We start from the raw sequence: 56,310 nt of genomic DNA, 5'->3' as shown, positions 1-56,310 counted from the left end.
CGTGTCGACGTCTGTTCACCAGAAGATCGCCGAAGAGCTCGGCGTGCGCGAACGGCAGGTGCAGGTGGCCGTCGAGTTGCTCGACGGCGGTGCCACCGTGCCGTTCATCGCCCGCTACCGCAAGGAGGCGACGGGCGCGCTCGACGACGCCCAGCTGCGGACGCTCGAAGAACGCCTGCGCTATCTGCGCGAGATGGAGGAGCGTCGCACCGCGATCCTGGAGTCGATCGAGTCCCAGGGCAAGCTGGACGACGCCCTGCGTGCGCGGATCATGGAGGCCGACACGAAGGCCCGGCTCGAGGACATCTACCTGCCGTACAAGCCCAAGCGGCGCACCAAGGCGCAGATCGCCCGTGAGGCCGGCCTCGAGCCGCTCGCCGACGCGCTGCTCGGCGACCCGTCGCTCGACCCGCAGGCGGCGGCCGAGCCGTACGTCACGGAGGAGATGGACGCCGCGGCGGCGCTGGACGGCGCCCGCGCGATCCTCGTCGAGCGGTTCGCCGAGGACGCCGACCTGATCGGCGACCTGCGCGAGCGGCTCTGGTCCAAGGGCCGCATGGTCTCGCGCGTACGTGAGGGCAAGGAGGAGGCCGGCGCGAAGTTCTCCGACTACTTCGACTTCGCCGAGCCCCTGACGAGGCTGCCGTCGCACCGGATCCTCGCGCTGTACCGCGGCGAGAAGGAGGAGGTCCTCGACCTCACCCTGACGCCGGAGGAGGAAGACGGCGAGGTCACCGCGTACGAGCGGGCGATCGCGCGGCGGTTCGAGGTGCCGCTGAGCAGCCGGTGGCTGGCCGAGACGGTGCGGTGGGCCTGGCGCACGCGCATCCTCGTCCGGCTCGATCTCGACCTGCGGCTGCGCCTGCGGCAGGAGGCCGAGGACGAGGCGGTGCGCGTGTTCGCGGCGAACCTGCGCGACCTGCTGCTCGCCGCGCCCGCCGGCACCCGCACCACGATGGGCCTGGACCCGGGCTACCGTACGGGCGTCAAGGTCGCGATCGTCGACCCCACGGGCAAGGTCGTGGCCACCGAAACGATCTACCCGCACAAGCCGCAGGGCCGCTGGGACGAGGCGCTCGCCACGCTCGGCAAGCTCGCCCAGCAGCACGGCGTCGACCTGGTCGCGATCGGCAACGGCACGGCCTCCCGCGAGACCGACCAGCTCGCCGCCGACCTGATCAAGCTGATGCCCGGGCTCACCAAGATCATGGTGTCGGAGGCCGGGGCGTCGGTGTACTCCGCCTCGCAGTACGCCTCGCAGGAGCTGCCCGGCATGGACGTCTCGCTGCGCGGCGCCGTCTCGATCGCCCGGCGGCTGCAGGACCCCCTCGCCGAGCTGGTCAAGATCGACCCCAAGTCGATCGGCGTCGGCCAGTACCAGCACGACGTGTCGGAGACCAAGCTCTCCCGCTCGCTCGACGCGGTCGTGGAGGACTGCGTGAACGCGGTCGGCGTCGACGTCAACACGGCCTCGGTGCCGCTGCTGACGCGGGTGTCCGGCATCGGCTCGGGCCTCGCCGAGAACATCGTCCTCCACCGCGACGCCAACGGCCCGTTCCGGTCGCGGAACGCGCTGAAGGAGGTGCCGCGGCTGGGCCCCAAGGCGTACGAGCAGTGCGCGGGCTTCCTCCGCATCCGGGGCGGCGATGACCCGCTCGACGGCTCCAGCGTGCACCCCGAGGCGTACCCTCTGGTCCACCGGATCTTCGAGTCGACCGGCCTGAAGAAGGACGGCGGCGACGTCTCGGCGCTCATCGGCAACACCAGGGCGCTGCGGACGGTACGCCCGGAGGACTTCGTCGACGGCACGTTCGGCCTGCCGACGATCACCGACATCCTCAAGGAGCTGGACAAACCAGGACGCGACCCGCGCCCGGCGTTCAAGACCGCGACCTTCAAGGAGGGCGTGGACAAGATCGCCGACCTCGAGCCCGGCATGATCCTCGAAGGCGTGGTCACGAACGTCGCGGCATTCGGCGCGTTCGTGGACGTCGGCGTGCACCAGGACGGCCTCGTGCACGTGTCGGCGATGTCCAAGACCTTCGTCAAGGACCCGCGCGACGTCGTCAAGCCCGGCGACATCGTCCGCGTCAAGGTCCTCGACGTCGACATCCCGCGGTCACGGATCTCCCTCACGCTCCGGCTCGACGACGAGGCCGACCGCCGCAAACCGGGTGAGAGCCGACGCGACGGCGGCGCCCGGCGCCAGGGCGGCGGACGCCAGGGCGGTGGCCGGAACGGCGGCCGCCAGGGCCGCGGCGGACCGGGAGGTTCGAGCGGCTCGGGCGGCGGCGCACTCGCCGACGCCCTGCGCCGCGCCGGCCTCGACAAGGGCCTGCCCGGCCAGTAGGACCCGGCCGCAGGTTATCCACAGCCAACCCACGCCCCTTCCGCGACCGCCTCCTAACTGCCACTCGGCCGTCAGGTTGGTGACGGTCGGGTGATGGGCGGGTGGCCGCCGAGTGCGGTGTGGGGGCGTTGGGCGGCGGACGCGTCACGTCGCCGTCCGGACGGACGCCGTCCGGGCGCGGGGCATGTCGAAGACCCTCCGAGCCGTGGGTGGCCTACGACCGGCTCTCAGAATTCGCCCGGCACATGACGAAGGCGGCGATCAAGACGACGGTCAGCGTGCCGTCCCAGCCGACGGTCTTGGTCGCCTCCGCGATGCCGCCGTGGGTGGAGTAGGCGACTGTCGTGACCGTCAGGGCCGCCTTGTTGGCGATCATCAATGCCCACACCGCACCGTGGACGCGCGGCCTCAGCGCGAGCAGCGCGAACATCCCGCCGCACAGGAACAGGCCGTACATCCGCCAGGTCTGGACGACAAGGGTGGCATGGTCCGCCGCGGTCACGTCGGAGACCGCGGTGACGGCCGCGAGGAGTGCGGAGGCCGCGACCAAGCCGGTCAGGACCTGACCGACGGTCCCCCACCGGGACGATGTGCCGGCTGACGTCGAACTGTTCACGATCCGCTCCCCTGACGACTCCTTGTGCGACGAACTGTCGCATTAATGGATACGATGGCATGACCGAACGCTTAATGCAACGATTCGTCGCATCAGATGTTGAGGCGCACATGACCCAGACCCGGCCCGGGGGCCGCACCGCACGCACCCGCGCGGCCGTGCTCCAGGCGACCGTCGACGAGCTCGTCGAGTCCGGCTACGCGGGGCTGAGCATGGAGTCCGTCGCCCACCGCGCCGGCGTGCACAAGGCAACGGTCTACCGGCGCTGGGGCACCCTCGACGGTCTCCTGGTCGACGCCCTCACGTTCTTCGCCGACCAGTCCGTGCCGGCGCCCGACACCGGCGACATCGATGGTGACCTGCGCGAACTCGCCCGCTCCGCGCTGGCCGTACTCACGGACCGCGCCGGCCAGGCGCTGGTACGCGCCATGGTCTCGGCCGGCCACCACGACCAGGTCGCGCAGGTCATCCGCGCGTTCTGGGCCGAGCACACCACGATGGTCGCCAAGATCGTCAACCGCGCCGTCCGCCGCGGCGAGCTTCCCTCTGGCACTCAGCCGACCGACGTATCCCGAGCCATCGGAGCACCCCTGTACATGCGGCTGCTCGTCACCGCCGAACCGCTCGACAGCGCCGCGGCCGACCAGTCGGCCGCGGCCGTCGCCGCGGCCGCACGCGCCGGCGTTTTCGTCTCAACCTGATCGAGGAGGCCCCTCACGTGCGGGAGACCCCGTGAGCATGCGCCCTCTCAGCGGCCGTCGGCGACCGCGGACGCCGCTTGTCGGCGACCCGCGCGCAGGCTCGTCAGGGTGACCGTCAGCAGCGTCACGACGATCACGGCGAGCGAGATCGGCGTGGGGATCTCCGGCAGCCACTTCCACGTGCCGTGCGCCCAGTGCAGGATCAGCTTCACGCCGATGAAGGCGAGGATGACCGCCAGGCCGTACCCCAGGTGAACCAGTTTGCTCAGTGTGCTCTGCAGTACGAAGAACAGCGCGCGCAGGCCGAAGAGCGAGAAGGCGTTGGCGGTGAAGACGAGGTACGGGTCCTGGGTGACGCCGTACACGGCGGGGATCGAGTCGATCGCGAAGACCAGGTCCGTGCCGAACACCGCGACGACGACCACGGCGAGCGGGGTGAGGGCCCGCCGGCCGTCGAGACGGGCGGTGAGGCGTGGGCCCCGGTAGTCGTCGGTCACCGGCATCAGGCGGCGTACGAGACGGACCGACCGCAGGGAGGACACGTTCACCTCGTGCCCCGCTCCCGTGATCGTGTCCTTCACGATCTTGATGGCGGTGAACAGGAGGATGGCGCCGAAGATCACGAAGGTCCAGGAGACCGCCTGGACCGCCGCGGCGCCGATCGCGATGAAGACGCCGCGCAGCACGAGGGCGCCGGCGATGCCGTACAGCAGCACCCGCTGGGTGAGAGTGACGGGCACCGCGAAGGCGGCGATGAGCAGCATGAACACGAAAAGGTTGTCGACCGACAAGGACTTTTCAACCAGCCAGCCGGTGAAGTAGTCGACCGCGGTCTCCGAACCCCACCGCTGCCAGGCGAAGACGCCGAAGATGATCGGCAGGGCGAGGTAGAAGGCCGTCCACGCCAACGCCTCGCGGAAGGCGACCGCGTGCGGACGGCGGGTCAGCACGAAGTCCACCGCGAAGAAGAACAGCACCCCAGCGAGGGTCACGACCCAGACCAGCGGCGAAGCGACGGAAGTGGACATGCGGGCTCCTCGAACGGCTCGTCGTCCGAGGTCTCCTTCACCCGCGCGAGACGGGCCGCGACCCGGGGCCACCACCAAGGGTGTCCGTGCTGACCGGGCCGACGCTGGGAAGTACTCCCCTCATCGAGAACGATAGCCGCTGACCACCGGTTCCCGCTGGCAGAGGGCGTGATCGGACCCCGATCGGAACCGTGAGCCGACGCGGTGCCGTCCAGGCGCGGCGTCCACATCCGTTCACCGGGTGCGCGGCCGCCGGACTCCAGCACACGAACGGAGGGCCTCGCCGGCCCGAACGTCCTGATCCCGCCGGGCGGGTCGCGCACGGCGGGATCGGGGACGGGAGAGGCCGCGGCTCGTGTCCGCGGGCACCACCCGGGCTAGTTCGAGCTCACGGTCCAGCCGTTCGGGACGAAGCGTGCCGCGTCCGACGGGCGCTCGCCGTTGAGGACGACGTGGCCGTGCGCGTCGTAGGCGCGGACACCGTCGACGTACACGCCGCGGCCCTCGTACAGCGGGTCGGTCGTGTAGCGCCAGCGCACCTGCGTGGTGCCCGCCGGCAGTGTGGCCGCCGCCTTGGCCCAGCGGCGGTCCTCGAAGCCGGAGAACGTGCCGTCCGACGTCCAGGAAGAACGGCCCGCCTTGAGCGAGAACGGCACCGGCGTCCAGGTCGCGCCGTCCGGCGAGGCCTCCAGCACGCCGAGGTCGGTCTCCTCCGTGTCGTACCACAGGTCGAAGGAGAGCTTCGTGGCGCCGGTCACCGGGGCGGTGAGCGTCGCGGTGCTCCTGTCCTTGGTCTGGGAGAACCACGCCGTACGGCCCTCGGCCGGGCGTATCGGGATGGCACGGGCCAGGTCCTGGGCGACCGCGACACGCGCCGGGTTGATGCTGCCCCAGTTGCGGCTCGGGTGCACCCGGTTGGTCAGCAGGATGCTGAACGACCGGGACAGCGGGTCGATGACGATGTCGGTCCCGGTGTAGCCGGTGTGGCCGGCGGTCACCGGGGAGGACAGGCCGCCCATGTACCAGCGCTGGTTCAGCTCGAATCCGATGCCGTGCGAGTCGGAGGGGAACGCCTGGTTGAAGTTGGTGAAGATCTTCCGCACCGACGAGTCACCAAGGACCCGCGCGTGGCCGTACCGGCCGCCGTCCAGGATCATCTGGGCGAGGATCGCGAGGTCGTGCGCGGTGGAGAAGACCCCGGCGTGCCCGGCGACGCCGCCGAGGGCGTAGGAGTTCTCGTCGTGCACCTGGCCCCACACGAGCCCGCGGTTGAGCTGGGCGGGCGGCACGTGCTCGTACTCCGTCGCGGCGATGCGGTTCTTCTCGGACGCGGGCGGGTTGTAGCCGGTGTCCTTCAGCCCGAGCGGCCCGGTGATCCCGTCGCGTACGAGGACGTCGAGGGTCTTGCCGGTCACGTGCTCCAGGATGAACTGCATCGTGATCAGGTTGAGGTCGGAGTAGACGTACGCGGTGCCGGGCGGGTGCTGCAGCTTCTCCGCGTACAGCGCCTGCTCCTGCGCGGCGCGGCCCTGGTAGTTGTAGAACGGCAGGTCCGGCTCCAGGCCGCTCGTGTGCGTGAGCAGCTGGCGGAGGGTGATCGTGCCCTTGCCGTTCTGGGCGAAGTCGGGCAGGTAGGTCGCGACCGTCTTGTCCAGATCGATCGTGCCGCGCTCGACCTGTTGCAGGGCGACGATCGTGGTGAACAGCTTCGACATCGACGCCAGGTCGAAGATCGTGTCGTCGCGCATCGGGATCCACTGGTCCCGCGGCAGTTCGGTCGGCTTGTCGTCGGAGTAGCGCAGGGCGTACCCGGACGCACTGTGCTGGACGATCGTGCCATTGTGCGCGGCGAGCACGACCGCGCCCGGGTACAGCGGGTGCGCCGCGCCGGGCAGGGCGGTCTCGTACGCGGCGGCGTCCCTGGCGATCGCCGCGACCTGGTCGGGCAGCAGCCCGGCGGAGGCGGCCGAGCCGTAGTGCAGCGTACGGCCAGGGGTGAATTTCAGATCGGAGGCGGTGACGGTCGGCGGGCCGACCGCAGGCGCGGCGGACGGCGAAGATGGGGCGGCCTGGGCGGCCGCCGGCGCACCGAGGCACGCGGCGGCCACGAGGACCATGAGGGAGCGACGTGGGGGGCGACGCATCGGTTCCTCCTCAGCGGTACAGCAGATAACGGGCCCGCTGGGCGCGGAACCGTGCCAGCTCCCCCTGCCAGGAGGCGACGATCTGGTCCGTCGTGGAACCGCCGTCGACCCCCTTCCGGACGAGGTCGGAGCCGGTGAGCTTGTCGATCCAGTACGGCGGGGCGCTCTCGCGCCAGGCGAAGTCCTTGGGGTAGAGCTTCTTCGCGGTCACGATCATCGCGATCGCGGTACGGATCGAGTCGAACCTGCGGCGGTCGGTCACGGTGACCTCGACGCCCGCGCAGTTCTGGTTCACCCACTTGGAGAACGTGGGCACGAAGTACGTCTCGCGGAACCGCACACCGGGCAGGTTCAGCGCGTTCAGGGCGTCGGCGTAGTGCCAGTCGAGGAACGGCGCGCCGACGATCTCGAACGGACGGGTCGTGCCGCGGCCCTCGGAGATCGTCAGGGCCTCGAACAGGCCGAGGCCGGGGTAGACGATCGCCGTGTCGAGGGTCGGCATGTTCGGCGAGGGCATGACCCAGGGCAGGCCGGTCTCGTCGAAGAACATGCCGCGCCGCCAGCCGCGCATCTTCACGACCTGCGGTTTGACCTTCCCGCCGAGGAACTCCTTGTCGAACAGCAGGGCCAGCTCGCCGACGGTCATGCCGTGCTGCTGCGAGATCGCCTGCTTGCCGACGCCGGAGGTGTACCCCGGTTGCATGACCGGGCCGGTCGCCTGGGTGCCGCCGAGCGGGTTCGGCCGGTCGAGGACGACGAAGCGCTTGCCGGCGAGGGACGCCGCCTGCATGCAGTCGTACATCGTCCAGATGTAGGTGTAGAAGCGCGCGCCGGCGTCCTGGATGTCGAAGACGACCGTGTCGATGCCGGACTTGGTGAAGTCGTCCGCGATCGCCTGCACGCTCTTGGCGTACGCGTCGTAGACGGGGATGCCGGTGCGCGGGTCCTTGTAGGAGCCCTCCGAGCCACCGGCCTGCGCGGAGCCGCGGAAGCCGTGCTCGGGGCCGAACACCGCCACGAGATCGACGGCGCCGGAGCCGTGCATGACGTCGACCTCGTGGCTCAGGTCGCGCACGACCGCGGTGGGGTTGGCCACCATGCCGACCTTCTGGCCCTTGAGCTGCTGGTAGCCGCCCGCGTGCAGCACGTCGAAGCCGGTCTGCACGCCGCCGGCCTTCTTCGCCTCGGCGGGCGTGGCGGCCAAAGAGGCGAACGGCGCCGCGGCTCCGGTGACGGCGATGCCGCGGAGTACTCCTCGTCGTGTCGTCATGTCATCCCCCTTCAGAACGCCGTCAGGTCGGTCACGACGGGCCGGTGGTCGGAGGCGAGCGTGTCCGGCACGTGCGCGCCGACGGTGCGGATGCCGGACCTGGTCGAGTAGGTCACGTAGTCGATCCGCTTGGTCGGCGTGTCGGCGGGCCAGGTCGGCGTGGTGCGCTGCCCCACGACCGTCATGGCGTCGGTCAGCCGCGTCCACAGCGGCGCCAGCTCGGGGTCGTCCGGCTGGGCGTTGAAGTCGCCGAGGAGCAGCTTGCGGCCGTGCCGCCGGTCCATGATCGCGTCCATGTCGGCCACCTGGGCCTCCCGTACGCCCGGATCGGCGCGGTAGTCCAGGTGGGTGACGTACACCCAGAGTGGCATGCCGTGCGCGTTGAGGAGCACCTCGGGGAACCCGGGACCGGGCGCGGGCACCGGGTCGGGAACCTGCGTGGACAGCCGGGTGATGTCGTGGTTCTTCGCGTACATGATCGGGAACCGCGACAGCAGAGCGACGCCGAACCTCCGGTCGGGCGCGCCCTCGCGGTCCGGCGGAAGGTCGTAGATGGGGGCGAAGAAGACGTGCATGCGCAGCCGCCGGGCCAGCCACGCGGCCTCGTCGGTGTAGTCGCTGCGGGTCGCCCAGTCGACGTCGACCTCTTCCAGACCGACGACGTCGGGGTGCTCGGACTCGATGGCCTCGGCCTGTCGTTCCAGGTCGAAGACGTGATCGGAGCCGGCGCCGGCCTGGATGTTGTAATTCATCACCCGCAACCGTACGCCTCGGCCGTGGTCACTCTTCGTAGCGGCGTGGGCGGACGGGCCGGTGGCGAGCGCACCGAGCAGCAGGGCCATGACGGCCGGCCCGGCTGCGGTGCGGCGTACGGCTCGGGAGGAACGCGAAACGGGCCGGAACATGGATCTCCCGGTGGTTCTGGAAAAAATCCAACGTCATCACGTGGTCGTATGGAAGTTAAGTACTAACGATCACGGCGTCAATAGCCTGCGACGTTAAGGTTGGCCGACATCGGCACGCCGCCGGTCTTCCGGCGAGGGCGACCGCGAGCGTCCAGGGCGTATGCGCGCGAGTGTCGGATTTGGGTGAGGCGGCCGCGAGCACAGAGGGTGTACGCCGATAATTGAGGCGTCATGCCGACCCGTCCGACGTACCGCGCCGCGCGTGCGGTGGTGTTCGCCACCGTGTGCGTCGCGCTGGCCGTCACCGGTCACATGGTGGCCTCGCACGCCACCGTCTCCCCGGTCGCGGCGGTCGGCGGGCTCGCGGTCATGACCGTGGTCGGCATGGCCCTCGCCGGCGCCGAACGCTCCCTCGCGACGATCTTCGGTGGGCTGCTGGGGGGCCAGTTCGTCCTGCACGCCCTGTTCTCGGCCGCCGAGCACGGGCAGCACCTGACTCACGGCGACACCATGGCGCCGTCCTCGGCCGGCTGGACCATGACCTTCGCCCACGGTGTGGCGGCGGCCGTGTCCGCCTGGTGGCTGCACCGCGGCGAGCGGGCGGTGTGGAGCCTGGCCCGGCGCGTCGCCGCGGCCCTCGTACGCCCGGCGCGCACCCTGCTGTCGGCGGCGCCGCCGGTCCGCTCGGCGCCGCGCCTCCAGGCCGCGCCCTCACCCGCCGCCGCGCCGCGCGGCGCCCTCCTACGTCACGTCGTCATCCGAAGGGGACCTCCCGCCGCCCGTACGGCGGCGCTCGCCGGTTGAGCGCCGCACGGCTCCCGGATCTCCGCAGGTCCGGTAATTCGGCGTTCCACTGTCAAATGGAGAGAAGTCCCTTTATGCGCATGTCACAGCGCGTGGCGGCCGTGTCCGCCCTGGCCGGTCTGGCGGTCACCCTCGCGGCCGGAGCCGCCTCGGCGCACGTCACCGCCAACCCGAGCACGGCCGAGCCGGGCTCGTACAGCAAGGTGTCGTTCCGCGTTCCGAACGAGGAGAAGAGCGCCGACACCACGAAGCTGGAGGTCGACCTGCCCGCCGACCATCCGATCGCGTCCGTGTCGGTCCGCCCGGTGCCCGGCTGGAAGATCAAGGTCGAGAAGGCCAAGCTGGCCACTCCGCTCAAGGTCGAGGGCGGGGAGCTCACCGAGGCCGTCTCGAAGATCACCTGGAGCGGAGGGAAGATCACGCCGGGCGAGTTCCAGGAGTTCGACGTCTCGATGGGCCCGCTGCCGACCGGCGTCGACCGGCTGATGTTCAAGGCGGCCCAGACCTACTCCAACGGCGACGTGGTGAACTGGAACCAGGACCCCGGCAACGGCGGTCAGGAGCCCGAGCACCCCGCGCCGACCATCCATCTCGTCGCCGCCGCGTCCGGTGCGAACGCCAAGGACGCGTCGACGCGGGTGACCGCGGCGGACTCCCCGGCGTCGCCGGACGACGGCACCGCGCGGCTGCTCGGCGGCCTGGGCCTCGGCTTCGGGGTCGTGGGCCTGGCCGTCGGCGTGTACGGCCTGACCCGGAGGCGCGCGTCATGAGGATCGCGGTGGCCGCCACGGCGGCGGCACTGCTGGGCGTGCTGGCCACGGCCGCGCCGGCCGAGGCCCACACGACCCTGACGTCGTCCGATCCGGCCAAGGACGCGACGGTGGCCGCACCGGCCCAGATCCGCCTGACCTACGCCGACCCGGTGCGCTTCCCCGGCGTCGTCCTGCTGGACGCCAAGGGCGGCCACCACGAGGCGGGCAAGGCCAGCGCGGTCGACAACCACGTGACGCAGCAGGTCGGCGGCGCGCTGGCGCCGGGCGTCTACACGGTCGGCTGGCGCGTGGTCGCCGAGGACGGCCACCCGGTGACCGGCGAGTACAAGTTCACGGTGCAGGGCGGCTCTCCGTCGGCGGCCCAGACGGCCCCGGCGGGCGCCGCGTCGTCGGCGCCGGCCTCCCCCGCCGCCGAGCCCGTACGGCACACCTCCAGCGCCGGCTGGTGGTGGATCGGGCTCGTCGTCATCGTCCTCGCCGTCATCGGCGGCGCGCTGGCGCTGCTCCGCCGCCGCTCCGCGGGCGGCCGGGCCTGACGCCTCCGTGGTCCTCGTTCCCCGGCACTGCGGGGAACGAGGACCACGCCCCCCGGATGCCGGTCAGTGCGTCGCGACCCGCGCCGAAGTGCCCGGACGCTCGCACGGCGTACGCGTGTCGTGTCCGTACGCCGTAATGGCGACGGAAGGAAACCCGCCTTTTCGGCGAACCGAAAATCGCCTCCGCATCAGCCCTTCAGCGCGACGAAGGCGACGCGCTTGCCCGGCTTTCCGGGCGGGCGCAGGTGGCCGTTCACATAGACGCGTGCCGCGCTCGCGTCGCTCAGGACGACGCTCAGCCGCTGTTCGTCGAAGCGCAGCGACTGGCCGCGTGTGAAGTTGCGGTTGACGAGGATGTCGCCGCCCGGCACCCGCACGAACACCTGGCATTTCGGACCCGTCACGGTGACCGAAAGGGTCACCGCGACCGGTGCCGCCGACGGCGACGGCCGGCCATGCCGGAAGAGCGGCCGGCCGCGCGTCTCGTCCCAGATCCGGTAACCGGCGAACGCCGCCAGGCAGACGAGGGCCCCGATCGCGAGAAGCGCGAGGAAGAACCGGCCGCGAAGCGCACGTCTTCGCTCGGCAGAGACATGACGTCCCACAACGGGGAGCTTATCCAGTGACCTATGCGACGTCAGGTGTTCGAAATAGCCAAGAGTCGACCAGGGCGAGTTCTCCCGGTATCGAGTGTTAATAAAGCGGCTCAAAGAAAGCTCTGTGACTGATGTTACGGAAGTCATCTCACTTCCACGCCACACCTCAGCCGAAATGTCAGGAAAGGGACATTGATGTGCGCTTAACCGGCTAATCTCCGGGGCAAATGACGGGATGCCGTTAATGATCGGGGACGGGTGTTGGATGCCATACCGTCGCGGTAGCGCTGTCCGGGTCAGGACGCCGGCCCTGCTGTCGGCCCTCCTGCTGACCATCGTTCCGGCCGCCGCCGCCTGCTCCCTCGGCTCCCATGCCGACGGTTGCCGCGCCGAGGCGATCACCGTGGCCGCCGCGCCCACGATCGCCCCGGCCGTCGAGCAGACCGCCCGCCGCTACAACGCCCGGACGACCTGCGTCCGCGTCACCGTGCTCCGCGAGGAGCCGGCGGACGTGGCCGGCGTCCTGTCCGGGCAGGGCTCCTCCCCCGGCGCCGTGCGGCCCGACGCGTGGATCCCGGACTCCTCGCTCTGGCTGCCGGTCGCCCGGCGCACCCGCCTCGGCGCCGCCGCCGTACGGCCGTCGGGCACCTCGATCGCCTCCTCGCCCCTGGTCCTGGCCGCCGCGCAGGGACGCTCACCGAACCAGGTGAGCTGGCGGCTGCTCCTGTCCTCCCGGCTGCCCGGCACCGGCGCGGCGCGGCCGGCGGTCCGCGTACGGTTTCTCGATCCCACGACGCAGGCGAGCGGCCTCGGCGCGCTGATGCTCGCCCACCAGGCGTCCGGGGCGGGAAAGTCCGGGCTCAGCACGTTCGCGATCACGCTCTACTCCGACCTCGGCTCCGCCCTGCCCGACGACAAGGCCGCGTACGAGGCGATGTTCCGTGGCGGCGACCCGCCGACCGCCGTGGTGCTGTCGGAACAGTCGGTCTGGCAGCACAACCACGTGGACCCGAAACGACCGGTCAGCGCACGTTACCCGGCCGACGGCACGCTCGCGCTGGACTTCCCGTACGTCTCGGCGACCACCGACCGCGAGCGGTCGCGGACCGTGGAGGACTTCCGCGACGCGCTGTCGCAGTCGCCGGCGCGCGAGGCTCTGCAGTCGCTCGGGCTGCGCACCCCGGACGGCGTCGCCGGTGCCGGGTTCGGTCCCCGGTACGGTGTCGCGGCCGAGGCGCCGGCGCCGACGCGCCCGCAGGACCCGGCGACGGTCGGCCGGATCCTGCAGATGTGGCAGCGGACCGTACTCGGCGCGCGCATGCTGATCCTGCTCGACGTCTCCCCCTCGATGGGCGATCCCGTGCCGCGCGGCAAGGAGACGCGCATGCGCGCGACGACCCAGGCGGCCATCGGCGGCACCCGCATCCTCAGCGACAACTCCCAGGTCGCCCTCTGGGAGTTCTCCACCCGGCTGGACGGTGACCGCGACTACCGGCAGCTCGTGCCGTACCGGCAGCTGACCCAGCGCGTGGGCACCGGAACACAGCGCGACGCCGTGATCGCCGCGTTCAACGCGGCGCGGCCCGCGCCCGGCACCCGTACGGCGCTGTACGACTCGGTGCTGGCCGCGTACCGGGAGGCGGTGCGGACCTACCAGCCGGACCGCAACAACGTGCTGGTCGTGCTCACCGACGGCATGAACTACGACCCCGGGCACACGATCCTCCTGCAGGAGCTGCTGAAGGAGCTGGGGCGCATCGCGGACCCGCTCAAGCCGGTGGCGATCGTGCCCATCGCCTTCGGGCCGGACATCGATCCGGCCCCGCTCCAGCAGATCGCGGCGCGGACCGGCGGCCAGGCGTTCGTCACGCTCGACCCCGGCCAGATCCAGCAGGTGTTCCTCGAGATGCTGATCCGCCTCACGTGCGGCGAGGAATGCCCCATGTCGTGAGCGCCCGGTAAGGTCGGGATTCTGTGAGCGAGCGCAGCGAGCGAACCATCGAACACGCACGTCTGGTCACTCTTCCGACGAAGGAGGACTGTGAGCGAGCGTAGCGAGCGAACCATGGAACACGCACGTCTGGTCACTCTTCCGACGAAGGAGGACTCCTGAACTCACCTGAGTGGCTGGCGATGGCCCGGCATGGGGAGAGCATCGGCAACGTCGCCTGGCGCGTGGCCGAGACGGACCAGCGCGAAGAGATCGACATCGGCCTGCGCGACCCCGACGTCCCGCTGTCGGAGACCGGCCGGCGGCAGGCGAAGGCGCTGGGCCGGTGGCTGGCCTCCACGCCGCCGGACGAGCGTCCCACGGTGGTCTACTCCTCGCCGTACGTCCGTGCCGCGGAGACCGCGCGCATCGCGCTGGCGCAGGTCGGCGACGTGCCGATCCGCTACGACGAGCGGCTGCGCGACCGGGAGAACGGAGTGCTGTACGCGCTGACGTGGCGGGGCATCGCCGCGCGGTTCCCCGACGAGGTGGCGCGCAAGCGGCTCACCGGCAAGTTCTACTACCGGCCGCCCGGCGGCGAGTCCTGGGCGGACGTCGCCCTCCGGCTCCGCAGCGTGCTCTCCGAAATCCAGCGCGACCATCCCGACGGCCGGGTGCTGGTCGTCGCCCACGACGCGGTCGTGGTCCTCACGCGCTACATCGTGGAGCGGCTCACCGAGAAGGAGGTGCTCGAGATCGAGCGCACCCTCGTGCCGAACGCCTCCCTCACGCTGTGGGCCCGCAAGGACGGCGAGCTGCGGCTGGTCACCTCCAACAGCACCGAGCACCTCGACGCGGCGGACCTGCCCGCCTGAGAGACCGCCCGGAGCCGCTGCCCGCGGCTCGCGGGCGGCCTTCGCGACCTCAGTCCTTGTCGTCGTGGACGAACAGGTTGAGCAGCCAGCTCACGACGCCGACGACGATCGCGCCCCAGAACGCCGGCCAGAATCCGCTCACGTGGAAGGGCAGGCTCATCTTGCCGGCCGCCCAGCTGGCCAGCCACAGCAGCAGCCCGTTCACCACGAGCGCGAAGAGCCCCAGCGTGAGGATGTAGAAAACGCAGCCGAGCGTCTTGACGATCGGCTTCAGGAAGGCGTTGATCACACCGAAGACGATGGCCACGGCGATCAGAGTGCCGACCTTCTTCGGTGTGGAGGCCGTCGTCAGGTCGATGCCGCTCACGATGAGCGTCGCCACCCAGAGTGCGATTGCGGTCGTAACCACTCGAATCAGGATCTTCACATGCCGATCGTTGCACGAAACACTCAGCAGATGAACGCGGTCCGTGACGTCCTGGCCTCAGACGCCGATGCGCTCGCGGCGGTGCTGGGACGCGCCTTCGCCGACGATCCGGTCTGGACGTGGATGTTTCCCCGCCATCCGGAACGGATGGCCGCCATGTTCGCCATGCTGCTCCGCCACGCACGCCTGCCGAACGGCCTGAACGAGCTGGCCGAGGAGAACGGCCGGGTCCGGGCGGGCGCGCTGTGGGACCCGCCGGGCCGCGGTCGGATCTCTCTCGCGGCCCAGCTCCGGCAGCTTCCGGGCATGCTGCGCGTCCTGGGCACCCGGACGTACGCGGTGCTGCGCGGGCTCGGCGAGATCGAGCGGGCGCACCCGATCGAACCGCACTGGTACCTCTCGACACTCGGCACCGACCCGTCGGCCCAGGGCCGCGGGTTCGGCTCGGCCCTGCTGATGTCGCGGCTGTCCCGCTGCGACGACCAGCGGTTCCCCGCGTACCTGGAGTCCTCCAAGGAGGCGAACATCGCCTACTACGAGCGCTTCGGGTTCCGGCTCACCGGGGAGATCCGCGTGCCCGGAGGCGGGCCGCGCGTCTGGCCCATGTGGCGGAATCCGCAGTAGCGAGCCGCAACGAGCGAGGCTCAGCGAGTGAAACTTCGTTCAGGCCTCGGGTTCCCCCGCGAGCGGGAGCGTGAGGACGAATCGGGTGCCGAGGTCGTCGTCGGCCAGCTCAAGAGAGCCGCTGTACGCGTTGGCGATGTCACGGGAGATGGCCAGCCCGAGCCCCGTACCGCCCGAGTCCCGCTTCCGCGAGGCGGGCAGCCGGATGAACCGCTCGAAGATGCGTTCGCGGTCCTCGGGGGCGATCGCCTCACCGTCGTTGAAGACCTCCACGATCGCCACGTCGCCCTCGCGCCGTACGGTCACGATCACCTCGGAGTCGGCGTGCCGGGCGGCGTTGTCGAGCAGGTTGGTGAGCACCCGGCCGACGTCGACGTCGTTCACCCGGGCGATCACGCCCGGCTCGGCGGCGACCTTCGCCGAGACGCGGCGGGGCCGGCGGGCCACCTCGCGCTCGGCGAGCTCGCCCAGGTCGACGCGCTCGGTACGGCCGGGCAGGCCCGCCTCCCTGCGGGCGAGGACGAGGAGTTCGGTGACGATGTTCTGCAGGCGTTCGGTGTTCTTCAGCGTCCGGCTCAGCGCCGACCGCAGGTCGGTGCCCTCCGGGTCGATCAGGGCCGCCTCCAGCTCGGCGCGCAGGCCGGCGATGGGGCTGCGCAGGTCGTGCGAGACGTCGGAGACCAGCCGCCGCTGCTGCTCGACGGCCGCCTCCAGCCGGTCCAGCGTTGCGTTGACGGCCTCGACCAGCGAGGAGAACTCGTCGCGCCGGAGCGGCACCGACACCCGCCGGTGCAGGTCGGCCGCGTTGATCTCGTCGAGCTCGGCGCGGATCAGCTCGACGGGCCGCAGCCTGCGCGCGGCGAGCCACCATCGCCAGACCCCGGCCACCCCGATGCTGAACGGGATGCCCAGAGCGAGGAAGACGGCGAGCCCCGGCCGGGGGAACAGGCCGAGCTCCGGCGCCAGGACGTACACGGTGAGCGGGCCGTCCGGGCCGGTCACGCGCATCGCCATGGCGCGGAAGCAGCGGTTGCCCGGGCAGACGCGTTCGAAGAGGTGGCCGTCGCCGGTGGGCGCCTTCGCCCGCAGCGCGGACAGGCCGACCAGGGAACGGCTGGCCGCCACGACCTGCCGCCGGTCGTTCTGCACCTGGATCAGGCCGGGGTTGCCGCTGACGATCGGGTTCTCGAGGTGACCGGCCCGCGCCAGGGTGGCGACCTGACGCGCGGTGAACATCAGCTGGTTGTCGATCTGGGCGCCCGCCTGGATGCGGACGAACGCGAGGAGCGCCCCGTAGCCGAGCATGGCGAGGAAGCCCGTCACCACCATCGCGATGACGGTGACGCGCACTCTGATGAGTTGCTCGTTCGATGGCCGCACGTGTGTCCGCCGTGGACGGCGCCCCCCGACGGCCGCGCACGGCAACGGTGATCTACCCTGCGGAACCTCCGATCATGCATTGCCGCAGGCCAGAGGCCATAAGTCGGCCTGACCGCGGGTGAGCGGACGAGCGGTCAGGCCGACCGGTTCAGGGCGTCACGACGCGGGGACGACCGCGACCGCGAACACCCGCAGCTCGCCGTTGGCGGTCACGGGCATGCGCACCGAGGCGACCGTCCTGGCCGGATCGATGTCGATCGTGTTGCCCCACACGACGTAGTGGAATCCCTGGTTGGCGGGGCCGGTGGGCACGTTCCGGTAGCGGCTGTCGACGACCACCTTGGCGCCGAAGGCCGGGTTGTCCGGGATGGAGGCCTGCGCCCAGTTGGGGAAGCCGAGCGTGCCCGTGGCCGTGGTGCCGTCCGTGTAGGTCACGGTGACCGTGCCGGACGCGCTCGGGCTCGCCGTGGCCCCGAGGAACGCCAGTTTCGAGCCCTTTCGCCCCTCCTCGTTGACGTTGAACCACGATCCGTCGGCGGGGACCGCGTCGGGGCTGCCGGCGCGACCGACGTCGAAGGTCGTGTCCAGCGCGGAGACCTTCCCGCCGACCGTGAACCCGGCGGCGGCCAGGGCCTGCGCGCTGTAGCTGTTGCCCTTGAGGTCCATGTCGCCTGCCGACGGGTTCGTGTCGTCGGAGAAGGCGACGGCGGAGAAGGCGTCGGCGATCGAGGCGAACGGCGTGTCGACGCCCGGGGTCTTCACCCACGGCCCCACCCTGACGTGCGCGGACGTGTACGCGGTGGGCGTGCCGACGAACGTCGGGTTGGTCGCGGTGTCCCCGGGGACCCACTGCATGCGGGCCGTGACCGTGGCCGTGCCGATCGGGGTGTGCCGGGCGGGCATGACGGTGTAGGTCGCCGTGGCCGTGGCACCGGGGTCGATGGCCGCCGGGAAGGCGACGCCGGCGTTGACGACCGCCCACCCGTCGGGCAGTTCCAGCTGGGGAGCCAGACTGCTGAGCCGCTCGGTCCCGGTGTTCGTGATGCTCACGGCCACCTTGAACGGGGCGCCCTGGGTGACCTTCGCCGGGATCTTCGAGATCGAGATCCGCTGCCCGTGGGTCAGGTCGACCGGGGTGATGGCCTTGGCGATGCGCCTGCTGACCTCGACCGTGTCACCCGAGGGTGCGGCGGGAATGTGGGCCTTGTCCGTCGAGGTGGTCCACGCCGCCTCCATCCCGTAGAAATCGATGTCCGGAAGGTCGGCGCCGGTGCGGATCGCGTTCTTGACGGCGTCGAAGAACGTCGTCCAGCGCTGCGTGTAGAGCGTGCTGTAGAGGCCGTTCAGGTGGCGCGCGCTGTAGTCGTGCAGGTCGGCCGCGCGCTGTGCGGTGTCGCCCCAGGTGCTGACGATCGAGCGGATGTCGTACTCCAGCACGTCGGCCTCGGCCGGCGAGCCGGCCCATGAGCGGGCCTCGACGATGAGGGTCCCGAGCATGGAGTCGCGCCGCGTGCCGAGCAGTTCGTCGGCCAGCCGGAGGTGGTCGAGGAAGGTCTGCGCGGCGGCGCCGAAGTCGGCCAGCTTCCGATCCGCCGGGTAGGAGTCGCTCACCGGCTTGGCGGCGATGGCCTTGGCCTGCGTGAAGTCGTACCGGGACCGGTCGCTGAGCAGCTGGGCGCCGACGTCGACCAGGTCCTTGCGGTAGGCGTCGTCACTCCGCAGGCGCGGGTCCCGGTCCGAGGCCGAGACCAGGTGCCGCCACGCCGCGTCGAGGATTCCGGGGTCCCAGTAAAGCTTCTTGGGCCGGTACGTGATGGCGCCCGTCGAGCTCCAGCTCGGCCGTGCCTCGAACATCGCGTCGGGCCCGCCGTGGCCGGGGTAGAAGCGCTCTCCGGCGAGGCTGTACGCGGAGTGGGCGAGTCCCTCCCACGCGGCCCGTACGTCGGGAGTGTCGGACTGGTACCGCCGGACGCCGTAGTCGGACAGCCACGACCGCAGGTCGACCGGCTCGGTCCGCCAGGCCAGGTCCGCCAGCAGGTCCGCGTCGGCGTCGTTCGCCTGGGTGTCCTCCATGACGGACGCGATCCCGGTCATCTGGCGGCCCTGGCCGGAGGCCAGCGCGGCGGGCATCGAGGTCGCCATCGAGAACAGCCGGCCGAAGACGTAACCGCGACCGCCCCAGTTGTTGATGGAGCCGAACGCCCACTGGACGCCCTCGTAGCCGGCGCTGTACTTCGCGTCACCGTCGGAGTTCAGGTCCAGTACGAGAACCTTGGAGGTGTCGAGGTCCGCGCTGAAGCCGGCCTTGGGGGTACCCGTCCACCCCTGGAGCATCCAGGTGGCACCCGGGTGCGCCGACTCGAGCGCCTCCTGCACGAGCCGATAGGCGGTCCGTACGGGGACATCGCCGTTCTTGCCGCCCTCGTGGAAGAGGTCCATGGCGTAGTGGGAGGTCGGCCCGAAGAGCTCGGTCTGCACGTCGTACCAGGTTCGCGCCGCGGTGCCCCAGGCTTCGCTGGTGGGATCCAGCCAGGCGGGACGCTCGAACCCCTCCCAGCCGCCCTGCTGGACCAGCCGCGCCTGCGGCACGTGCCGATCGAAGTCGGCGGGCACGGTTCCCGCGAAACCGGGGAAGACGGGCGTGATGCCGCGCTCGCGCATCAGAGCCACGATCTGGCGGCCCAGGGCCAGCCGCTTGTCCAGCAGGTCCTTCGCGATCGGGCCCTTGAAGCCGGACATGTTGCTCATCCACTGCCAGGGCTGGTGCGCGGGCTGACTGATCCAGCTCCGTGCCTGCTCGTCGGTGTAGCCGAAGCGGAGCAGGAACCGGTACCACACGTAGTCCTGGCCGATCAGCTCCAGCGCCTGGTCGTACCCGGCGACGGCGACGTAGTCGAGCTCATCCGCCCACTGGTCGAGGTTCCAGTAGGGCATCGAGTAGCCCGCCGAGGTGAAGTTGTACATGTAGCGGTTGACGATCTGCGTGCTGCGGCTGATCGGTCGGCGGGGCACGGGGAGCCTGGCGGGCAGACGCGACAGGTCGGGGCGCGCGTGCCGGGACACCTGCACCTTGAGCACGTACTTGAGATACCAGTCGGCACCGGCGAGGGCGGCGCTCGTGGTGTCGGCGGAGATCCGGACCTTGGCGTGGCTCCCGGAGATGGTGAAGCCGTCACGGCCGGGCGATGCGCCGGCCTTCGCGAAGACGATCTGCGAGGCCTGCCGGCAGGGCAGCAGGCGCCGGATCACCCGGCCGGCCAGCCCCGGCGACATCGCGCCGACGGTCTCGTCTGGACGGATGGACGGCTTCGGGTCGGTGATGCACGGCCGGGCCTGGGGCCGTGCCGCGGCTGGGGCCTCCGTACCGCCCTGGACGAGCGCGACGGTCACCAGGAGCGCGGCGGCGAGGGAGAGCGGGCGGAAGGGGCGGCGGAGGGGACGTGGCCAGTGGGGCATTGACTACTCCCGCGGGGGGTCGGGACTCAGAGGCGGGGTATTATTAACGAATCGCTATTAAGTATTCTCGCGGCAACCCGTGTCAAGGGTTCGGAGTGGGATAGTTGACCCTTATGGGACCGGACGAGCCCGCACGGGGGCCGGGCGTACTGCGTCATATCAACCGCAGGGTGGTCCTGGAGTCGCTGCGCGCCGCACCGGGGCTCGCGACGGTGGCGATGGTCATGGAGCGGACCGGGTTGTCCCGCCCCGCCGTCACCCGCGCGTTGTCCGACCTGGGCGAGGTCGGCCTGGTGGAGTGGCTGGAAGCCCGCGGGACGGGGGTCGGCCGCCCCGCCCAGCACGTACGGTTCAACGCCGAGATCGGCCATGTCGCCGGGGTCGGCATCGACCCGCGCCACATCGAGGTCGTCCTCACCGACCTCGCGGGAACCCCGGTGGCCACCACGGGCGTCGTCGCGCCCTCTTCGGGGGCGGAGATCGTCCAGGCCGCGGCCGACGCCATCGATCACTGCCTGAGCTCGGCGGGCGTGGACGGCACCCGCCTCTGGGCCGTCACGGCGGGGACTCCCGGGATCATCGACACCGACGGAGCGATCAGAGTGGCCCCCAGCATCCCGAGCTGGGCCGGCCTGCCGGTGAACTCCGTCCTGCGGCGGCGGTTCCGGTGCCCGGTCTTCATCGACAACGACGTCACGCTGGCCGCGCTGGCGGAGCACTCTCTCGGCGCCGCGTCGGGCAACGACACCTTCGCGTACGTGCACTGGGGTGAGCGCGTGGGCACCGGCGTCATGATCGACGGCAGGCCGTATCGCGGTTCTTCCTCGGCAGCGGGCGAGCTGGGTTTCCTGGACGTCGCCGGCGACCCGGACCGGCCATCCGGCGACGATGCGCGCGACCTGACCGCGCGGGACGGGCTGGGCGGCTTCGAGCGCCTGGTGGGGACCCGCGCCATCCGGGAGCTGGCGCTGGCCGAAGCGGCCCCCGGATCGGCCCTGCACGCGCGAGCGCGCGCCGCGGACCTCGGCCACATCGCCCGGGTCCTGTTCGAGCTGGCCGCGGAGGGCGACGCCGTGGCGCAGGCACTGTGCGAACGCGTCACGCGCCGCTTCGCCACGGGGCTCGCCGCGCTCATGCTGCTGCTCGACCCGGAGGTCGTCGTCATCGGTGGCGATGTCGCGGCCTCCGGCCCACCCCTCATCGACCTGCTCAACCGGCACCTGGCCGCCCGCCTCCTGGTCGAGCCGCGCCTCGTCCTGTCGGAGCTGGGAGAGAACGCCGTGGCGCGCGGCGCCGCCGTTCACGCCCGGTCGGCGGTGAAGGACCGGATACACGAGATGGCGACCGACTCCTCCTGAGAAGAGGCTCCTGCCCGGCAGGGCGCGCGCGGCGTTCGCCGGCACGCCCAGGCCACCGAACGCTCGCCGCCGTCACCGCCCGGCCGGACGCACGAGTGTCCGAAGTACGAGACGGGGCTGTCCGAAAGCGGCCGGGGCGCGGTCATCCCCGGCGACCGGACGCTCGGAGATATATGCGCCTATATCCGTTTTTCGTGGTGCGACGATTCGCCGACGGGGAGTGACCGGCGGACACGCTCAGCGACGGAACCGTCGGCATATCTCCCACTTCCGCGCCATCTCGGTGGCACCGCCCCAGCCGCTACGACGGAACGCATGACTTCGCCACGACAGTGCCGTGACCAGTACATTTGATGTCATTAACGAAACCTTGTACGGGGTCTCGACTCTTGGTCGCCCCCTCGCACCAATGTGTGTCAAAGTTGACACGCGACAGAAGCCAGCGAAGCGGTGATACTCGACTATGGGAAACGGACGATCGCGATGACGGTCCGCCCACCGGGCGGCCCGCACCAGAACAACTGAAACCGGAAGGATGCCGTCCACGCCACACGTTGGCGGCAAATCGGCGTTCATAGGGAGGCGGGAGCGCCAATGAAGAAGTACCTTACTTGGGCACTCGGGGCCTTTGTTGTGTTCTACCTGCTGACTTCTCCGTCCGGCGCGGCGCGCGTGGTGCACAGCGCACTCGGCAGCCTCGCCGACGCGGGCAACTCTTTGTCGAGGTTCGTGAACGCACTGTGACAACCGGCGCGGCTCAGGCCGCGCCGCATCCACGTTGCACGGCGGCGGTTCTCCGCCGTCATCTCACCGTGGTCTTCCCGCCACGGAGCGACCGGTTTCTCGCATCTCCCTTCCCTGGAGGCGGTGCGCGACGCTCCAGAACGACGTTCTAGGGTGTACCGCAGCGACCGACCTGAGAGGTGAGGCATGGGACCGCTGAACGGTGTCCGCGTCGTCGAGATCGCGAGTCTCGCACCCGCGCCCTTCGCGTGCATGGTGCTGTCCGACCTCGGTGCCGACGTCATCCGCGTCGACCGCCCGGCCACGGTCGGCGGCGAGGCGCCGGTGGACCCGCTCGGCCGGGGCCGCCGTTCCATCGGCCTCAACCTCAAGGACCCCGCCGGGGTGGACGTCCTCCTGCGCATGGTCGAGAACGCCGACGTCATCGTCGAGGGCTTCCGCCCTGGAGTGACCGAACGCCTCGGCTTCGGCCCGGACGTGTGTCTCGCCCGCAACCCCGGCATCGTCTACGGCCGGATGACGGGCTGGGGCCAGGAGGGCCCGATGTCCGGGATGGCCGGACACGACATCAACTACATCGCCGTCGCGGGGGCGCTGGATCCCATCGGCCGCGCCGGCGAGCGTCCACTTCCGCCCCTCAACCTCGTCGGCGACTTCGGCGGCGGCGGCATGCTGCTGGCGGTGGGCATCCTCGCCGCGCTGTACGAGCGATCGCACTCCGGCCGCGGGCAGGTCGTCGACGCGGCGATGGTCGACGGGGCCGCCCTGCTGACGTCCTTCATCCACGGCATGCGGGGCCAGGGCCTGTGGGCAGGCGCCCGCGGCACCAACCTGCTCGACAGCGGCGCCCCGTTCTACGACACGTACGAGACGGCCGACGGGCTGTACATGAGCGTCGGAGCGCTCGAACCACAGTTCTACGCCGCGCTGCTGCACGGCCTGGGCCTGGAGGGCGAGGACCTGCCGGGCCAGCACGAGCAGGACCGCTGGCCCGAGCTGCGCGCGCGGTTCACCGAGGTGTTCAAGACCCGTACCCGCGCGGAGTGGACGAAGATCTTCGACGGCACCGACGCCTGCGTCGCGCCGGTGATGAGCCTGGGCGAGGCCCCGGAACACCCCCACGTGACGGCACGTCAGGGGTTCGTGGAGGTCGGCGGCCTGACGCAGCCCGCCCCGGCGCCGCGCTTCAGCCGGACCTCCGCCGAGGAGCCGGCACCTCCGGTACGCGCGGGCGAGCACACCGACGCGACGCTGACCGAGCTCGGCCTGTCGCCGCAGGAGATCGCCGACCTGCGTGAGCGAGGCGCCGTCGCCTGACCCGCGGCCACGGGCGCCCGGTCTCCAGCAAATGCGGGATCCGTGATCGGCCCGGGTGCGTCATCCTGGCCCGCATGAGGCCCATTCGCGTCCTCATCGTCGATGATCAGGCACTGTTCGCCGAGGCGCTCGCCGCCCGGCTCGGGGCCGAGCACGACCTTGAGGTGCTGCCCGTCGCCCATGACATCCGGCGTGCCACCGCGCTCATCGCGACGGAGGCGCCCCAGGTCGTCGTGCTCGACCTCGTGCTCGGGGAGGAGAGCGGCCTCGACGCGCTCGACCTGATCCGACGGCGTTACCCCGACGTCCGGGTGGTCGTGCTCAGCGGTATCACCGACATCGATCCCATGGTGACCGCGCTGCGGCACGGGGCGGTGGGCTGGCTGCCCAAGACCGAGAGCGCCGACCTCGTCTCCCAGGTGATCCGGCGAGCGGCCGGGCGCGGGGGCTGGATCCCGCCGACGGTCCTCGGCGAGGTGCTCCGGCGCCTGTTCGCCGACGGCGCCCCGGACACCGACGACCTCGCCGAGCTGACGCCGCGCGAACGCCAGGTGCTCCGGTGCATGGTCGACGGGCTGAGCCGGCCGGAGATCGCCGACCGGCTCGGGCTGTCGGCCAACACGGTCCGCACCCACACGCAGAACCTCCTCGGCAAGCTCGACGCGCACTCCGCGCTCGAGGCGATCACCGTGGCGATGCGCGCGGGGATGCGCCCGTCGAATCCCGGCGATGATCCCCCGCTGTGAAGCGACGTCCACCATATGGCGTAGGTCCTCATCGTCCTGATGCGCGTTCAGGCGCTGGAACGGCGGCCGTACTCTCAGCGCAAACGAGAGGGGCGTTCGTGAGAATCGGACGGGGCTGAGCTTGCGCAGGCGACGGTGCCACGGCGGCGACGGCGTCCGTACCGTGATCGTCGGTGCGGGTGGCGCGGGCCGTACGGTGGCCAGGGCGCTGCTGGACAAGGAGGGCGGCCTGACTCCGGTCGGGTTCCTCGACGACGGGCCGGTGGGCGACGCGGTCGACGGCCTGCCGGTGCTCGGCGGCACCACGGACATCGCCGGCGCCACCTGGCCGGTCCGCGCGCACCTCGTCATCGTGGCGATCCCCTCGCTGCCGCCCGTACGCGTCGCGCGGCTCGTCGACGACGTCTGCACGGCCGGCCTCGACGTGCGCTACCTTCCGCCCGGCGCGGGCCCGCGCGACGAGCCGCTCAGCCTGCTCGGGCGGCGCGAGCTGGTCGTGGCGAGCACGCGGGCGCGGCGGTTCGTCTCGGGGCGTCGCGTGCTGGTCACCGGCGCGTGCGGCACGGTCGGCGCGCGGCTCTGCCGGCGGCTGCGCACGCTCCACCCGGCCGCGCTCGTCCAGCTCGACCACGACGAGGACGGCCTGGCCAGGCTCGCCGCCGAGAGCGAGACGGGCCGCTCCGCCGTCGTGGACATCAGGGACAGGCCACGCGTCGACGCGCTGTTCGAGGACGTACGGCCCGAGCTGGTGCTGCACGCGGCCGGGTTCAACCACGACCCGCGCCCGCTCGAACGCCGGCCCTCCGCGGCGGTGCGCACCAACGTCCTCGGCACGCGCAACCTCGTCCGTGCCGCGCTCCGCCATGACGTCGAACGCTTCGTCCTCGTCTCCACCGACCAGGCCGCCGAGCCGGTGTCGGTCCTCGGCGCGACCCGCCGGCTGTCCGAGCTGGTGCTGCGCGCGGAGGCGGGCGGCTCGACCTGTTTCGCGGCCGTACGCGCCGGTGGGGTGCTGGGCTCGAGCGACTCCCCGCTGAGCGCGGTCGCCGGGCGGCTCGCCGCGGGGCAGCCGGTCACCGTGGCCCATCCCGACGCCACCCGGCACCTCATGTCCGCGCGCGAGGCCGCCGAGCTGGTGCTGGAGGCGACGGTGATGGCCGAGGACGCCGACACGTTCGCCCTCGACACCGGCCCGCCGTCGTCGGTGCTGGCGGTGGTGGGCGCCTTCGTCGACGGGCTGCGCGTGCCGGACGCGACGATCCGGTTCACCGGGCTGGGTCCCGGCGAACGGCTGCGCGCCCGTTCGTTCGCCGACTCGGAGGAGCGCATGCGGACCGCCCATCCGCTGATCTGCGCGACCCGCGCCACCGCGCCCGCCCACGGGCGGAGCGAGCCCCTGACCGCGCTGCTCGACGCGGCCGCACGCGGCGCCGACGACGAGGTACGGGCACTGATGCGGCGGATCCTGCCGGAGTACCGGCCGCAGGAGGAACGCCCATGACCGAGCGAAGCGAGGGAATCGAAGACACGCCCCTGTGGGTCACCCTCCCCGACGGAGGAGGACCTAGTGACCGGGCACAGCCATGGGCGGAGGGCGCAGCCCGCAGGGAGGTTCCGTGACCGAACCCCGCACCCGGCTCCGTGTCGCCCTGGTGCTCGACCGGCTCGAGGGCGGGCCCGCGCGGGCGGCGATCGCCGCGGCCCTGGCGCTGGACCCCGAGGCGTACACGCACACGGTGATCACCGGTGCGCCCGGCGGGCTCGACGCGTGGGCCGAGGGCTCGGGCGTGGAGGTCGTGCGGGCGGCGGGGCACGGCGCGCTGGCCGAGACCATCGGCGCGGGCGGGTACGACGTCGTTCACACGCACGGGGGGACGGCCGGGCGGCTCGCGGCCGCACGCGCCGGCGTCCCGCGCGTCGTGCACACCTGGTACTCCCCGCCCGCGCCGACGATCGCGGAGCGGCGTGCGGCACGGCACACCGGCATGTTCCTGGCGGTGGGGACGCGAACGGCCTCCCGCGCGCTCCGGCTGGGCCTGGCCTCGCCGGAGCGGCTGCGCGCGATCTGGCCGGTCGTCGCCCTGCCGGACCGCGCGGGCACGCGTACGCGGGCGCGGCAACTGCTGGGGCTGCCACTCGGCGCGCAGGTGGTCGGGGGCATCGGCCCGGCGCGCGGAGCGCGGCGCCCGGATGTGTTCGCCCGCGCGATCGCCCGGCTGCCCGACCACGTCTACGGAGTGTGGGCCGACGGCGACGGCGGGCCGGTCGCGCGCCTGCCGGGGCGGGTCGGCCGAAGGTTCACCGAGCGGCTCGGCGGCGAGCGCCTCATGTGGCTGGGCCGCCGGGACGACATCGCCGACCTGCTGCCCGGCTTCGACGTGCTCGCGATGACCGGCCGGCACGAGGGCGTGCCGCAGGTCGCGGTGGAGGCCGCCGCGGCCGGGGTGCCCCTCGTGGGCACGGCGGCGCCGAGCGGCCCGGACATCATCCGGGCCGGCGAGACGGGCCTGCTCACCGCGCCCGGCAACCCGGCGCAGCTCGCCGGCGCGATCGGCTACTTGCTGGACAACCCGGCGGAGGCACGGCGCATGAGCCGCGCGGCCCTGGAACGAGTGGCCGACCGGTGCGATCCGCGGTCACTTTCGGTGACGTTGGACCTGGTTTATCGAGGATCGTCCCCTGCCGTTTGACGGCAACAAGACGCATTGCATTGAAGCGTAGTTTACCCTCAGTGACGACATGACCACCTCCGGCCAGCAACCCTGTCTTTACCGCCGGCTGCCTGGACACCGGCGTCTTACCGAGTGACGGTCGACAAAGGTTGGTTCATGTTTTCCGAAGACGGGGGTCTGCCATGATCGATGGACAATCGCGTTCCTCACCGTCCGCGACCACCCCGCGGCTGGGCTGCCACACGCTCGCGACGGCCGGTGACGCTCTGGTCCTGCCGGCCCCGCCGGCCGACGACCCGGTTCTCCGGCGGCGCCGGATCCGTCATGACATCCGCCATGAGCTGGGCACCATCATCATGCTGGCCTCCGCCGTCTCCGTCGCCGACGACGTCGGGCCGCGGAGCCGCGACCGTGTGGAGGCGCTGCTCGGCGAGACCCGCTGGCTCGACCACCTGCTCCGCCGCCTCGACGAGGACGACGACGGCCCCGCCGCCGACCCGCCGCGTCCGGAGCGCATCCGCGTGGACGAGCTCGTCGGCGAGATCGTCTCGGGCATGCGGCTGGCATCGATCCGCCAGGTGGGATACGACGCGAGCCCGGCGTGGGCGCACATCGACCCGCTCGCGCTGTGGCGCGCCGTGCGCAACATCCTCGACAACGCGTGCCGCATCGCGGCCGAGCGCGTCGACGTGAGCGTGGCGAGCGAGGACGGCCTGACCGTGGTCCAGGTCGACGACGACGGACCGGGCTTCGGTGGCGGCGCCGGGGGGCTCGCCTCGCTGGGGCTGGGCATCGTGCACGACCTGGTCTCCGGCTACGGCGGCGGGCTCGAGGTCCGCCGCTGCGAGCTCGGGGGCGCGCGCGTACGCATCCTGCTGCCGTCGGCGACCGTCCCATGAGGGTCGTGGTCTGCGACGACCACGCGGTGTTCGCCGACTCGCTCGCCCTCGTGTTAGGCGAGGCCGGGCACGACGTGGTCGGCGTGGTCTACTCCCCGGAGGAGGCGCTGCGCCTGCTCTCGTCGGCGGTGGCCGACGTGTGCCTGATCGATCTGCAGTTCCCGGGCGGTTCGGCGCTCGACCGCCTGCCCGAGCTCGTGCGCACCGCGCCCGCGACGCGCTTCGTCGTGCTGTCGGGATCGATGGACGCCGAGCTGCTCGACGCCGCGCTCGCGGGGGGCGTGTGCGGCTTCGCGCACAAGGGCCAGCAGGCCGACGAGATCGTCGCGATGCTCGACCGCGTCCACGCCGGCGAGGTGGTGGTCGACTCCGCCGCCGGCACCCGCATGCCGCTACGCCCGCGCAGCGAGGCGCAGCGGCTCGCGCACTACCTGACCCCTCGCGAGCGCGAGGTGCTGACCCGGCTCGTGCGCGGAGAGAGCACCGCGTCCCTGGCGCGCACCATGAAGATCACCCGGAGTACCGCGCGCAGCCACGTGCAGAGCGTGCTGACCAAGCTGGGCGTGCATTCCCAGCGTGAGGCCGTGATCGCCGCCGCCCGCCATGGCCTCGTCAGCGTGAACACCGGGGAATGGCTGCTGGGCTGACGGCTCTTATGCCCGCCTTTTCGGCATTGAAAGTGATGCCTAGCCGCTCATGCACATTCGTGCGCGGTGCGAGGGATGTACGATCAGTAAAGCTCATCGGCGGCAGCTGGTCTAATCCCTGACCTGCACCCTGCCTCCACGAGCGAGCACGCGGCGTACGGGAGGGCCATGAGCGAACGCAGTGAGCGAATCGGCGACACAGCGCCTCCGGCCTCTCCTCCGGCAAAGGAGAACCCGTGAGTCGTTATGAGCGATGGAATGGGCTTTTGTCCCTGCTCGCGAGCCGCGGGCGGCTCAGCGTCGAGGAGGCGGCCGACGAGCTGAGCGTCTCCGCCGCGACCATCCGCCGCGACTTCGACCAGCTCGCCCAGCAGCAGATGCTGACCCGTACGCGCGGCGGCGCCGTGGCCCACACCGTCACCTACGACCTTCCGCTGCGCTACAAGAGCGCCCGCCTCGCGTCGGAGAAGCAGCGCATCGCGGCGGTCGCCGCCGACCTCGTCGAACCCGGCGCGGTCGTCGGCGTCAACGGCGGCACGACCACCACCGAGGTGGCCCGGGCCCTGGCCACCCGCGCCGACCTGCCCTCCGACGGCGCCTCCCCCGCGGTGACCGTCGTGACGAACGCCCTCAACATCGCCGGCGAGCTCGTCGTACGCCCGCACATCAAGATCGTGCTGACCGGCGGCGTGGCGCTGCCGCAGTCGTACGAGCTCGTCGGTCCGCTCGCGAACGGGGTGTTCGACCAGGTGACGCTGGACATGGCGTTCCTGGGCGTCAGCGGCCTGGACGTCGAGCGCGGGGCGACCTGCGCCAACGAGGACGAGGCGAGCATCAACCGGCAGATGGCGGTCCGCGCCGAGCGCGTGGTCGTCGTCGCGGACGGTTCCAAGCTGGGCGAGCGCGCGTTCGCCAAGATCTGCGGCATCGGCGAGGTCGACATGCTCGTCACCGACGAGCACGCGGACACGCGCCCGTACGAGGAGGCCGGCATCAAGGTCGTCCGCGCCTAGGCTCCGCCCTCGATCCGTCTCTGCGAGACGCCCCCGTGAGCGGTCAGTCCGCCTGAAGAGAGGCCGTGCGCCCGAGGGCGGCCAGGACCGAGGTGAGCAGGCCGGGGAACCGCGTCTCCAGGTCGCCGGTGCGGAGCCGGACCACCCGTGACCGGCCCTCGACCGTGGTGAGCGTGACGCCGGCCTCGCGCAGGACGCGGTAGTGGTGGGACAGGGTCGACTTGTGCACGTCGATGCCGTCGCCGATGCCCCCGCAGTTCTCCCCGTCGGTGTCGGCGAGCCGGGCCACGATCTCCAGCCGCACCGGGTCGGAGAGCGCGTGCATGACCGCGGCGAGTTCGATGTCCTCGGTCTGGGGATGGAACGGCTCTCGCATCATCGCACCCGCGTCTTCATGCCGGACAGCCTAGTTCGATGGTTGGACGTTTCTCAAACCGCCATGTTAGTTTGACGATCGCCCAACCATCCAACGAAAGGCCCTCCATGTCCGAACGACCCACCCCGGTCAGCGTCATCGGCCTCGGCCCGATGGGCCGGGCGGTGGCCGGAGCGTTCCTCGACGCCGGCCATCCGACGACCGTCTGGAACCGCACCGCCGCCCGGACGGAGCCCCTGGTGGCCCGTGGCGCGACCGGAGCCGCCACGGCCGCCGGTGCCGTCGCCGCCGGTCCCCTGGTGGTGACCTGCCTGCTGGACGACGACGCCGTGCACGCGGTCCTCGACCCGGTGGCGTTCGGCGGCGGACGGACGCTGGTGAACCTGACGTCCGCCTCCCCCGAGCAGGCGCGGCGCCGCGCGGCCTGGGCGCGCGAGCGCGGCATCGCGTACCTCGACGGCACGATCATGACGCCGACACCGACCATCGGACGGTCCTCGGCCCTCGTGCTCTACAGCGGGCCGGAGGAGACGTACCGGACGCAGGCCCCCGTGCTGGCGAGTCTCGGCGGCACCGCGACCTACCTCGGGGATGATCCCGGCCGAGCGGCCGCGTACGACATGGCCCTGCTCGACATCTTCTGGCACTCCGTCGGCGGGATCGTCCACGGCCTCGCGCTCGCCCGCGCCGAAGGCATCTCCGGCGGCGCGCTGGCGCCGTACGCCGAGTCGATCTTCGGCCTGCTGCCGGAGATGACGGCCCGGTTCGCCCGGCAGCTCGACGAGGGCGTCCACCCGGGCGAGCGGTCCACGATCGCGTCCGCCGCCGCCGGGATCGACCACATCATCGCCACCGCCGAGGTCCACGGCATCGACACCGGCACGCTCACCGCGTCACGGGCGCTGCTCCGGCGCGCGGTGGAGGCGGGCCACGGCGCGGACGGGCTGTCCCGCCTCGCCGCGACGCTCGCCCGGCCCGCGGCCTGAGAGACGTCGCGAGCACGGCATGGGGCGTTCGAGGCGGTGCCCGCGCCGGGGACGAGGTTCAGCCCGGCAGGAGGGCGTCGCGGAGGCGTTCGAGCATCCGGGCGAACACCTCGACCTCTTCGGGCGAGGACGTCTCCAGCGCCTCGGCGAGGATCGCCTCCAGCCCCGCGCGCAACGCGGCGACCGCCCGCCGGCCCTCGTCCGTCAGCGACAGCCGGGTCGCGCGCCGGTCGTCGGCGTCCGCGGCCCGCGCGACCAGGCCCGCCTTCTCCAGGCGGCTGGCGTAGCGCGTCGTCACCGTACGGTCGAGGCCGACGAGGTCGGCGAGGCGGCTCGCCGTCGTCGGGCCGGTGCGTGCCAGGCCGGACAAGACCGGATAGGTCGTGCTGTCGACGCCGTCGACGTCGGCGGTGAGCCGGTCGTACAGATGGGCGCGGTTGCCGCGCAGCAGCAGAGCCCCGAAGGCCACGGCGATGCGTTCGGTGGGCGTGGTCACCACCCGATCATACGTGCAAAGCACACGCACTTGCGATAGTCTGATATGCGTGCAAAAAACACGCCAAGGAGGGCTCGTGGCCGAGCGAAGCAAGGGAATCGAAGACACGCGACGAAGGAGGGTCTCATGACCGGTGAATCCGTCGTACGCCCCGAGGACGTCCTGCCGGACGAGGTGGACCGCGCGTCGATGGACGGCGTCGACGTCCGCAAGGGCACGGTCGCGGCGTTCGTGGCCAACGCCAGGAACCTCCAGCGGCTGGCCCCTGGCACCGCCGAGTACGAGGCGGTGGCCGCCCAGCTGCGCTCCCTGCTTCCGGCGCTGACCGCCGTCGGCGTACTGGAGGTCTTCGAGCCGCGCTCGCCCGCGCTACGGGAGATCGTCGCCGGCGGCTGAGCCGCACGGCTTCCAGCGGATCGGCAGGCGCTTGATGCCGTTCTGGAAGTTCGAGCGCAGCCGCATCGGCTCGCCGGCCGGCTCGATGTCGTCCAGGCGGTCGAGGACGGCGGCGAACATCGCGCGCAACTGCAGTCGCGCCAGGTGCGCGCCGAGGCAGAAGTGCGGGCCGTGCCCGAAGGTCAGGTGGTCATTGTCGGTCCGCCCGACGTCGAAGCGCGACGGCCGGTCGAAGACCTCCTCGTCGCGGTTGGCCGAGGAGAACCAGACGACCACCTTCTCGCCCTTGCGCACCGGGACGTTGCCGACGACCGTGTCGGCCGTCGCCGTGCGCCGGAAGTTCATCACCGGCGTCCACCAGCGGAGCATCTCCTCCACGGCGGTGTCGAGCAGGGAGCGGTCGGCGCGCAGCCGGGCCAGCTCGGCCGGGTTCTTCAGCAGCGCGTACATCCCGCCGGGCAGGCCGTTGCGCACCGTCTCGTTGCCCGCCACCGCGAACAGCCAGAAGAGGTTCTCGAACTCCTCGACCGCGACGGTGCCGTCCTGGTCGTCGACGTGGTGCATCAGCGCGGTCATCACGTCGTCGCCGGGATGGCGCCGCTTGTACTCGCCCAGCTCGTGGGCGTAGGCGTACAGGTCGGGCATGCCGGCGCGCGCACGGGGGTTCACCGGGCCGGAGGGCCGCAGCGCGATCGCCCGGCGGGCCATGTCGGTCGCCTGGGTGGCGTCGAACGCGGAGCTGACGGAGTACTCCGCGTCCTGGTAGCCGATCACGCGGTTGGACCAGTCGAACAGCAGCCACCGGTCGGACTCGGGGATGCCGAACACGTCGGCCAGCGTGAGCAGCGGCAGGTCGGCGGCGATCTCCTTGGCGAAGTCGGCCTCGCCCTTCTCGGCCACCGCGTCGACCAGGGCGCGGGCCCGCCGCTCGATGCCCTCGGCCAGCCGCGCCACCGCGCGCGGGGTGAACGCCTTGGTCAGCAGCCGCCGCAGCCGGGAGTGCTCCGGCGGGTCCATGTTGAGCATCATGCGGCGCACGTAGTCGAGGTCCGCGGCGTCGCGGATCTGCGTGGCGCCCAGGTGTGAGGAGAACAGCCGTGGGTTGCGCAGCACGTGGCGTACGTCCGCGTGCCGCAGCACCGCCCAGAACCCCGGACCGGCCGGCCAGTCGTCGACGGGCCGCTCCTCGACCCAGACGACGGGGGTCGATCGCCGCAGCCGGGTGAGCGCGTCGTACGGCACGGAGCGTACGTAGGTGTCCGGACTGTAGATCAGCTCCGTGTCGGAGATCGGACGGCTGACTCGCCGTTGAGTCATCTTTTTCCTCCCGCGTCTAAGGACCGTAACCCGTATCCGGCGCTCGGACCAAGACCGCTTCCGGACGCGTGGGAGGGGAACGGAATGCTCAGCCGTCGGCGGGAGTTGCCGCTTCTATGAGCCTCACTTTGCCTGGAGCACCCCTGTCGGGCCGGCCGGCGGGCGTGTTCAACGGAAATGTGAACGCCCCACGACACCTGCTGTACTTCGAGCCGGTGCACAAGCGGGTCCGGGCCGAGTTCGGCGGGGAGACGATCGTCGACACCACCGGCGCCCGCCTGCTGTTCGAGACCGGGATCCTGCCCGTCTACTACGTCCCCGAGAGCGACGTACGGACCGACCTGCTGACGCGTACCGACCGCACGTCGCACTGCCCGGTGAAGGGCGACGCCGCCTACTGGACGGTGACGGCCGGCGGGCGTACGGCCGAGAACGCCGTCTGGGGCTACCCGGACCCGATCGCGCCCTGGCTCAAGGGTTACGTCGCGTTCTACTGGGACTCCATGGACGCCTGGTACGAAGAGGACGAACAGGTCTTCGGGCATCCGCACGACCCGTACAGCCGCATCGACATCCTCAAGAGCTCCCGCCGCGTGAAGGTGAGCCGGAACGGCGAGGTGCTGGCGGAGTCGTCCCGCCCGGTCATGCTGTTCGAGACGGGGCTGCCGGTCCGCTACTACCTTCCGCGCGAGGACGTACGCCTCGACCTGCTGGAGCCGTCGAAGACCACCAGCTACTGCGCCTACAAGGGCGAGGCGACCTACTGGAGCCACGGCGGCGAGGACATCGCCTGGACGTACGAGCGGCCGCTCCGCGAGGCGGAGCCGGTACGCGACCTGGTCTGCTTCTGGAACGAGAAGACCGACGTCGAGGTCGACGGCGAGCCGCAGGAGCGCCCGGAGTCGCCCTGGTCGTGAGCCGGCGGGACGGCCGTGGCGGCTCGTGGCTTTGAGCCGCCCGCGGCCTCCCGGCCGCCTCAGAGCGCGGGCTCTCAGACGCCCTCGTGCACCAGGTGGCGGCTCATCCACTGCAGGGCGCTGGGCAGGACGCGACGCCAGGTGCGGGGGTTGTGGCCGCCGCCCGGCACCAGGATCTTGTCCGTCGTCATCGGCGCCCGCGCCGCCTGCAGGAACTTGCGCGCCTCGCCGTAGTCGCGCTCACCGTCCGGGCTGGTGGTGACCAGCACCGAGATCGGCGGGGGCGGCAGGTGCTGGAGCCGCCAGATCAGGCTGTTGTCGTTCTTGACCTGCTTGTTCCCGGCGTACAGGTCGCCGGTCTGCCAGTCCTGGCGCGGGTAGAAGTAGCCCGCCATCGACACCGCCGCGGTGAAGCGGTCCGAGGCCTTCATCGCGAGCTTGACCGCGCAGTAGCCGCCGGTCGAGTCGCCCATCACGCCCCAGGCGTGCGGGTTGGCCGCCACCCGGTACGTCGACATCAGGGCCTCGGCGACGTCCTGGGTGTAGAAGGAGAGGACCTGCGGGCCGCCCGGCACGTCGGTGCACTCGGTGTCCTTGGGCATGACCGAGGTCGGTGTCGGCCGCATCATCACGATGATCATCGGCTGGACCAGTCCGGTGTTCATCTCCTGGGCCGCGGTGGCGGGCACCTTCAGGCGGGTCACCAACTGCTGCGGAAGGCCCGGATAGCCGGTGAAGTCGTACATCACGGGGAAATGGCGCTTCTCAAACTGCTTCTGGAAGTACTGCGGCGGGAGGAAGACGTACGCGTCCGTGGTCAGGCCGGTGCGCGGGCCCTGGATCTGCACCTGCTCGATCTGGCCGTCGTGCGCCGGATCGGACTTCTTCTTGTCGAAGGAGGTGGCCTGGCGGGCGAGCGGCTGAGCCGTGCCCATCGGCTTGATGGCGACGATGCTGTTGTTGGCCTGGACGCGCACGGGCTGGTGGTTCGTGCCCAGCAGATCCGACCAGGACGCGTAGAACAGGAAGTAGTTGTTCACCGCGACCAGCAGCACCATCAACAGCGTGAACTGAGCGCCCGCGAACAGACCGAGCCGGGCGGCCAGCATGCGCGGTCCCGGTCCGGCGAACTTCGGCCACCACCAGATCGTGGCCGCGCCCAGACCGACGGCCACCAAGATCAGAAAGGCGAGGAGGACCCCGCTCGTCAGTCCCACCGATGTCCTCTCAGGATCCGGCCCGTTCCCGGCGGGAACGCGCCAGGGCTCAGGAAGGGGAAGGGACGCGCGCGCGTCCCGGCCGGATTACGGTATCCGTCAAACCGACCACTCCCGTCCCACTCACATGCCCGAGTCGCCGCGAAGACCGGCACTCCTGTCGAATATGGCGACACTCGTCCGGCCCACAGTGTTGTGGATGGACGGCAAACGACTGGTAAATGCCAGGTCAGTGAGTGGCTACTCCCGGCGGCGTAGTCGCGATGTCCACCGGTGCACGATGTTTGACGCGCTTCGACCTCCTAGGGTTCACATGTGACCGGCGAACGTGGGACGGCCCGATGGCGGCCCAGGGACCTCCCCGTCTTCGTCGTGCCGATCATCGCCGGCTTCTTCCAGCTCATGGGGTCGTCGGGCGCCGACGCCCACATGCGGTACCCCCACATGCTGCTCGACCCCACGGCGTACGCGCTGCTGGCCACGGGGCCCCTCGCCCTCCTTTTCCGTCGCCGTTACCCCACGACCACACTCGCCGTGGTGATGGCGGCCACCGTGCTCTACCTTCTGCGCGGGTACGCCTTCGGCCCGGTCTTCCTCAGCCCGGTCATCGCGATCGTCGCGGCGGTGACCGCCGGGCGCCGCGCGCTCTCGTACGCGATCCCGAGCGGCGTGCTCGGCGTGCTCGCCGTGGTGAGCCTGTTCACGCCGTTCGGCCCGTTCCGGCTCGCGTACTGGACGTTCGGCCACACTCTGGCGGTCTTCACCTGGCTGGTGATCCTGCTGACCGGCGCGGAGATCTTCCGGGTGCGCCGCGAGCGCGCCGACGAGGTCCGCCGCACCCGCGCCGAGGAGGAACGACGGCAGGCCAGCGAAGAGCGCCTGCGCATCGCACGCGAGTTGCACGACGTGCTCGCGCACAACATCTCGATGATCAACGTGCAGGCCGGGGTTGCGCTGCACCTCATGGACGAACGCCCCGAGCAGGCCCGTACGGCGCTCAGCGCGATCAAGGACGCCAGCAAGGAGGCCCTCACCGAGGTGCGGTCGGTCCTCGGCGTGCTCCGCCAGGTGGACGAGAGCGCGCCCCGCTCGCCCACCGCCGGCCTGGCGCGGCTGGACGGCCTGATCTCACGGGCGCGGGTCGCCGGCATCACCGTGCACACCGAGACCGGCGGCGAGCCGCGCCCGCTGCCGGCGGGCGTCGACCTGGCCGCGTTCCGGATCATCCAGGAGTCGCTGACGAACGTGACCCGGCACGCCGGCCCCGGCGTGACGGCGACCGTACGGCTGCGGTACGACGACGACGGGCTGCTGATCGAGATCCTCGACGACGGACGCGGCGCCCCCGGCGACCTGCCCGGCGGCGGCAACGGCATCCCGGGCATGCGCGAACGCGTCGCCGCCCTGGGCGGCGAGATCTCCACCGGCCCCCGGGCGGACGCCGGCGGCTTCCGCGTACGGGCCCGGCTACCGGTGCCCCGTCCCGCCGAGGCACCCGCGCAGGAGGAGCCGGGTGAGGAGCCACGGGCACGATGACAGCCGACGCCTACCGGAAAAGAGACCACGGGTGATCCGCGTACTGCTGGCCGACGACCAGGCACTCGTCCGCGCGGGGTTCCGCGCGCTGCTCGACGCCCAGTCGGACATCGAGGTGGTCGGCGAGGCCGGCGACGGCGAGCAGGCCGTACGCCTCGCCCGGCGCGAGCGCCCCGACATCGTCCTGATGGACATCCGCATGCCGGTGCTCGACGGGCTGGCCGCCGCCCGGCGGATCACCGCCGACGGCCGGCTCTCCGACACCAAGATCATCATCTTGACGACGTTCGAGCTGGACGAGTACGTCTTCGAGGCCCTGCGGGACGGGGCCAGCGGATTCCTCGTCAAGGACACCGAGCCGGCCGAGCTCGTCCGCGGCGTGCGCGAGGTCGCCGCCGGCGACGCGCTGCTGTCGCCGGGAGTGACCCGCCGGCTGATCGCGGAGTTCGCGGCCAAGGCGAAGAAGCCGCACTCCGCCTCCACCGCGCTGGCCGCCCTGACCGAGCGCGAACGCGAGGTCATGGCCCTCGCCGCCGAGGGCCTGTCGAACGAGGAGATCGCGAGCCGCCTGGTCGTCAGCCCGGCCACCGCCAAGACCCACGTGAGCCGCGCCATGATCAAGCTTCACGCCCGTGACCGCGCCCAGCTCGTCGTCATCGCCTACGAGACCGGCCTGGTCAAGCCCGGCTGGCTGGACTAGACATTCGCCGAAAACGATCAGACGGCCTCCGGGCGTGGGACAGAATGGCGGCATTCCGTACGAGGGGACCAAGCACGTGAGCATCGATCCGTCTTCGATTCCGAATCCCGGAGGCAACGCAGAGCCGGAGCAGTGGGCGGGCCCGACCGGTCCCGTCATTCCCGACCAGGAAATGGTCAAGGAGCTCCTGGAGCAGATGGAGCTGAAGTACTTCGTCGATGACGAGGGTGACCTCGGGGCGCCGTGGACGACGTTCCGCACGTACTTCATGTTCCGCGGCGAGGGCGAGCAGCAGGTCTTCTCGGTGCGGACGTTCTATGACCGCCGGCACGGCGCCGACGCCAGGCCGCGGATCCTGGAGACCATCGACGACTGGAACCGCCACACCCTGTGGCCCAAGGTCTACACCCACGCCCACGACGACGGCACGATCCGCCTCGTCGGCGAGAACCAGATGCTCATCGGCACCGGCGTCTCCGTCGAGCACTTCGTGTCGTCGACCGTCTCCTCGATCCGTGCCGCCGTGGAGTTCGAAAGATGGCTCGTGGAACGGCTCGGCCTGAACCCCGAGCCCGGCTCCGTCGCCGACGAGAGGCCCGGAGACGAGTCCGGCGTAAGAGCCCGCCCGGATGGGGACGCGCGGTAGCGCGGTTCCTCCACGGGGCGCTGAGAGCGCGTGGGCTCTGTCAGAGGAGCAGGGGTCACAGGACGCGGAGGAGGAGCACGGCAAGGTCGCCCGCGTAGGACAGGTGCTCGGCCGCCGTCTCGGCGGTCAGGTCCGTACGGCCCGCGAGAAGGCGCGCCAGGCCGTCCGCACGGGCCCCGGCGCCGGGGCCCGGCTCTGCGTCCCCGTTCCCCTGCACGACCCCGTCGGCGCTCCCCTCGGTGACGCACAGCAGTGCGTCGCCGGGGTCGAGGTCGACGGTGTGCTCCTCGAACCGGGTGTCGCGGACCGCGCCCAGCGACAGCTGCACGGCGCTCACCGAGGTGACCTCGCCCGAGGAGCTCAGCCGCAGCGGCGCCGGGTGGCCGGCGGAGACCAGCGTCACCCGCACGCCGGCGCCCCGGCGGCGTACGAGCTCGCCGTGCACGAGGGTCATCAGCCGGCCGTGGACGCCCTCGCGGACGACGGCGTGGTTGAGGCGGGTGACGACGTCGGCGACGCCGTGTCCTTCGGCGGCGAGCAGGCGCATGCCGTGGCGGGCGAGGCCGGTGACGGTGGCCGCCTCCGGGCCGGTGCCGCACGCGCCGCCGAGGGCGAAGCGCCAGCGGTCCGGCGCCGCCTCGAACACGTCGTACAGGGCGCCGTCGTACGTCTCGCCCCGGCGCACCAGGCGGTGCTCGACGCCCGGGATCCGCGGCAGGGCGTACGCGGGGGGCTCGGACGGCGGCGTGGCCCGCGTGCGCAGGCGGAACCAGACCGTCTTCGAGCCGACGGCGTACGACACGCCCCACTCGGCGGCGAGCATGACGGGCATGAGGAGCCCGCGGCCGCTGATGCGGTCGGGATCGTCGCCGTCGCCCGGCGCGGGCAGCACGTGCACGGCGTCGCCGTCGACCACCTCGATCTGCACCGACGCGCAGGCGGCCCGGCAGACCACCTCGAACGGGGTGCGGGCGTGGATGACGGCGTTGGTGGCCAGTTCGCTGGTCAGCAGGACCGCGTCGTCGATCGCGTCATCGGCGCCCCAGCCGATGAGCGTCTCCCGGACGAACCGGCGTGCCTGCGCGACGGCGGTCCGGTCCGCCGGGTAGGCCGCCCGCACAATCGGATGCACGGGAGCTCCCTTCGCGAGATGTGCCGCTCGGTCGACGTCTCTCGCTCCCCATCGTGACAGAACGCGGGCCTCTGATTACACATTGTGAGGAAAACAAGAGACGCGATACCTCGGGAACCAGGCCACCAGTTACAGAGAGTGACGCACGTCAGCCCGTACCGGGCTGGAATGACCCGAATGCTCCGTCCAGGACGGCGGGGTAGCGAGCCCACTGGCCCATGGGAGCGGCGACGAGGATGGCGTACTGCCGCCCGTTCGCGGTGAACCCACGGTCGATCGCCCGCATGGTGCCGTGGTCGCGGGTGTTCCAGGTGTACTCCAGATCGCTGGCGGCCCAGCCGCGCGCGGAGAAGCGGTCGCTGAGGCGTATCTCTTGGAAACCGGGCAGGGTGTCCTTGGCCCGCACCTCGTGCTCGAAGACCCGCCAGTGCTCCACGGGATCCTCGACGCCCCAGGGGATCGCGTCGACCTGGATGTAGGCGCCGGTGGAGGGCTGCTTCCACAGGACCGACGAGCTTCCGCGCACCTGACGGGTCCAGCCGGCGGGCACGGCGATCGAGGAGCCCGCCGGGCCGGTGGAGCGGTGGTACCCGGCCGGCACGGTCGGGTTGGGCGTCGGCGTCGGCGTGTGCGTCGGAGCCGTCGGCCTGGTCGCCGTCGGCGTGGGGGTGGGTGGCGGCGTCGTGTCACCGGCGGAACGGTGCGTCAGGAGCACGGCCGTGGCGGCCACCGCCACCACCACGAGCACGACGGCCACGACGATCAGCCACACCTTCGAGCGGCCGTTCGCGGCCTTGCCACCAGGGCCCGGCACGGGCGCGGGGCCCGGCACGGCCCCGGGGCCCGGCGCGGGCGCGCCGAACGCGTGCTCGGTCGCGTGCTCTCCCCCCGGAGCCGGCTCCGCCGGGGTCGTCGGATGGGGCACGCGAACCGTGGAGCCGGGCCCGGCCCGCCGCGGCTCGCCGGAGGCGGGCATCTCGCCACGCGCGGCGCGAGCGAGGTCGGCGGCGGCCTGTTCGGCCGTCATCCGCTCGGCCGGCTCCTTGACCAGCAGGCCCAGGAGCACGGGGCCGAGCGGGCCCGCGTACTGCGGCGGCGGGGCCTGCTCGTGCAGCACGGCGGCCAGCGCCGCCATCGCCTCGACGCGGTCGTGCGGGCTGCGGCCCTCGCAGGCGGCGTAGAGCGTCGCGCCGAGCGCCCACAGGTCGGAGGCCGGGCTCGCCCCCTCGCCGCGGGCGCGCTCGGGCGCGATGTAGGCGGGAGAGCCGAGGACCAGGCCGGTCTGGGTGAGGGTGGCATCGCCCGCCACCCGGGCGATGCCGAAGTCGGTGATCACGACGCGGGTGGCGCCGTCCGCGCTGGAGTCGAGCAGCACGTTGGCGGGCTTGACGTCGCGGTGCAGAACCCCGGCGGCGTGTGCCACGCGCAGCGCGGCGAGCATCTGCGACCCGATCTCGGCCACCTGCACGGCCGGGAGCCGGCCGTCGTCGTCGATGACCTCCTGGAGCGACCGCGCGCGCACGAGCTCCATGACGATCCACGGGCGGTCGTCCTCCTCGACCACGTCGTGGACGGTCACGATGCCGGGGTGGGACAGCCGGGCGGCCGACCGGGCCTCGCGCAGGGTGCGCTCGACGAGCACCTCGCGGTCGGAGTCCGTCAGCCCCGGCGGAAAGATGACCTCTTTGACCGCCACCTCGCGGTGCAGCAGGTCATCGTGCGCGCGCCACACTCGGCCCATGCCACCGCGACCGACCTGACTCAGCAGGCGATAGCGGCGCGCGAGCACCGAACCCTCCCCGAACGGCATAGCTGAGGACCATACCGACCGGCGGCGACGGTTCGGCCATGTTGGCCGGGTAATTCAGCTAAATGTCGCGAAAAAGAACACGCCAAAAAGGACAAGCAGCACCGCGGCGACGATAACGATCGACCGGATCGGATACGGTGACGCGCCGATCTGCTCGGTCCGGTCCGGCGCCGTGACCACGGCCGCCGGCGGCTCGGCACCCTCGCCGACGTCGTCGGCGTACTCCTCGGCCGGCGCCGGATCCGCCTCCTTCGCCGCGGTCAGGACGCTCGGCGGCAGCCGCCGCGTGGCCCCGTCCGGCGCGTCCGCGGGCGGGTCGTCGGGCTCGGCCGCGGCGTCGCCGGACAGGACGCGGTCGAGCATCACCGCGACCTCGTCGACGGTCAGGCGCTCGGCCGGGTCCTTGCGCAGCAGTCCGTCGATGACCGGGCGCAGCGGACCGGCGTTCGGCGCCGGCTCGGGATCGTCGGTGAGCACGGCCACCAGGCTCGCCATCGCGTCCGGGCGCTCGAACGGCGACTTGCCCTCGACCGCGGCGTACATCGTGACGCCGAGCGACCACAGGTCCGAAGCGGGCACGGCGACCCGCCCGCGCGCCCGCTCGGGCGCGATGTAGGCCGGAGAACCGATGAGCATGCCCGTCTGGGTGAGTGTCGCGTCACTCTGCGCCCGCGCGATACCGAAGTCGGTGAGGACCGCGCGGGAACCGCCGACGAGGACGTTGCTCGGCTTGACGTCACGGTGCAGGATCCCCGCCTCGTGCGCGACGCGCAGCGCGCCGGCCATCTGGCGCCCGATCTCGGCGACCCGCCGGGGCTCCAGCGGACCGTCCTTCTTGATCTGCTCGTGCAGCGAGCGGGCACGGATCAGCTCCATGACGATCCAGGGCCGGCCGTCCTCCTCGACCACGTCGTAGACCGTGACGACGCCCGGATGGCTCAGCCGCGCAGCGGTCCTCGCCTCCCGGAACGTGCGCTTGTGCTGAACCTCGCGCTCTTCGTCGGAGAAGCCGTGCGGGAGGATAACTTCCTTGACCGCGACGTCGCGGCCGAGAACCTCGTCCCGGGCATGCCAGACGGTTCCCATGCCACCGCGGCCTACCTCGGTGAGCAGGCGATAACGCTGCGCAAGAAGGGGGTTTTCCGGCATAGTTCGCCCACGATACCCACCGCGAGGCCTCCGTTGGCCTGACGCTCACCCAATCACCGGTACAAAGAAAGAATATGGCGCGCGACCTCAGGAGCGAGATGACGACGAAGGCGGCGGGCGCGGAGCGGCCGTGGGCTCGACGGGTTGTCGAGACAGTGCCGACCGTCCTGTTCTGGTACCTCCGCGTCTCCGGAATCCTTTCCGTCCTGGCCTGGTTCTCTTACGGCCTGATCGAGTGGATGTTCAACGTCTGGGTGCTCCGCTCCATCAATTACTTCGGCTGGTACCCGAGCCTCCCGTACGGCCTGCTGCTGATCCTCGTGTCCGTCGGCGTCCGGCGGCGCAAGAAGGCCGCCTGGCGGATCAGCGTCGTGCTGTTCCTGCTGTTCTTCGCGGTCTGGGCGCTCGCCGGGCTGTCGGACTGGGGCGGGTCGGGCGAGCTCATCACGGCGGGCGCCTTCGGCCTCGTCGTCGCGCTGCTCGTCGCCGCCCGCCAGGAGTTCTACGCGCTGCCGGACCGCGCCAACCGGCGTCTCGCGCTCGTCGTCTTCTCGGTGCTCCTGGTCGTCGGCGGCGTGATCGGCACCAACCTCGTCTTCCTCACCGACCGCGATCATCGCGGCGCCGCCTGGACCCACCTGGTCTACGCCGGGCTGCAGACCCTCCTCGGCGCCGGCGACAACGGCTGGGACCTCAACGTCGACGTTCCGATCTGGGTCGACGGCATCCTCGGCATCCTCGGCAGCGGCCTGCTCGTGATCACCGTCTGGGCGCTGTTCCGGCCCGGCCAGCGGCTCGCCGTGCTCACGCCGGACGAGGAGCTGCCGGCCCGCGCCCTCCTGGCCGAGTGGGGCGAGCGCGACTCGCTCGGGTACTTCGCCCTCCGCCGCGACAAGGACGTGATCCTGTCGCCGAACGGCCGGGCCGCCATCGCGTACCGGGTCGAGGGCTCGGTCAGCCTCGCCAGCGGCGACCCGCTCGGCGACCCGGAGGCCTGGGACGCGGCGATCAGCGCCTGGCTCGCCGAGTGTCGGGCGCACGCGTGGATCCCCGGCGTCCTGGGCGCCAGCGAGCGCGCCGCCGCCGCCTTCGGGCGCTGCGGGCTGGACGCCCTCGAACTGGGCGACGAGGCGATCCTGGACCTGCGCGAGTTCAACCTCGAAGGCCGCGACATGCGCCAGGTGCGCCAGGCCGTACGCCGGGTCGAGCGGGCCGGCTACACCGTGCGCATCCGGCGGCACGGCGCGATCGGCCGCGACGAGATGGCCGAGCTGGTCGCCGACGCCGACCGGTGGCGCGACGGGCACACCGAACGCGGGTTCTCGATGGCGCTCGGCCGCCTGGGCGACCCGACCGACGAGCGCTGCGTCATGGTGGAGGCGTTCGACGGCGCCGGGGTGCGGCGCGGGCTGCTGAGCTTCGTGCCGTGGGGCCGGCCCGGGCTCTCCCTCGACCTCATGCGCCGCGACCGCGACGCCGAGAACGGCCTCAACGAGTTCATGGTCGCCAAGCTCGCGGAGAACGCCGCGGCGGTCGGCGTCACGCGCGTCTCACTGAACTTCGCCATGCTGCGGTCGGTGTTCGAGCGCGGCTCGGCGATCGGCGCGGGCCCGATCTCGCGGCTGCTGTACCGGCTGCTGTCGGTGGCCTCGAAGTTCTGGCAGCTCGAGTCGCTGTTCCTGGCCAACGCCAAGTACAACCCGGTCTGGACGCCGCGGTTCATGTGCTTCCCGCAGAGCCGCGACCTGGTCCGCATCGGCCTCGCCGCCGCAAGGGCCGAGGGGTTCCTGCCGACGCTGTTCAAGCCGCGGCTGGACACGCCCTCGCCGTCGCCCACGCTGGTCGGGAAGATCAAGCAGATCGAGGAGGCCGCGGAGGCCGCCCGCATGCCCGCGCGCCGGCTGTCGGAGCAGGAGCGCGTACGCCACGACAAGCTCGACCGCCTGCGCGAGGCCGGCATCGACCCGTACCCCCTGGGCTTCGAGCGCACCGCGACCGCGGCCGAGGTGCGCGAGCGGTTCGGCGCCCTGGCACCGGACGTCCACACGGGCGAGACCGTCGCGATCGCGGGCCGGGTCGTGCTGGCGCGCGAGCACGGAAAGCTGATCTTCGTACGGCTCCGCGACGAGTCGGGCGACCTCCAGCTCATGCTCGCGGCCGACTCCGTCGGCGCCGAGGCGCTGCGGCAGTGGAAGCAGCTCATCGACCTCGGCGACCAGGTCGGCGTGCGCGGCGAGGTGATCACGTCCCGTACGGGCGAGCTGTCGGTGCTCGTCGTCTCCTGGCGGCTCACCGCCAAGTGCCTGCACCCGCTGCCCGCGACGCATGCCTCCAACGCGCTGAACGAGGAGTCGCGGGTCCGCCAGCGGTACGTCGACCTGATCGTCAACGACGACGCGCGGCGGATGCTGCGGCTGCGCGGCGACGTCGTGACCGCCCTCCGCGACTCGCTGCGCGAACGCGGCTACCTCGAGGTCGAGACGCCGATGCTCCAGCCGGTGCACGGCGGCGCCGCCGCGCGGCCGTTCACGACCCGGATGAACGCCTACAACCTGGACCTGTTCCTGCGGATCGCGCCCGAGCTGTACCTCAAGCGGCTGCTCGTCGGCGGCATCGGCAAGGTCTTCGAGATCAACCGCAACTTCCGCAACGAGGGCGTCTCGGTCCGGCACAACCCCGAGTTCACGATGCTGGAGGCCTACGAGCCGTACGGCGACTACAACACCATGGCGGCGCTGACGCGCGAACTGGTCCTCGCGGCGGCGCGCGCGGGCATCGGCGGCACCGTCGTGGTGCGCGACGGCGTGGAGTACGACCTTGCCGAGCCGTGGCAGGAGATCACCGTCTACGACTCGGTCTCCGAGTCCCTCGGCGAGCAGGTCACGCCGGCGACGTCACTGCGCACGCTGCAGAAGCACGCCGACCGGGTCGGCCTGGGCCACAATCCGGAGTGGGACCAGGGCAAGCTGACGCAGGAGCTGTTCGAGACGCTGGTGGAGTCGACGCTGCGCGCGCCCACGTTCGTCCGCGACTACCCGGCCACCACCTCGCCGCTGACCCGGCCCCACCGCGACACGCCGGGACTCGCCGAAAAGTGGGACCTGATCGTGTTCGGCCTCGAACTCGGCACCGCGTACTCCGAGCTGATCGACCCGATCGTCCAGCGGCGCAACCTCACCGAACAGTCGCTCCTCGCCGCCGGCGGCGACCCGGAGGCGATGGACCTCGACCAGGACTTCCTGCGGGCCCTGGAGTACGGCATGCCGCCCGCGGGCGGCATGGGCATGGGCGTCGACCGGCTGATCATGACGCTCACCGGCCGCAACATCCGCGACACCATCGCGTTCCCCCTGACGCGTCCGGGATCTTAGTGCCGTGTCAGTCAACGTTTGCCTCGTGGGGGAGGGGGTTGGCTGATCCTCGCTGGGGCGAGCGACTCCCCACCTTGGGTGGTGGGGCGGGCCACGGCCGGCCAAAGCAGTCGATGACGGTTTTGGCGGCCTCGTGCTGGGCTTGGCGGACCCGGCGTTTGTGGCGGGCTTCGAGTTTGCGTTGCCGGGCCCGGAGTTTCCGCCATCGTCGTGACCCGGCCTGGCCCGGTTTCGGTGCCTTCCGCGCGATCGCGCGCCGCCGGTGTTTGGTGTCTTTGAGGTGCAGGTGGGTTTCGGCGCGGATGGCCCGCCCCGACACCACCAGCCCCTCCCCATCCGGACCCGCCACCGCGAACGGATGGATCAACCCCGGATCGACCCCCGCCACCCGCCCGGGATCCGGCTCCCGCTCTGGTGGATAGGCGGTGATGGGGACTTCGGCGGTGACATCGACGAACAACCGGCCGCCCTCGGCCATCAGCGTCACCGACCGCACCTGCCCCGCCTCATACGGGACCGGCCGGGCCAACCGCACCCACAACGACGCACACCCACGACCGACCGGAAGGCGCAACCGCCGCTCTTCCAGGGTGAACGTGCCGTGGTAGTAACGCACCGGCATCAACCGGCGTTTACGCCGCGGGTACCGCGCCGTAACCTCGCCATCTTTTCGGCGTTTGGCGGTGGCGAACCAGGCGTCGCTGTAGCGCCGCAGCACCGACCGCGCCCCGACCGAGTCCAGTTCCCCGAACGTGCCCGGACCGGCGGCCGACAACTCCCGGCACAATGCCTGATAGCCCACGATCGCCCGCAGCCCGCGTTGCCGCCGCCACCGGTTCAAATCAAGGGCACACGCCCACACATCACCGGCCGAGACCAGCAACTCGAAACAACGGCGCCGCTGCGCGGGAGTCAACCGCAGGCCAACCCGGGCGGTCCGCAACACCACCCAGCCACCACCATCAGCAACGTCACGTCGAGGCACCAGGCGATTACAACAGGTGCCTACGACAAAACCCGGCCCCCCAGCCCACCGCACAGATTCAACACGCCCGCCGAGTCTCGCGCCGACAGGGCAACCGTTGCCTGCTACGGCATTAGCCAGGGCACGCGGGCTCTTGGTGTTCGAGCGCACACAGCATGGCCCGGACGCCACTACAGTCGTCAGGCGTGAGTGACTCTGATCGAAACGTCACACCGCCGGCGGCCGACGATCTGGACGGCTACGACGACCTCGAAGGCTTCGACGCCGATGAGTTCCTGCAGGAGTGGCAGGAGGCCGACCGCACCGCGGTCGAACTCCTCCGTGAGGCGCTTCCCGGCGTGGCCGAGGCGTCCGCACCGCAGGAGGCACTGGCCACGGCGTCCCAGCGTGTCCGCGACCGCCTGACCGACTGGCCGTACCGCCACCTCGCCGCGGCCGCCGACTGGGGCCGCCGGCTCCCGGCCGACGACGAGACCCTCTGGACCCAGGCCGCCGGCGCGCTCGTGTCGATGCACGGCGAATCGGGGCTGGGCAGCCACGAGGAGAGCTCGCTGATGGCTCTCCAGCACGCCGACTGGGCGGGCGCGGTCATCGGCCTGACCCGAGCGGGCGTGGGCACACGCGCCTGGCCGGAGGACCTGTTCGACCTGGCCGACAAGTGCCCGGAGATCGAGGGCTCCTACGAGCCGGACGACCGCGAGCCGATCGTGTTCGCCTTCGGGCTGATGGTGCCGATCTGGGAGGCCCTCGGCGCGCTCGACGAACACCGGCGCCTGACACCGCTGGGCCACTGGGGCCTGCCGCGGGCCCTGGCCTGGGCGTGGGACGGCTCCCTGGACGAGGAGTAACCGACCCGTCCCCGTCCAGGGACACCGCGCATGCCGTTCCGACGGCCGCAGCGGCACCTCCAGCGCGGACGACGCGATCGGACCTGGGGGACCCGCCGGTTCGAGCACGACCTCGCCGTACCGGCCCCCCGGGCCGCCGCATGCGTCCAGACCGGATGCCCGGCTCAGCCCGTCGGACCCGGCCCGTCCGCCGTCATCGGCGAGCGAGAGAACGCCCGGTCGAGAAGGACGATCGGTACGACGCCCGCCGCCAGGGCGGCGCCGATCCAGGCCACGGAGGTGATGCCGGCGCCGGCGTTCAGGGCGGCCCCGGCGAGTGCCGGGACGAGGCTGATGCCGAGCTGGAACGCCGAGACGGTGGTGGCGCCGGCGAGCGTCGGTGCCGTGGACGCGATGGCGAACACCCGCCCGTATATGGCCGGGTTCAGCACGAACCCGGCGACTCCGAGGAGGAGAACGAGGGGGACGACGGCCGACGCGTGCCGGGCCAGGACCGCGAGGAGGACGGAGCCCGCCGCTGTTCCGAGCGCCCCGGCCAGGAGCGCCTGAGAGGGCCGCCTGTCGGCGATTCTGCCTCCGATGGACAGCCCGGCGAAGGCGCCGATGCCGAACAGCGCGAGGACGGCGGGCACCCAGACGCCGGGGATGCCGGTGATGTCGGTCAGGAACGCCGCGAGGTAGTTGAACGAGATCATGTAGGCGGCGAGGCTCAGGACGGTGACGGCGTAGACCAGCCACAATCGTGGTCGCCTCATGGTCCGCAGCTCGCGCCGTACGCTCGGCTCCTGGCCCGTGCCCGTCGCCGGCATCGCGAGCAGGCTCGAGAGCGCACCGGCGGCGGTCAGGGCGACCACACCCCAGAATCCGCCCCGCCATCCGGTGAAGTGACTGAGCAATGCGCCCGCCGGGCCACCGGCGATCATCGCCAGGCTGAGGCCGCTGACGACGACTCCTGAGGCGCGTGCGGCGCGGTCGGACGCGACGAGGCCGACCGCGGTGACCGCTGCGACCGCCCAGTACCCCGCATAGGCGAGGCCGCAGACGAAGCGGGTCGCCAGAAGCACCGCGTAACTGTCGGTCAGAAGGCCGATCGTCACCGCGCCGGCGAAGATGACCTGAGTGGTCACCAGCGTGGTGCGTCGCGGCCAGCGCAGCGTCACGATGGCGAAGGGAGGTCCGCCGACCACGACACCGACGGCGAAGGTCGAGATCAGCGCGCCGGCGGAGGACAAGCTGATCCGCAGGTCGTCGGCGATCTCCGGCAGGACCCCGGCGAGCAGGAACTCCGCGCTCCCCATGGCGAACAGGCTGAACGCGAGCAGGTAGACGCCGAGCGGCAGCCTCCCGCGAGAGACCGGAACCCGCCGCTGTGCGGTGTCGACGCTCACCGGCCATCACCCGCCACCGTGGCGCGGCGCTGTTCGACGGCGTGGTCGACGTCCTCGTCCAGCAGGTCGGTGTTGATGGCGAAGGCGGCGGCGGACCCCATACCGGCGGCGGTGATGACCTGGGCGCGGGGGTCGATGACGTTACCGGCGGCCCAGACGCCGGCGACGTTGGTGCGACCGGTGCGGTCGGTGGCGACCCAGCCGTTGTCGTCCTTGGCGCACCCCAGGCCGGTCAGCAGTTCGTCGCGCGGGACCATGCGGGGGAAGAGGAAGGCGGCGGCGCGGGGGACGGCGCGGCCGTCGGTGAGGTCGATCCCTCTCAGCTGGTCGTTGCCGATGACAAGCCGCTTGACCTCTCCCTCGACGATGCGCAGGCCGCGCGCCTCCAGCCGGTCCCGGTCCTGCGCCGTCGGCTCGAGCGTGTGCGGGAGGAAGACGACGTCGTCGCTCCACGCGCGCAGGAGCAGGGCCTGATGTACCGCGCCCGGGTGGGTGCCGAGAACGGCGAGCGGCTGGTCACGCACCTCGTAGGCGTGGCAGTAGGGGCAGTGCAGGAGATCCCTGTGCGCGGCGGGCGCGTTGCGTGGCTTGCCGGCATCGAGCACCACCACCTTGCGGCGGGCCCGGCCCAGAAGCAGGGCGGCGTTCAGCCCGGCCGCTCCGGCGCCGACCACCACCACGTCGAAGACCCCGTCATCGGCAGGGCGCGGTGCGCTGCCGTCGGGGAAGTCCGTCGCCTTGATCACGGCGATCACCTCCGCGCCCGATGGTGTGAGCGCCGGTGGCGGACCGGCAACTTTCGTTGCCGAACCTGGGACGCGGGAGGTGAAATGAGCGGTATGGACGAGCAATCCCCGATCGCCACCACGCTGGCCCGGGTCGGTGCCCGCCTCAAGCGCATCCGCACCGAACGCGGCGTGAGCCTGTCGGCGCTGGCCGAGGCCACCGGCATCTCCAAGAGCACGCTGTCCAGGCTGGAGACGGGCCAACGCCGCCCCAGCCTGGAGCTCCTGCTGCCCATCGCGCAGGCGCATCAGGTGCCCCTGGACGAACTGGTCGGTGCGCCCGAGGTCGGGGATCCCCGGATCCGCGCGAAGCCCCGCGTCCGCAACGGCCGTACGGTGATCCCGCTGACCCCGCACCCGGGACCCCTGCAAGCCTGGAAGTCGATCATCCCGGCCGAGCAGAACCGGCCCGAGCCGTGCACCCATGAGGGCTATGAGTGGCTCTATGTGCTGTCCGGGCACCTGCGGCTCATCGTGGCCGACCACGACCTGACCCTGGGGCCGGGAGAGGCCGCCGAGTTCGACACCCGCCTGCCCCACTGGTTCGGCCCGACCGGCGAGTCTCCCGTGGAGGTCCTCAACCTGTTCGGCCGCCAAGGAGAACGCATGCACATCCGCGCCAGACCACGCCCCCGGCAGGAACCGGCGTCCTGACCCGGGCTGCGTCTCTGAGGTTCTTCAGCGGCGACCCTGGCGGCCAGGGGTCAGGGCAGCGGCGGGGCCTTGCGGGCCGTGCCGCGATAGGTCCGCGGGTCGTAGCGGCGTTCGCTCTCGTCGAGTTTGGCGTGGGCGGCCTCGACGAGGTCGACGTCCAGGGCGTCGGCCAGGCGGACCAGGTACGTCATCACGTCGCCCAGCTCCGCGCGTACGCGTGCGCCGGCCTCCGGGTCGGTCATCACCGTGGCCGACTCCTCCGGGGTCAGCCACTGGAACTCCGCCAGCAGCTCGCCCGTCTCCCCCGCCAGCGCCATGACGAGGTTCTTCGGCGTGTGGAACGGCTCCCAGTCGCGGGCCGCCGCGAACTCCCGCAGGCGGGCGGCGAGGCCCTCGATCGGCGTCATGCGCGCAGGTCCTTCTCGTAGATCAGGACGTCGCAGGGGGTGGCGAGCAGGCGCGCGAGGTGCGGGTGGGAGTCCTCCATCGTGCCCGCGCGGACGACCGCGTAGCCGAGACGGTCGTACCAGGCCGCGAGGAACTCCTTCGCCGGGTGCGACCGATCCCGCGGCATGAGCAGCTCCAGCCGCATCCGGCCGTCCCCCTGCTCCCGGGCGTGGCGCTCGGCGAAGCGTACGAGCTCCCGTCCGACGCCGACGCCGCGATGGCGCGGATCGGCGGCGAGCAGGCCGAACTCGCTCGTCCCGGCGTCGATCCGGTGCACGCGGACGCACCCGGCGATCCGGCCGTCGACGCGCGCCACGGCGATCTCACCGGCGCGTACGAGCCCGGCGAGCTCGCGCGTGGTCGTCCGGACCGCGCCGTCGGCCCACAGGCCCTTCTCCGACTCCGCGTACACCTCGTTGACCAGGTCGGTGAGCGTGGTGACTGTGGCGTCGTCACCGGCCGCGGCGGGTGCCAGGGGCCGGATCTCAGGTCGTGCCGCGATGGTCGCCTCCCGTGTCCGGATTCCGATGGTGCCACGGAAGCGGCGACTGGCGGGCGCGGACCCTGGGTACGGACGCGGCGTGAACGACGAGGCTCGGGACGCGGCCGCAGCCGGCGGCACGGAACCGGGCGACGAGGCTCCGTCGCGTCGCGGGCCGGCCCCCGGCCTGGACGAGCTGCGCGGCGACGAGTGGCGGCGGCTGCTCGCCGCGGCACGCCGCAGGCTCGGCAAGACCGGCGGTGAGGTGACCGGCTCGGTCTCGCTGGCCTATCCCTCCGATGAAGAGTCGCGCGTGGTCACCCGGGTCACCGGGCGGCGTGAGTCCTCCCGACGTCCTGTCGTCTCGCTGCGCGAGCTCGACGCGGCACTGCGCGGAGCGTACGGCGCGGGGCTGTGCCGGGCGCTCGCCTGGCTCGACGGTCCCGGCCGGCCCGAGGACGTACGGTCGGCGCTGACGGAGGCCCTGCGCTGCCGGTACGCGGACGAGGGCTGGTTCACCGGCTGGCTCGGCGCGCTGACCCGCGACGGCACGGTCGGGCGGCTGGTACGGCAGGGGCGCGGCGACCTGCCCGGCTGGGCGGCGGCGGTGCTCGACCGGCTGCCCGCGCGTGACGTACCGCTGCCGGTGCTCGCCGAGTGGTCGACCGGTGACGCCACCGCGCTGTCCGGCACACCGCTGGCGAGCCTGGTGATGCGCGCTCTCGTGCTCTGGCAGGGCGCACCGCCGCCGGCGGGCCGTGAGGACGAACGCCGGATCTGGCGTGACGCCGGTGTGGTCCCCGACGACCTGACGAGCCAGGTGCTCGTCCTCGGCCTGCGGGCGCGGGAGGAGCACACCGTCGCCCGCTGGCTGGACGACGCCGCGGCGGCGGGCATGCCGTTCCGGCTGACCCTGCAGCAGCTGATGGCCGCCCCGGTGACGCCGCGCGACCCGCAGATCTTCGTCTGCGAGAGCCCGGTGGTGGTACGGGCGGCGGCCGAGTTGGGCGCCGCCGGTGCCTTGGTCTGCACGGAGGGCCGGTTGTCCGCGGCCTGCGACCGGCTGCTCCGGGCCGCGGCGGGTGCCCGGATCCACTGGCGGAACGACTTCGACTGGCCGGGCGTGCGCATGACCGCCGCCGCGACGGAGCGGTACGCCGCCGTGCCGTGGCGGATGGGCGCCGGGGACTACGCCGACGCCCTGGCGGCCGGCGGCAGGGAGCCCCTCGAGGGCAGCCGGACGACGACTCCCTGGGACCCCCGCCTGGCGGACGCGATGACCCGCGAACGCCGCGCCGCCCGCGAGGAGTGGCTGCTCCCCGCCTTGCTCTCCGACCTGCGGTCGTCCGACCACTAACGTGGGGTGTCGGCCGAGCCGCCTGCTTTCGCGTCACCAGGAGGGAAAGGGAGTCTTGACGGAGAATTCCGCTGTTCCGACGGATGGGCATGACAGGTTCCAGCGGCTCTCGCGACGCCGGCTGCTCAGTATGGCCGGGGCCGTCGGTCTGGCGGCGGCGGGATGCGCCTCCCAGGGGGATGGCGATGCCCCCGCACCGGATTCCTCCGGCCCGCCCTCGGGTGCGCCGAGCCCGCGCGGCGTCCTCGCGGGCAACGTCAACGGGGCCCTCGACCGCGTTAACCTCGCCGAGTTGCAGGACGTGTCGGCGAAATGGCTGCGGGGTTTCTTCCCGATGCCCCGGGCCGATCGGAGTGACCCTGCGAGCCAGCCGTCGATCCGGAATCTTCTGACGGCCGGTGAACACGGCTACGGCACCGTGCTCTCGCTGAAATTCCCCTACAATCACCGGCCTCTCCCGTCGCCCGGCGGCTCTGCCATGGACGTCGAGTTCCGGCGCCTGGACAAGCTGCTTCCGGCCGTTATGAACAAGGTCGACATCCTGGCCGTCGGCAATGAACCGTTCATTGAAACCCGCGCCCAGGACCACGGCCGGCTCAACGCCTTCTACGAGGCGCTCGCCCGGCACGTCATCGACTATCGGAACAAGCATTACGGCGCGAAGTCCAAAACCCGGATCTACATGGGGGCGCTCAACCATCTCGACCTGCCCGCGTGGCGTACGCCCGCGACCGAGCGCTGGATGAGGTTCGTGCGCAGCACTCCGGCCGTCGACGGCGTCGACATCCATCCCCACCTGCCCACTCCGCACGCCGACCGGGCCTACCTCGACTACATTCTCCCTCGCATGCGCTCCGACCAGCGCTTTCTTGCCACCGAGTTCTCCCTGGTGCTGTTCTGGAAGAAGCACCTGAGCGACGCGATACCGGCCGGGTTCGCCCAGCGCTATCGCATGCGACCGGGAACGCCGGTATGGCAGGTCATCAGGCAGTCCATCGATTCTCCGTTCCCGCAGCAGAAATGGGACGACTTCCTGTTGGCGTGTCCGTGGTTCGCGGCGAACAAGAATTTCCTCCGCGACCAGGTCAAGAGATTCCGCGCGACGGGACGTCTCGCGGTGGCCGCCTACGGCATGACCCAGGGCTCCGCCATGGTGCAGAACTTCGGCCCCAAGTCGACGCCATGGCTCCTCAACAGCCTTCTTTGCCCGTACACGGTACAGAGGGGCCAGAACGGCCGACCTGGAGAAAACCGAACGTGGGCCGATGAGTTCCGCGCATTGCAGACCGGCTGAGGTCGAGCCTCAGACGATCAGGACCTCCAGAGTTCTGGGGCCGTGGACGCCCTCGACGCGGTTCAGTTCGATGTCGCTCGTGGCCGACGGGCCGCTGATCCAGGTCAGCGGGCGGGACGGGTCGAGGCGTTCGACCGCCTCCGGGACCGTGCGGACGATCTGGTCGCGCCGGACCACGCACAGGTGGTAGTCCGGCACCAGGGTCAGCGCGCGGCGGCCCTGGTCGGGGCCGGCGTCCAAGACGATGGTGCCGGTCTCGGCGATCGCCACCGCGCAGCCGGTCAGCACGCCGTCCAACCCGTTCAGCTCCACGTTCGGCAGCGGCGGGTCGTCGCGGATCGCCTCGACGGAGTTCAGCCACGCGTCCGGCACGCCCGCCGGTACGGCCAGCCGTCGCGCGTCGCGGCGGGTCAGTGCCTCCATCACGGCCTCCGCCACGTCCGGCGCCTCGCGCACCTGCGCCCGGTAGTCGGTCAGCCGGTCCACCAGCAGCTCGACCACGTCGACGCCGGACCTTGAGCGCTCGTACTCGCGCGGCACCGGCACGTCATCGGGGTTCTCCTCGCGCGGGACGTCCGACAGAGCCGACCGTACGCGGGCCAGGATGCGGTCTCGGGCGCTCATCGGCTCGCCGCCCACCATTGACGGAACGATTCTTTCGGCGGTCGGGGGACGTCCCGTGTGTCGGACCAGGCCGACAGCGGCCCGGGAAGGCGGCGCGGCGTCCAGCGGCGCAGGCGGCCCGCCGAGCGCTGCGTCACCGACAGCCACCGCGGGGAGTTCAGCACCCGCCGCGCCGCGCCCATCGCCACCCGCTGCCCGACGTGCCCGTGCGCGACCACCTTGGAGCGCAGGTCGAGCAGCACCTCCGGGATGTTGATCGCCACCGGGCACACCTCGTAGCAGGCGCCGCACAGCGTCGAGGCGTACGGCAGCGACTCTTCCAGGGGACTCGCCAGGCCACGGAGCTGCGGCGTCAGGATCGCGCCGATCGGGCCGGGATAGACCGAGCCGTACGCGTGGCCGCCCGCGCGCTCGTACACCGGGCAGACGTTGAGGCACGCCGAACACCGGATGCACCGCAGCGCCTGCCGCCCGACCTCGTCGGCCAGCACCGACGTGCGCCCGTTGTCGAGGAGGACGAGGTGGAACGTCTGGCCCTCGGTGGCGCCGGTCCACATCGAGGTGTAGGGGTTCATCCGCTCGCCGGTGGACGAGCGCGGCAGCAGCTGCATGAACACCTCGAGGTCCCGCCACGTCGGCACGATCTTCTCGATGCCGACCACGGAGATCAGCGTCTCGGGGAGCGTGAGGCACATCCGCCCGTTCCCCTCCGACTCCAGGACCACGAGTGTGCCGGTCTCGGCGACGGCGAAGTTGGCCCCGGAGATACCCACACGAGCGGCCAGAAAGCGTTCGCGCAGGTGCAGGCGCGCCGCCTCGGCGAGCGCGCGCGGGTCGTCCGCCAGGCCGGCGGGCGCCGGCCGTCCCCACGAGGCCATCTTCGAGGCGAAGATCTCGCGGATCTCCGCACGGTTGCGGTGGATGGCCGGGACGAGGATGTGAGAGGGCAGGTCGTCGCCGAGCTGCACGATCAGCTCCGCGAGGTCGGTCTCGTACGCCCGGATGCCCGCGGCCTCCAGCGCCTCGTTCAGGCCGATCTCCTGGGTGGCCATCGACTTGACCTTCACGACCTCGGTCTCGCCGGTGGCCTTCACCAGGTCCGTGACGATCCGGTTGGCCTCGGCGGCGTCGGCGGCCCAGTGCACGGTGCCGCCCGCCGCCGTCACCGCGGCTTCCAGCCGTTCCAGGTAGACGTCCAGGTGCCGGAGCGTACGATCCTTGATCGCGGCGCCCGCCGCGCGCAGGGCGGCCCAGTCGGGCTGCTCGCCGACGACGGCGGCGCGCTTGGCGCGGATCGTGTGGGTGGCCTTGCGCAGGTTGTACCGCAGCTGCGCGTCCGACACGGCCGACGAAGACGCCTCCGGGAACGCGGGCATCCCCACAAAAGCGGTCATGAGCCCTCCTTCGTCGGGAGGAGTGACCACAGGGGCGCGCCTTTGATTCCCTCGCTCCGCTCGGTCATGAGCCCTCCTCGGTGCTGGCGAGGATCTCCGCGAGGTGCATCACCCGGACGCCCGTGCGCTGCCGTGACAGCGCGCCGCCGATGTGCATCAGGCAGGAGTTGTCCGCGGCGCAGAGCACCTCGGC

Annotated in this window: 52 protein-coding genes (1 of these 52 running past the window's edge); 28 read left to right on the top strand and 24 right to left on the bottom strand. The window is 71.6% G+C overall.

Annotated features, from left to right (window positions below):
• The first annotated feature begins 1 nt into the window (after window position 1).
• Window positions 2-2,350, top strand: coding sequence for a Tex family protein (locus tag ABEA10_RS08360; protein ID WP_345459646.1), 2,349 nt, complete (start codon window positions 2-4; stop codon window positions 2,348-2,350).
• A gap of 214 nt (window positions 2,351-2,564) precedes the next feature.
• On the opposite strand, the gene ABEA10_RS08355 is transcribed toward ABEA10_RS08360, so the two are convergent.
• Window positions 2,565-2,966 carry a hypothetical protein gene (locus tag ABEA10_RS08355; protein WP_345459643.1) on the bottom strand — a complete coding sequence of 134 codons (402 nt, stop codon included), beginning with the start codon at window positions 2,964-2,966 and terminating at the stop codon, window positions 2,565-2,567.
• Between the two features lie 110 nt (window positions 2,967-3,076).
• Here ABEA10_RS08355 and ABEA10_RS08350 point away from each other — a divergent pair, with 110 nt between their 5' ends.
• The gene (locus tag ABEA10_RS08350) at window positions 3,077-3,667 is read left to right on the top strand and encodes a TetR/AcrR family transcriptional regulator (RefSeq protein WP_345459640.1); all 591 of its coding nucleotides are present in this window, start codon (window positions 3,077-3,079) and stop codon (window positions 3,665-3,667) included.
• Window positions 3,668-3,714: 47 nt separating this feature from the next.
• Here the strand turns inward: ABEA10_RS08350 and ABEA10_RS08345 are convergent, their stop codons facing one another.
• The 4 genes from ABEA10_RS08345 to ABEA10_RS08330 all read right to left on the bottom strand — a co-directional run bounded on the left by ABEA10_RS08345 (window position 3,715) and on the right by ABEA10_RS08330 (window position 9,014).
• Window positions 3,715-4,695, bottom strand: coding sequence for a TerC/Alx family metal homeostasis membrane protein (locus ABEA10_RS08345; RefSeq protein WP_345459637.1), 981 nt, complete (start codon window positions 4,693-4,695; stop codon window positions 3,715-3,717).
• Between the two features lie 377 nt (window positions 4,696-5,072).
• Entirely contained in the window at window positions 5,073-6,839 is a 1,767-nt protein-coding gene (locus tag ABEA10_RS08340; RefSeq protein WP_345459634.1) for a serine hydrolase domain-containing protein, read from the bottom strand.
• 10 nt (window positions 6,840-6,849) lie between these two features.
• Entirely contained in the window at window positions 6,850-8,109 is a 1,260-nt protein-coding gene (locus tag ABEA10_RS08335; RefSeq protein WP_345459631.1) for an exo-beta-N-acetylmuramidase NamZ family protein, read from the bottom strand.
• 11 nt (window positions 8,110-8,120) lie between these two features.
• Complete coding sequence (locus ABEA10_RS08330) at window positions 8,121-9,014, bottom strand: endonuclease/exonuclease/phosphatase family protein (protein ID WP_345459628.1); 894 nt, start codon at window positions 9,012-9,014, stop codon at window positions 8,121-8,123.
• A 231-nt stretch (window positions 9,015-9,245) separates the two neighbouring features.
• On the opposite strand from ABEA10_RS08330, the gene ABEA10_RS08325 reads away from it, so the two are divergent.
• From ABEA10_RS08325 to ABEA10_RS08315, 3 genes are all read left to right on the top strand, one after another.
• Entirely contained in the window at window positions 9,246-9,818 is a 573-nt protein-coding gene (locus ABEA10_RS08325) for a hypothetical protein (protein WP_345459625.1), read from the top strand.
• A gap of 80 nt (window positions 9,819-9,898) precedes the next feature.
• Window positions 9,899-10,588, top strand: a complete 690-nt coding sequence (locus ABEA10_RS08320) for a YcnI family copper-binding membrane protein (RefSeq protein ID WP_345459622.1) — start codon at window positions 9,899-9,901, stop codon at window positions 10,586-10,588.
• A complete protein-coding gene (locus ABEA10_RS08315) occupies window positions 10,585-11,127 on the top strand; it encodes a copper resistance CopC family protein (RefSeq protein WP_345459619.1) in 543 nt (180 codons plus the stop codon). Before ABEA10_RS08320 ends, ABEA10_RS08315 begins: the two co-directional genes overlap by 4 nt.
• Window positions 11,128-11,315: 188 nt before the next feature.
• On the opposite strand, the gene ABEA10_RS08310 is transcribed toward ABEA10_RS08315, so the two are convergent.
• A complete protein-coding gene (locus ABEA10_RS08310) occupies window positions 11,316-11,870 on the bottom strand; it encodes a hypothetical protein (RefSeq protein WP_345459616.1) in 555 nt (184 codons plus the stop codon).
• Window positions 11,871-11,988: 118 nt separating this feature from the next.
• On the opposite strand from ABEA10_RS08310, the gene ABEA10_RS08305 reads away from it, so the two are divergent.
• Entirely contained in the window at window positions 11,989-13,674 is a 1,686-nt protein-coding gene (locus ABEA10_RS08305) for a substrate-binding domain-containing protein (protein ID WP_345459613.1), read from the top strand.
• 182 nt (window positions 13,675-13,856) lie between these two features.
• A complete protein-coding gene (locus tag ABEA10_RS08300) occupies window positions 13,857-14,528 on the top strand; it encodes a histidine phosphatase family protein (protein ID WP_345459610.1) in 672 nt (223 codons plus the stop codon).
• 49 nt (window positions 14,529-14,577) lie between these two features.
• Here ABEA10_RS08300 and ABEA10_RS08295 read toward each other — a convergent pair whose 3' ends face one another.
• Window positions 14,578-14,955 carry a phage holin family protein gene (locus ABEA10_RS08295; RefSeq protein ID WP_329252492.1) on the bottom strand — a complete coding sequence of 126 codons (378 nt, stop codon included), beginning with the start codon at window positions 14,953-14,955 and terminating at the stop codon, window positions 14,578-14,580.
• 30 nt (window positions 14,956-14,985) lie between these two features.
• On the opposite strand from ABEA10_RS08295, the gene ABEA10_RS08290 reads away from it, so the two are divergent.
• Entirely contained in the window at window positions 14,986-15,579 is a 594-nt protein-coding gene (locus ABEA10_RS08290; RefSeq protein WP_329252486.1) for a GNAT family N-acetyltransferase, read from the top strand.
• Window positions 15,580-15,618: 39 nt separating this feature from the next.
• Here ABEA10_RS08290 and ABEA10_RS08285 read toward each other — a convergent pair whose 3' ends face one another.
• Both ABEA10_RS08285 and ABEA10_RS08280 read right to left on the bottom strand, forming a co-directional pair.
• Window positions 15,619-16,929: a sensor histidine kinase gene (locus ABEA10_RS08285; RefSeq protein ID WP_345459603.1), complete on the bottom strand. Its 1,311-nt coding sequence runs from the start codon at window positions 16,927-16,929 to the stop codon at window positions 15,619-15,621.
• Between the two features lie 186 nt (window positions 16,930-17,115).
• Window positions 17,116-20,415 carry an alpha-N-acetylglucosaminidase TIM-barrel domain-containing protein gene (locus ABEA10_RS08280; protein WP_345459600.1) on the bottom strand — a complete coding sequence of 1,100 codons (3,300 nt, stop codon included), beginning with the start codon at window positions 20,413-20,415 and terminating at the stop codon, window positions 17,116-17,118.
• Between the two features lie 113 nt (window positions 20,416-20,528).
• Here ABEA10_RS08280 and ABEA10_RS08275 point away from each other — a divergent pair, with 113 nt between their 5' ends.
• The 9 genes from ABEA10_RS08275 (at window position 20,529) to ABEA10_RS08235 (ending at window position 29,811) form a co-directional block, all read left to right on the top strand.
• Window positions 20,529-21,773, top strand: coding sequence for an ROK family transcriptional regulator (locus tag ABEA10_RS08275; RefSeq protein ID WP_345459597.1), 1,245 nt, complete (start codon window positions 20,529-20,531; stop codon window positions 21,771-21,773).
• A 594-nt stretch (window positions 21,774-22,367) separates the two neighbouring features.
• A complete protein-coding gene (locus ABEA10_RS08270) occupies window positions 22,368-22,517 on the top strand; it encodes a hypothetical protein (protein ID WP_329252474.1) in 150 nt (49 codons plus the stop codon).
• Between the two features lie 186 nt (window positions 22,518-22,703).
• Complete coding sequence (locus tag ABEA10_RS08265; protein ID WP_345459594.1) at window positions 22,704-23,834, top strand: CaiB/BaiF CoA transferase family protein; 1,131 nt, start codon at window positions 22,704-22,706, stop codon at window positions 23,832-23,834.
• Between the two features lie 74 nt (window positions 23,835-23,908).
• Entirely contained in the window at window positions 23,909-24,580 is a 672-nt protein-coding gene (locus ABEA10_RS08260) for a response regulator transcription factor (protein ID WP_329252469.1), read from the top strand.
• Window positions 24,581-24,701: 121 nt separating this feature from the next.
• Window positions 24,702-26,081 carry a polysaccharide biosynthesis protein gene (locus tag ABEA10_RS08255; protein WP_345459589.1) on the top strand — a complete coding sequence of 460 codons (1,380 nt, stop codon included), beginning with the start codon at window positions 24,702-24,704 and terminating at the stop codon, window positions 26,079-26,081.
• A 115-nt stretch (window positions 26,082-26,196) separates the two neighbouring features.
• A complete protein-coding gene (locus ABEA10_RS08250) occupies window positions 26,197-27,270 on the top strand; it encodes a glycosyltransferase (RefSeq protein ID WP_345459586.1) in 1,074 nt (357 codons plus the stop codon).
• Between the two features lie 164 nt (window positions 27,271-27,434).
• The gene (locus ABEA10_RS08245; RefSeq protein ID WP_345459582.1) at window positions 27,435-28,151 is read left to right on the top strand and encodes an ATP-binding protein; all 717 of its coding nucleotides are present in this window, start codon (window positions 27,435-27,437) and stop codon (window positions 28,149-28,151) included.
• Window positions 28,148-28,798, top strand: coding sequence for a response regulator (locus ABEA10_RS08240; protein ID WP_345459579.1), 651 nt, complete (start codon window positions 28,148-28,150; stop codon window positions 28,796-28,798). Before ABEA10_RS08245 ends, ABEA10_RS08240 begins: the two co-directional genes overlap by 4 nt.
• Window positions 28,799-29,034: 236 nt before the next feature.
• Window positions 29,035-29,811: a DeoR/GlpR family DNA-binding transcription regulator gene (locus tag ABEA10_RS08235; RefSeq protein ID WP_329252454.1), complete on the top strand. Its 777-nt coding sequence runs from the start codon at window positions 29,035-29,037 to the stop codon at window positions 29,809-29,811.
• A 43-nt stretch (window positions 29,812-29,854) separates the two neighbouring features.
• Here ABEA10_RS08235 and ABEA10_RS08230 read toward each other — a convergent pair whose 3' ends face one another.
• Complete coding sequence (locus ABEA10_RS08230) at window positions 29,855-30,187, bottom strand: ArsR/SmtB family transcription factor (protein WP_345459573.1); 333 nt, start codon at window positions 30,185-30,187, stop codon at window positions 29,855-29,857.
• Window positions 30,188-30,294: 107 nt separating this feature from the next.
• Here ABEA10_RS08230 and ABEA10_RS08225 point away from each other — a divergent pair, with 107 nt between their 5' ends.
• A complete protein-coding gene (locus ABEA10_RS08225; protein ID WP_345459570.1) occupies window positions 30,295-31,173 on the top strand; it encodes an NAD(P)-dependent oxidoreductase in 879 nt (292 codons plus the stop codon).
• A gap of 58 nt (window positions 31,174-31,231) precedes the next feature.
• Here the strand turns inward: ABEA10_RS08225 and ABEA10_RS08220 are convergent, their stop codons facing one another.
• Window positions 31,232-31,669, bottom strand: coding sequence for a MarR family winged helix-turn-helix transcriptional regulator (locus ABEA10_RS08220; protein ID WP_345459567.1), 438 nt, complete (start codon window positions 31,667-31,669; stop codon window positions 31,232-31,234).
• Window positions 31,670-31,795: 126 nt separating this feature from the next.
• Between ABEA10_RS08220 and ABEA10_RS08215 the strand changes: the two genes are divergently transcribed.
• A complete protein-coding gene (locus ABEA10_RS08215; protein ID WP_345459564.1) occupies window positions 31,796-32,065 on the top strand; it encodes a hypothetical protein in 270 nt (89 codons plus the stop codon).
• Here the strand turns inward: ABEA10_RS08215 and ABEA10_RS08210 are convergent.
• On the bottom strand, window positions 32,039-33,382 hold the full coding sequence (locus ABEA10_RS08210; protein ID WP_345459561.1) for a cytochrome P450: 1,344 nt from the start codon (window positions 33,380-33,382) through the stop codon (window positions 32,039-32,041). The genes ABEA10_RS08215 and ABEA10_RS08210 overlap by 27 nt on opposite strands.
• Before the next feature lie 179 nt (window positions 33,383-33,561).
• Here ABEA10_RS08210 and ABEA10_RS08205 point away from each other — a divergent pair, with 179 nt between their 5' ends.
• The gene (locus tag ABEA10_RS08205; protein WP_345459558.1) at window positions 33,562-34,299 is read left to right on the top strand and encodes a DUF427 domain-containing protein; all 738 of its coding nucleotides are present in this window, start codon (window positions 33,562-33,564) and stop codon (window positions 34,297-34,299) included.
• Window positions 34,300-34,373: 74 nt separating this feature from the next.
• Here ABEA10_RS08205 and ABEA10_RS08200 read toward each other — a convergent pair whose 3' ends face one another.
• Window positions 34,374-35,516, bottom strand: coding sequence for an alpha/beta hydrolase (locus ABEA10_RS08200; protein WP_345459555.1), 1,143 nt, complete (start codon window positions 35,514-35,516; stop codon window positions 34,374-34,376).
• 315 nt (window positions 35,517-35,831) lie between these two features.
• Here ABEA10_RS08200 and ABEA10_RS08195 point away from each other — a divergent pair, with 315 nt between their 5' ends.
• From ABEA10_RS08195 to ABEA10_RS08185, 3 genes are all read left to right on the top strand, one after another.
• Complete coding sequence (locus ABEA10_RS08195) at window positions 35,832-37,052, top strand: sensor histidine kinase (protein ID WP_345459552.1); 1,221 nt, start codon at window positions 35,832-35,834, stop codon at window positions 37,050-37,052.
• 31 nt (window positions 37,053-37,083) lie between these two features.
• A complete protein-coding gene (locus tag ABEA10_RS08190) occupies window positions 37,084-37,752 on the top strand; it encodes a response regulator (protein WP_345459549.1) in 669 nt (222 codons plus the stop codon).
• A 76-nt stretch (window positions 37,753-37,828) separates the two neighbouring features.
• Window positions 37,829-38,398 carry a type III secretion system chaperone family protein gene (locus tag ABEA10_RS08185; protein ID WP_345459546.1) on the top strand — a complete coding sequence of 190 codons (570 nt, stop codon included), beginning with the start codon at window positions 37,829-37,831 and terminating at the stop codon, window positions 38,396-38,398.
• A 55-nt stretch (window positions 38,399-38,453) separates the two neighbouring features.
• Here the strand turns inward: ABEA10_RS08185 and ABEA10_RS08180 are convergent, their stop codons facing one another.
• From ABEA10_RS08180 to ABEA10_RS08170, 3 genes are all read right to left on the bottom strand, one after another.
• Window positions 38,454-39,530, bottom strand: a complete 1,077-nt coding sequence (locus ABEA10_RS08180; protein WP_345459543.1) for a SpoIIE family protein phosphatase — start codon at window positions 39,528-39,530, stop codon at window positions 38,454-38,456.
• A 148-nt stretch (window positions 39,531-39,678) separates the two neighbouring features.
• Window positions 39,679-41,340 (bottom strand): serine/threonine-protein kinase, encoded by a 1,662-nt coding sequence (locus tag ABEA10_RS08175; protein ID WP_345459540.1) that lies wholly within the window; start codon window positions 41,338-41,340, stop codon window positions 39,679-39,681.
• Window positions 41,341-41,394: 54 nt separating this feature from the next.
• The gene (locus tag ABEA10_RS08170; protein WP_345459537.1) at window positions 41,395-42,489 is read right to left on the bottom strand and encodes a serine/threonine-protein kinase; all 1,095 of its coding nucleotides are present in this window, start codon (window positions 42,487-42,489) and stop codon (window positions 41,395-41,397) included.
• 98 nt (window positions 42,490-42,587) lie between these two features.
• On the opposite strand from ABEA10_RS08170, the gene lysX reads away from it, so the two are divergent.
• Complete coding sequence (gene lysX, locus ABEA10_RS08165) at window positions 42,588-45,860, top strand: bifunctional lysylphosphatidylglycerol synthetase/lysine--tRNA ligase LysX (protein ID WP_345459534.1); 3,273 nt, start codon at window positions 42,588-42,590, stop codon at window positions 45,858-45,860.
• Between the two features lie 7 nt (window positions 45,861-45,867).
• Here the strand turns inward: lysX and ABEA10_RS08160 are convergent, their stop codons facing one another.
• On the bottom strand, window positions 45,868-46,809 hold the full coding sequence (locus ABEA10_RS08160; protein ID WP_345459532.1) for an RNA-guided endonuclease InsQ/TnpB family protein: 942 nt from the start codon (window positions 46,807-46,809) through the stop codon (window positions 45,868-45,870).
• Window positions 46,810-47,030: 221 nt separating this feature from the next.
• Here ABEA10_RS08160 and ABEA10_RS08155 point away from each other — a divergent pair, with 221 nt between their 5' ends.
• Window positions 47,031-47,693: a hypothetical protein gene (locus tag ABEA10_RS08155; protein WP_345459529.1), complete on the top strand. Its 663-nt coding sequence runs from the start codon at window positions 47,031-47,033 to the stop codon at window positions 47,691-47,693.
• Between the two features lie 164 nt (window positions 47,694-47,857).
• On the opposite strand, the gene ABEA10_RS08150 is transcribed toward ABEA10_RS08155, so the two are convergent.
• Together ABEA10_RS08150 and ABEA10_RS08145 are read right to left on the bottom strand one after the other, a co-directional pair.
• Entirely contained in the window at window positions 47,858-49,081 is a 1,224-nt protein-coding gene (locus ABEA10_RS08150; RefSeq protein WP_345459526.1) for an MFS transporter, read from the bottom strand.
• Window positions 49,078-49,827 (bottom strand): NAD(P)/FAD-dependent oxidoreductase, encoded by a 750-nt coding sequence (locus tag ABEA10_RS08145; RefSeq protein ID WP_345459523.1) that lies wholly within the window; start codon window positions 49,825-49,827, stop codon window positions 49,078-49,080. The genes ABEA10_RS08150 and ABEA10_RS08145 overlap by 4 nt, the downstream gene beginning before the upstream one ends.
• Window positions 49,828-49,920: 93 nt before the next feature.
• Here ABEA10_RS08145 and ABEA10_RS08140 point away from each other — a divergent pair, with 93 nt between their 5' ends.
• On the top strand, window positions 49,921-50,520 hold the full coding sequence (locus ABEA10_RS08140; protein WP_345459520.1) for a helix-turn-helix domain-containing protein: 600 nt from the start codon (window positions 49,921-49,923) through the stop codon (window positions 50,518-50,520).
• A 50-nt stretch (window positions 50,521-50,570) separates the two neighbouring features.
• Here the strand turns inward: ABEA10_RS08140 and ABEA10_RS08135 are convergent, their stop codons facing one another.
• Both ABEA10_RS08135 and ABEA10_RS08130 read right to left on the bottom strand, forming a co-directional pair.
• Window positions 50,571-50,927 (bottom strand): nucleotide pyrophosphohydrolase, encoded by a 357-nt coding sequence (locus tag ABEA10_RS08135; RefSeq protein ID WP_345459517.1) that lies wholly within the window; start codon window positions 50,925-50,927, stop codon window positions 50,571-50,573.
• On the bottom strand, window positions 50,924-51,379 hold the full coding sequence (locus tag ABEA10_RS08130) for a GNAT family N-acetyltransferase (RefSeq protein ID WP_486303795.1): 456 nt from the start codon (window positions 51,377-51,379) through the stop codon (window positions 50,924-50,926). The genes ABEA10_RS08135 and ABEA10_RS08130 overlap by 4 nt, the downstream gene beginning before the upstream one ends.
• 169 nt (window positions 51,380-51,548) lie before the next feature.
• Here ABEA10_RS08130 and ABEA10_RS08125 point away from each other — a divergent pair, with 169 nt between their 5' ends.
• Complete coding sequence (locus tag ABEA10_RS08125) at window positions 51,549-52,805, top strand: TIGR02679 family protein (protein ID WP_345459514.1); 1,257 nt, start codon at window positions 51,549-51,551, stop codon at window positions 52,803-52,805.
• A gap of 55 nt (window positions 52,806-52,860) precedes the next feature.
• Complete coding sequence (locus ABEA10_RS08120; protein ID WP_345459511.1) at window positions 52,861-54,099, top strand: hypothetical protein; 1,239 nt, start codon at window positions 52,861-52,863, stop codon at window positions 54,097-54,099.
• A gap of 9 nt (window positions 54,100-54,108) precedes the next feature.
• On the opposite strand, the gene ABEA10_RS08115 is transcribed toward ABEA10_RS08120, so the two are convergent.
• The 3 genes from ABEA10_RS08115 to ABEA10_RS08105 form a co-directional block, all read right to left on the bottom strand.
• Window positions 54,109-54,723, bottom strand: coding sequence for a LutC/YkgG family protein (locus ABEA10_RS08115; RefSeq protein ID WP_345459509.1), 615 nt, complete (start codon window positions 54,721-54,723; stop codon window positions 54,109-54,111).
• On the bottom strand, window positions 54,720-56,117 hold the full coding sequence (locus ABEA10_RS08110; protein ID WP_425550883.1) for a lactate utilization protein B: 1,398 nt from the start codon (window positions 56,115-56,117) through the stop codon (window positions 54,720-54,722). The genes ABEA10_RS08115 and ABEA10_RS08110 overlap by 4 nt, the downstream gene beginning before the upstream one ends.
• A gap of 64 nt (window positions 56,118-56,181) precedes the next feature.
• On the bottom strand, window positions 56,182-56,310 hold the 3' end of the coding sequence (locus ABEA10_RS08105) for a (Fe-S)-binding protein (protein WP_329252367.1). Its footprint extends 573 nt past the window's final position; 129 of the gene's 702 nt are visible here — the last part of the coding sequence; the start codon falls outside the window, past its right edge — the gene reads right to left on this strand; its stop codon occupies window positions 56,182-56,184.

This window comes from Actinoallomurus oryzae, assembly GCF_039541955.1.
GTDB classification, from domain to species: domain Bacteria; phylum Actinomycetota; class Actinomycetes; order Streptosporangiales; family Streptosporangiaceae; genus Actinoallomurus; species Actinoallomurus oryzae.
The sequence above is the reverse complement of the archived record's forward strand: the minus strand, read 5'-3'. Positions and strand labels throughout refer to the sequence as shown.

What these genes read in the sequence shown, in the direction of transcription:
- ABEA10_RS08350 (WP_345459640.1), top strand. Translation starts at nt 3,077, where the DNA reads ATGACCCAGACCCGGCCCGGGGGCCGCACCGCACGCACCCGCGCGGCC.
- ABEA10_RS08345 (WP_345459637.1), bottom strand. Translation starts at nt 4,695, where the DNA reads ATGTCCACTTCCGTCGCTTCGCCGCTGGTCTGGGTCGTGACCCTCGCT.
- ABEA10_RS08340 (WP_345459634.1), bottom strand. Translation starts at nt 6,839, where the DNA reads ATGCGTCGCCCCCCACGTCGCTCCCTCATGGTCCTCGTGGCCGCCGCG.
- ABEA10_RS08335 (WP_345459631.1), bottom strand. Translation starts at nt 8,109, where the DNA reads ATGACGACACGACGAGGAGTACTCCGCGGCATCGCCGTCACCGGAGCC.
- ABEA10_RS08330 (WP_345459628.1), bottom strand. Translation starts at nt 9,014, where the DNA reads ATGTTCCGGCCCGTTTCGCGTTCCTCCCGAGCCGTACGCCGCACCGCA.
- ABEA10_RS08325 (WP_345459625.1), top strand. Translation starts at nt 9,246, where the DNA reads ATGCCGACCCGTCCGACGTACCGCGCCGCGCGTGCGGTGGTGTTCGCC.
- ABEA10_RS08320 (WP_345459622.1), top strand. Translation starts at nt 9,899, where the DNA reads ATGTCACAGCGCGTGGCGGCCGTGTCCGCCCTGGCCGGTCTGGCGGTC.
- ABEA10_RS08315 (WP_345459619.1), top strand. Translation starts at nt 10,585, where the DNA reads ATGAGGATCGCGGTGGCCGCCACGGCGGCGGCACTGCTGGGCGTGCTG.
- ABEA10_RS08310 (WP_345459616.1), bottom strand. Translation starts at nt 11,870, where the DNA reads ATGACTTCCGTAACATCAGTCACAGAGCTTTCTTTGAGCCGCTTTATT.
- ABEA10_RS08305 (WP_345459613.1), top strand. Translation starts at nt 11,989, where the DNA reads ATGCCATACCGTCGCGGTAGCGCTGTCCGGGTCAGGACGCCGGCCCTG.
- ABEA10_RS08300 (WP_345459610.1), top strand. Translation starts at nt 13,857, where the DNA reads ATGGCCCGGCATGGGGAGAGCATCGGCAACGTCGCCTGGCGCGTGGCC.
- ABEA10_RS08290 (WP_329252486.1), top strand. Translation starts at nt 14,986, where the DNA reads ATGAACGCGGTCCGTGACGTCCTGGCCTCAGACGCCGATGCGCTCGCG.
- ABEA10_RS08280 (WP_345459600.1), bottom strand. Translation starts at nt 20,415, where the DNA reads ATGCCCCACTGGCCACGTCCCCTCCGCCGCCCCTTCCGCCCGCTCTCC.
- ABEA10_RS08275 (WP_345459597.1), top strand. Translation starts at nt 20,529, where the DNA reads ATGGGACCGGACGAGCCCGCACGGGGGCCGGGCGTACTGCGTCATATC.
- ABEA10_RS08270 (WP_329252474.1), top strand. Translation starts at nt 22,368, where the DNA reads ATGAAGAAGTACCTTACTTGGGCACTCGGGGCCTTTGTTGTGTTCTAC.
- ABEA10_RS08265 (WP_345459594.1), top strand. Translation starts at nt 22,704, where the DNA reads ATGGGACCGCTGAACGGTGTCCGCGTCGTCGAGATCGCGAGTCTCGCA.
- ABEA10_RS08260 (WP_329252469.1), top strand. Translation starts at nt 23,909, where the DNA reads ATGAGGCCCATTCGCGTCCTCATCGTCGATGATCAGGCACTGTTCGCC.
- ABEA10_RS08245 (WP_345459582.1), top strand. Translation starts at nt 27,435, where the DNA reads ATGATCGATGGACAATCGCGTTCCTCACCGTCCGCGACCACCCCGCGG.
- ABEA10_RS08240 (WP_345459579.1), top strand. Translation starts at nt 28,148, where the DNA reads ATGAGGGTCGTGGTCTGCGACGACCACGCGGTGTTCGCCGACTCGCTC.
- ABEA10_RS08230 (WP_345459573.1), bottom strand. Translation starts at nt 30,187, where the DNA reads ATGCGAGAGCCGTTCCATCCCCAGACCGAGGACATCGAACTCGCCGCG.
- ABEA10_RS08225 (WP_345459570.1), top strand. Translation starts at nt 30,295, where the DNA reads ATGTCCGAACGACCCACCCCGGTCAGCGTCATCGGCCTCGGCCCGATG.
- ABEA10_RS08215 (WP_345459564.1), top strand. Translation starts at nt 31,796, where the DNA reads ATGACCGGTGAATCCGTCGTACGCCCCGAGGACGTCCTGCCGGACGAG.
- ABEA10_RS08210 (WP_345459561.1), bottom strand. Translation starts at nt 33,382, where the DNA reads ATGACTCAACGGCGAGTCAGCCGTCCGATCTCCGACACGGAGCTGATC.
- ABEA10_RS08175 (WP_345459540.1), bottom strand. Translation starts at nt 41,340, where the DNA reads ATGCCGTTCGGGGAGGGTTCGGTGCTCGCGCGCCGCTATCGCCTGCTG.
- ABEA10_RS08170 (WP_345459537.1), bottom strand. Translation starts at nt 42,489, where the DNA reads ATGCCGGAAAACCCCCTTCTTGCGCAGCGTTATCGCCTGCTCACCGAG.
- lysX (WP_345459534.1), top strand. Translation starts at nt 42,588, where the DNA reads ATGACGACGAAGGCGGCGGGCGCGGAGCGGCCGTGGGCTCGACGGGTT.
- ABEA10_RS08140 (WP_345459520.1), top strand. Translation starts at nt 49,921, where the DNA reads ATGGACGAGCAATCCCCGATCGCCACCACGCTGGCCCGGGTCGGTGCC.
- ABEA10_RS08135 (WP_345459517.1), bottom strand. Translation starts at nt 50,927, where the DNA reads ATGACGCCGATCGAGGGCCTCGCCGCCCGCCTGCGGGAGTTCGCGGCG.
- ABEA10_RS08115 (WP_345459509.1), bottom strand. Translation starts at nt 54,723, where the DNA reads ATGAGCGCCCGAGACCGCATCCTGGCCCGCGTACGGTCGGCTCTGTCG.
- ABEA10_RS08110 (WP_425550883.1), bottom strand. Translation starts at nt 56,117, where the DNA reads ATGACCGCTTTTGTGGGGATGCCCGCGTTCCCGGAGGCGTCTTCGTCG.